The organism is Halopelagius longus (genome assembly GCF_900100875.1).
Lineage (GTDB): Archaea > Halobacteriota > Halobacteria > Halobacteriales > Haloferacaceae > Halopelagius > Halopelagius longus.
The window spans coordinates 164,610-219,635 of record NZ_FNKQ01000003.1 but is presented as its reverse complement, the minus strand read 5'-3'; the positions used below and the strand labels follow the sequence as shown (position 1 = coordinate 219,635).

Here is a 55,026-nt window from a genome sequence, read left to right as displayed (position 1 = left end):
AGTGCATCGGGATGAAGACGACGCCCTCGTCGGACGTCTCCTCTACGTCCGCGCGGACGACGATGCTCCCGCGCCGCGAGGAGACGCGGACGTACTCGCCGTCGGAGACGCCGAGCGTCTCGGCCATGTTCGGATGGATGGTGACGAAACTCTCCGGGACGCTGTGCATGAGTGCCTCGACGCGGCGCGTCATCGTCCCCGTGTGCCAGTGGTAGAGGACGCGCCCCGTCGTGAGCATCAGCGGGTACTCCTCGTCCGGCATCTCCTTCGGCCCGGCGTAGTCGGCCGGGACGAACCGCGCGCGTCCGTCCTCGAAGTTGAACTCCTCCTCGTAGAGGTACGGCGTCCCCGCGTGTTCGGTGTCCCAGACGGGCCACTGGAGGCTGCCGTCCTCCGCGGCGAGTCGGTCGTAGTCGACGCCGCCGTAGATGGGGACGAGCGACGATATCTCCTCCATCACGTCGGAGGGATCGTCGTAGTCCCACTCGTAGCCGAACCGTTCCGCGAGGTCGATGAGTATCTCGAAGTCGGACTTCGCCTGTCCCGGCGGGTCGATGGCCGGTCGAACCCGTTGGATGCGGCGTTCGGTGTTCGTGAACGTCCCCGACTTCTCGGCGGCGGAGGCGGCGGGCAACACCACGTCCGCGTACTGGGCGGTTTCGGTGAGGAAGATATCCTGCACCGCGAGGAAGTCCAACTTCTGGACCGCCTCTTGAGCCTCGGTGTTGTTCGGTTCCGACAGCGCGGGGTTCTCGCCCATGATGTACATCCCGTGGAGTTCGTCGTCCATCATCGCCTCGTACTGTTCGGGGAGGCGGAGGCCGACTCTGTCCGGCGGGCGGACGCCCCACGCCTCCTCGAACTTGTCCAGAACCTCGTCGTCTTGGAGGTCCTGATACCCCGGGAGCGTGTGGGGGGCGGGGCCCATGTCGCCGCCGCCGCCCTGCACGTTGTTCTGGCCGCGGAACGGCGACAGTCCCGCGCCCTGCTTGCCCATGTTGCCCGTCACGAGGGCGAGGTTCGTCATCGCGAGCACGTTCCGCGTCCCGTGGGCGTGTTGGGTCATCCCCATCGCCCACCCGAAGATGCAGGTGTCGGCCGTCGCTATCGTCTCGGCCGCCTCCTTCAGGTCCTCCGGCGGGACGCTCGACAGTTCCTCGACGCGTTCGGGCGTGAACGGTTCGACCTTCTCTTTCAGTTCCTCGAAGTGCTTCGTCCGGTTCTCGATGAACTCCTCGTCGTGGAGGTCCTCGGAGATGATGTGGTTGATCATCCCGTTTATCCACGCGATGTCGCTGCCGGGGCGCGTTCGGGTGTACTGCGTGGCGTGTTCGGCGAGTCCGACCTTCCGCGGGTCGAAGACGAACAGGTCCGCCCCGCTTCGGGCGTTCTGCTTGATGCGCGTCGCGAGGACGGGGTGGCTCTCGGTGGTGTTCGACCCCGTGATGAGGTAACAGTCCGTCTCGCCGACGTCCTCGTTGATTCGCGTCGCCATCGCGCCGTACCCGACGGTCTGTTGTAAGCCGGCGACCGTAGAGGAGTGACAGAGGCGCGCGCAGTTGTCCACGTGCGGCGTCTGTAGCACCTGCCGGGCGAACTTCTGGTTCAGGAAGTTCTCCTCGTTGGTCGCCTTCGAGGAGGAGGTGACGGCGATGGAGTCGGTGCCGTACTCATCCCGGACGGCGGTGAGGTTCTCGTATATCTCGTCTAGCGCCTCCTCCCACGTCGCCTCGCGGAACTCGCCGTCCTCCTTGATGAGGGGCGTGTCGAGCCTGTCCGGACTGTCGGCGAAGTCGTAGCCGAACTTCCCCTTCACGCACGTCGAGAAGTCGTTTGCGGGGGCCGAATCGTCGCTCTCGGTGGGGCGGACGCCGAGTATCTCGCCGTCCTTGCCGTACAACTCGAACCGACAGCCGACGGCGCAGTAGTTGCAGGTGGTCTCGGCCTTGTTGACCCGCGAGAGGCGGGCGTCCGCGACGGTGGTCGCGATGCCGAACAGCCACCCCGCCGGAATCGACTCGGAGGTGACGTCCTCGGCGACGTGTTCGATTCGCTGCATCATCGTCTTCCCGACGCGCGTCCCGTTCTCGCGCGCCTGTCGCTTCGCCTTCGCCATGTAGCGCGCGACGCCGGAGAGTTCGTCCGATTCGGCCGAACCGGTCGCGGCCGTCGCGCCGCCGCCGTAGATGTCGCGGTTCGGGCTGTCGGACGTCTCGGCCGTCTCGACGGGGACGTGCTCTATGACCTTCCCGATGGAGTTCTTCTGTGAGAACCCCGGGATGGGGAGGGTCGCGGCGTCCACGAGTCCCTTCTCGACCAGAGAGCCGGTCGGGCAGACGGTGGCGCAGTGACCGCAGGAGACGCAGGTGGAGTCGTCGAACTTGTCCGCGCCGTTCTGGAAGTCGATGTGCAGGTCCTGGCCGGTGTCGCCCTTCATCCGGAGGACGCCCTCCACCTGCACGTCGTTGCAGGCTTCGACGCACCGGTTACAGAAGATGCACTTGTTGCGGTCTATCTGGATGACCGACGAGGAGTCGTCGAGCGGAACGTACTCGTCTCTGTCCTCGAAGACGCCGTACCGCGGTTCGTGGACGCCGTTCTCGATGGAGGCGTCCTGCAGTTCGCAGCGTCCGTTCTGCCCGCACGTCGTACAGCGGAGGTTGTGGTTCGAGAGGGTCAGATCGAGGTTCACGTCGCGCATGTTCGCGGCGTCCTCGTCGTCGGTGCGGACGGTCATGCCGTCCTCGACGGGGTAACTGCACGAGGGCACGATGCCGTGTTCCTCCGTCTCGACCACGCACGTCCGGCACTCGCTCCGCGGGCCGACGTTGTCGCCCTGTTCGGTGTCTCTGTCGTACGCACAGAGGGCCGGGACGTTCCCCTCGGTTTCGACGGCGTCGAGGGCGTCCTTGATGGTCGACCCCGGCGGGAGGGAGATGTTCCTGCCGTCGACGGTGATCTGGGCCATCCCCTTGGTCCGGGAGCCGACTTCCGGGTCGTTCGCGGTGCCCGTCACGAAGTCCTCCGTCAGCGGTGTGGAGGGTTGAGGGTCCTCCACGTCCGGGACGCCCGGAAGCGGGTCCGAGTCCGCCGCGTCGACGGGCGACAGGTCGTCGGAGCTCATCTGTTCACCTCCCGACTCGCCACCTGACACTCGCCGGCGGGACACCGACCGTCGGCGTGCACGCGGAACTCGGTCTCGAAGGCGTTCATGGCGGTGTCGACGGTTCGGCCCGCGCTCCGGCCGAAGCCGCAGGTGCTCGTCGCGCGCATCGTGCGCGCGAGTTCGCGAATCATGTCGTCGTCGTAGTCGCCGTCGTACACCTCCCTGAGCAGATTCACCAACTGCTTCGTCCCCTCGCGGCAGGGGGCGCACCGCCCGCAGTTCTCGTCCTGCGCGAACCGGGCGCGCTTCCCGGCCGTCGCGACCGGACACTTGTCCTCGTCGAACAGTTCGACGATGCCCTCGGTGCCGAGGTTCGCGGCGTCGAGGGCGGGCGACGATATCGTGTGGTCGAGGTGCGTGGTGAAGCCGCCGAACTGCCCGCCGACGACGGCCATCTTCGGCGACCCCTCGAACTCGACGGCGTCGCGCACGGCGGACATCGACCCGCCGGTCGGGAGTTCGACCGTCGCGGGCGAGTCCACGTCGCCCGTGACGCTCACGAGTCGGGTCCCCGGGTCGGCGTCGTCCGGGTCGAACGCTTCGGGGTTCGAGAGCGCGAGGCGAACCTGCGCGAACGTTCGGGGCGTGTGGACCAGCGTCGGCCGCCCGTAGAGGCCGTGGACGGCGGGCGAGGGCGGCGTGAGTCGCGCCTCGATTCGGTCCGACCCCTCCAACGCCTCCAGCGCTATCGTCGGTTCGCCGGCGATGTAGCGGTCCGGTCCGGCGACGACCTGCGGCCGCGCGTCGAGTCGGTCCTCCTCGATGAGTGCGTCCACCGCCTCCCGCACCCGGCGGCGGAGGAACTCGTCGGCGGTGGTGTACACCACCACGTCCGTCGCGCCGACGGCGTCGGCGGTGAGCGCCGCCGCCTCGACGACGCTGGCGGGGTCGGACTCCAACAGGAGGGGGTCCGCGTGGCTCCGCGGGTCGCGGTCGTTCGCGTTGACGACGACCACCGGGTCGCCGTCCTCCTCGCGTGCGGTCTCCCACGCGTCGGCGATGGGTTCGTCTCGGTGTGCGTCGCCCCGTCCGCGCCCGAGGAGTCCCACCTCGGCGACGCGTTCGTGGACGCTCTCGGCGTCGGCCACGGGCACCGGGTCGGGCGCGTCGTCCGCGGCGGCCCACCCGCACCGCGCGAGGACGCGGCGGCGGCCGACCGAGAGCGGTCCGTCCTCTGGCGTGGGGAGCGAGTCGGGCGAGTCGCCGTGCTCGACGACTGCCGCCGCGCCGTCGGTCGGGAGGCTCCCCGATTCGAGCGTCTCGACGAGTCGTTTCGCCCGCGAACCGTCGCAACTCGGGTGGTACGCGGTTCGACCGTCGAGCGTGCAGAGAACGAGCGGTTCCCATCGGTCGGCCCCCGTCGGCCCCGTCTCCACGACGGTGACGTCGGTGGCGGCGTCTCTCGCCCCGTCGAGGACTGCCGTCGCCGCGGAGACGCGGCGTTCCTCCTCCGGTTCGTCGCGGTGGCCGTGCGATCCCACCGTGACGCGGACGGTCGGACCGTCGCCGCTGCCGGTTGTTGACATACGTCCCTGTCAGAAGAGAGCCGGGGAAAGGTTTATTGGCGATTCACTAACCTGTGCGGTCAGAACGGCGCCGTAAGGTGGTTTCCGTCGCCCCGCCGCCGCCAGAGGAACGCGAGGACGAGGGCGAAGAGGAGGATTCCGGCGACGAGCTTGCCTTTTCCGAGGCCGCCGCCGTTCTCCGATTCGTCGGCGTCCGATTCGGTCTCCTCGTCCGCATCGCTCGTCACGTCCGCGTCCGCTTGGGCGTCCGCGGTGGTCCGAACCGTCGCCTCGTCCGGCTTCGTCGCTTCATCGTCGGCCTGCGTTTCTTCCGTCTCGGCGTCCGTCTCTTCGGTTTCGCCGGTTTCTGTCTCGGTAGACATACCGGTCCGTACGCTCGGGGGTGACGTAGGCGTTCGCCACAGAATCACTGGCGGCAGTCGAGTTTCAACACTTTTGACGGGGGGTCGCGTGGCGGGCGTATGGTCGAGGCGTTCGCCGTCGCAAGCGGGAAGGGAGGAACGGGGAAGACGACGAGCACGCTCGCACTCGGGATGGCGCTCGCCGACCGGTACGACGTGACGGTCATCGACGCCGACACGGGGATGGCGAACATGCTGTTTCACACCGGCTTGGACGACGCCGACGTGACCCTGCACGACCTGCTCGTGGAGGGGCGCGGCGCGGCCGTCGGAGACGCCGTCTACGAGCGGTTCGGGCTCTCGGTCGTTCCCTGCGGAACCAGCCTCGACGCGTTCGAGGCGGCCGACCCCGCGCGCCTCCGCGACGTCGTCGCCGAACTCGCCGCCGACACGGACGTGCTCCTCTTGGACTCGCCGGCGGCCCTCGGGTCGAAGAGCGCCGTCCTCCCCGTCGTCCTCGCGGACCGGGTGGTGGTCGTCCTCCAACCGACGATACCCTCGCTCTCGGACGGCCTGAAGGTACAGGAGTACGCTCGCTCCTACGGCACGGAGACGGCGGGCGTCCTGTTCAACCGCGTCCGCCCCGACGAGGACGTCGAACGGGTCGCAGAGCAGGCGGCGCAGTACTTCGGGGGGACGACGCTCGCCGCCGTCCCCGAGAGCGACGCGGTGCGGGCGGCCCGGCGGGAGGGGAAACCCCTCCTCGAACACGCGCCGGCGGACCCGGCGGCGGACGCCTTCCGCGAGGCGGCGGCGTCGCTTGAGGTTCGCTCGGACGGCGACGCGGCGGGCGTCGCCGAACGCTTCCGAAGCGCCGTCGTCCCCGACAGGGTGTGACCGTGCCCGCAGACGTCCAGATACCCGAAGGCGACCTGATTCGCTCCCGCGTCGTCGCCGACGCGGGCGTCACGCTCTCGGCCGCCCTCGACGACGAGTTGACGGGCTACGCCGTCGTCGAACCGCAGGACGCCCTTCTGTTGGGCGACGGCGGCCGCGCCGTCCTCACTTTCGAAGACGGGGTTCCCGTGTTGGCGTACGACCCCGCGACGGACCGCGGCGGGAGCGACGCCCTCGCGGACTTCGCCGCCGCGGGACCCTACCGCGTCGAGGTGTACGAACTCCCGGCGTCCGCGCTGGATGCGGCGCACGGGACCGACGAACTCCGAGTGCCGCCGACGGAACCCGCGGACAGACTGGCCGACGACCCGTCCCTCGCGGAGCGAACCCGCGAGGCCGCGCCCGCGGACCGACTCGACGCCGGTGAGGGGCAGAGCGCCGTCGAGGAGTTCCTCGCCGACGCCGACCGAATCGAGGCCATCCGCGAGGAGGCGCGCGAGGAGGCGGCCGCGCGCGCCGAGGAGTGGGGACTGTCGGACCAGTTAGAGTGAGTGCGGCCGCGCGGCGGACGCCTCACGCCGCCCCAACCGCCCCGACTTAACCCGCCGGTCGCCGAAGGGCGACGCGTGACAGTTCTCACGCTGGTTCCGCTTCGAACGTCGGCGGACTTCGCCGACTGGTTTCGCCCCGGCGCGGAGTACGTCCTGCGGGTCGCAGAGGGAATGGGACTGGAGACGGAGGGCCTCCCGGACGTCGTCGAGGAAGCCGAGGCCGCGATGCGCGCCCGGCGGGCCGGAACGGACGTCTCGGAGTCCGTCGCCCGCGTCGTCTCCTCCGCTCTCCTCGCAGACGCCGCGTTCGGCCCGCCGTTTCTGGAGTGGACGCCCGTCTGGTACGAACTCGCGCTGACCGGGCCGACGCACTACGCCGACTGGCGACTCCGCCGGATCGCCGCGCGGTACGCGGAGACGCTGGACCACGTCTCGGTGCCGCGGTTCAGTCGCCCCCGCGACGTTCTCGTCGAGGGCCGCCCCGCGACCGCGTTCGTCTCCGGATTCGCCGACCGGTTCGCGTTCGCGTCGGCCCTCCTGCACGTCGAGTGGTTCGCCCCCGTCGCCCGCGAGTGGGGGCTCTCTCTCCCCTCGGACCTCGTCGAACGGACGCGCCGCGAGACCGTCGAACTGTACGTCGGGCGGCGGTCGGTCGCCGACCTCTCGCCCGACGCTCGCCGGTTTCAACGCCTGCTTTTCACCGACGAGACGTGGGTCCGCGAGGTGGACGACCGGTACGAACTGGATAGCCTCCTCTTCGACGCGTGGGAGCGAGTGCTACGGCGCGAACGGGAGCGGTTCGCTTCAAAATAGGCGGTCGGACGGGCGAGGCGGCGCGGCGACGGCGCTCCGGCGGTTCAGACGCCGGGGATGCCCAACGCGTCGGGCGTGACGACGCCGACGGTGCTGAGGGCAAAGAGGATGCCCACGGCGACCAACCACGCGACGAGGCCGATGCCCGCGGCCGTCCCCCATCCGCCGGGGTATATCCAGTTGATGACGCCGATCCAGATTATGAGCATCAGTATCGGGCCGATGAGGGGGATGCCGCCGATGAAGTAACTCACCAACGCCCAGACGGTCGCGCCGATGAGAGCGGTGAGTATCGCCCGGCGGAACCCGGTGTCGCGGTCCAACAGCAGTTTCGCGCCGGCCGCGATTCCGACCGCGCCGACGAGCAGTCCCACGAACCAGATGAGCGCCGAACTGACGATGCTTTCGACCATCTATTTGTCCCGCTTCCATCGGGCGTTGAGCTCTATCGACTCTTTGTTCCCGCGGAGCATCGAGGACCGCTCTATGACCTCTATCTCCGTCTTCACGTTCCGCGTCGGACTCAAGTTCACGCGCTTGTTCCCGACGGGGATGTTCGCGTCCGACTCGCCGTCGAACTGGTTCGCCAGTTCTCGGAGGTACTCTGCGAACTCCTGTCGGTCCATCGTCTGCTTGGAGTCGGTTGAGTTTGCCATAGACGTGAATTTGCTTCGATAATCGAAAAGAGTGCGGGCCGAAGCCACGAATAATTTAGAATATGTCGCGTATATCGTCGAATAGTTACACTCTCTATTTCGTACCGTTATCGGGCTCCGGAAGCGCCGCCGCGTCGCTCTCGTCGGGGTACGGACGCCCTACGCGACGGGACGGACGACCACCGTTACTTCACTCCGTTCGCCCGGAGCGACGACCGAGACGTCGAACGCCGCGGCGACGACGGTCGTCTCGTTCGCGCGTTCTTGGACGACGACGCCCTCTTCGACGCGGCACGCTCCGAAGTCTCGCCCGTCTCCGGTCGGGCAGTTCCGCCCCGCCCACCGCCCGGCCGCCGACCCGTTGGCGGCGACGGCGAGGGACCGTTCCTCGCCCGCCCTGTCTTCGGCGAGGCGGCGCGCGTCGGCGTCGATAGCTTCCCGAACCGCCGTCGCCGCCGCCTCGCGATTCCCCCACGCGTACTCGCCGTCGACGTCGGCGGCGGCGACGACGAGCGACGTTCGGAGCGTCTCGCGCGCCTCGTCGACTCCCGAGGGGTCGGTCGGCCCGGGCGAGGGCGTCCGGTCGGCGTCGTACCCCAGTTGGGCGTACGCGAGCGTCATCGGCACGAGGGCGACGGCGACGACGACGGCCGCGAGGAGGACGACCTGCCCGCGATTTCGGCTCACACGTACCACACCCTGAGCGTCACCGCGCACCCGGCGGTCTGGCGGTCGGCGCGACCGGCGGGGAGTCCGTCCGGCGGGGGGTACCCGACGCGGCCGCGGGGCGTGGCGAGGCGGTACGCCACCGAGTCCGGCAGGAGGGAGTCGAGGCGCGTCGCCAACGCCTCGCGCTCGTTTTCGAACGCCGACTCCGACCGGCAGGCGGCGGTCAGACGAGAGATACCGCTTCCGGTCGGCGGTTCGGCGGCGAGGACCGACAGCGCGTCCGACGCCAGCCGGTCGAGTCGTTGCGACGGGGCGGCGTCCGCGTCGCCGCCGACGGGAGCGACGGCGAACCCCGCCGCGACGGCGGCGACGAGGAGGATGCCGACGACCGCTTCCGCCAGCGACGTGGCGAGTTGGGCGCGTTCGCCCGACTCGGCTCTCGACTCACGCACCGACGGTCACCTCCAGCGTCTCCGCCGTCGCGTTCGTCGCCGTCCACTCGACGGTGGCCGTCCCGTCGCTCCCGTTTTCGACCGCGAACGACAGTCTCGGCGACGCGACGGGCGGGACGGAGACGACGTACTCGCCGGAGAGTCCCGACCGGTCGTGGAGGACGACCCGGTCGTTCGCTCGCACCGTCACGACCGAGGTGTTGCCTCCGGCGGACACGCCGAGGCGGACGCGCCGCACCCGGTCGGGAAGCGACACGGCCGTTCGCTCCGTGAAGTTCACCGACTCGGACCGGCGGTCGCCCCCCTCGACGCGGACGAGTCTGCGGGCGGTCGCCCCCTCGGGGTCGCCCCGTTCTAGCAACGTCTCGTTCCCCAGTCGGACCCGGACCGCCCGGCCCCGGACGGGCGGCGCGAGTCGGTCGATATCGTCCGCGTCGAGCGTCCGAACCGCCGTTCGGTTCACGACGTTCGCGCGCCGCGTGTAGTTCGATTCGGCGGCGACGAGGCGGGCGGCGGCCGCCTCGGCGGCGTGTCTCGCCCCCGGGTCGCGGTCCGCACCGCCGAGCGCTCGGTCCGCGAGGGCGACGCTTCCGACCGTCGCGGCGGTCAGGAGGACGAGTGCGGCGGCGAGAGCCAGGAGATTCGCCTGCCCGCGCGCGTCGGAGCGCGGCGAATCGGCGTCGTTCACGGGTCCACCCCCGTTTCGTTCGCCACCTCGGTCCGGTTTCCGTTCGCCAAGTAGACGCGCGGGCCGCGCGCGCCATCACGGACGACGACCCACGAGGGGGTCGAACTCGCCCACGTTCCGGTCACGTTCGTCACGCGCGAGGGCACCGCGAGTCTGACCCGCCCCCCGATACCGGGGGTCGGGTGGTCGAGGACGAGCGTTCCGTTCGCCGCCCGGACGCGGTAGGGGTCGCCGCGGATGGTGGTCGGAAGCGGGGCCGAGACGGCGCGTTCGACGCGGACCGAGCGCTCCGGAACCGCCCCCTCGATGCGTTCCGCGGCGCCGACGAGTGCGCGTTCGCCGACTTCGTCCCCCGCGGCGGTGCGGTAGTCGGGGACGACGCCGCCGTAGAGCGTCGTCGTCAGCAACGCGACGAACAGGACGACCAGCCCGACTTCGAGGCCCTTGCCGACGACCGGCGAGAGGGCGCGGTCCGAGGGGAGAGTCCGCGACGAACGCGACGGATGCGCCGAACGCGGCGGACGGCCCATCAGGCCACCTCCAGTCGCAGGTCGTGGACGACGAGGCGGACGCTCCGCCGGCCGGGGAAGGCGGCGACGACGCTCTCGGTTCCGTCGCCGTCGAAGTCCCGCCGCGTCGTCGTCGCGTTTCGCTCCGCGAAGTGCCGTTCCCACGGCGCGGGCGTCGGCGTCTCGACGGCGACCCGATAGCGGTTCTCGGGGAGGGTGTGCGCCTCGTGCGTCGCGTTCGTCCGGAACGTCACGTCCACCGACGTACCGAACGCGGAGACGGCGTCGGAACCGGTCGCGTTCAGCACCGGCACTCCGACGTATAACGTCCCGTTCGCGGGCGCGACGGACGGCGGCGCGTCCATGCGTCCGACGCCCGCGTGACTCGCAGTCACCGCCCCCGCGTGGTACGCGACGCGGCGACTCCCGTCTCCCGTCTCGTAGACGACCGCGCCCGCGTCGGCGGCCCACACGGTGTCTGAATCGTTCAGCACGCGGACCGTCCGGTTCTCGACGCGGAGCGTCCCGCCCGCGACTTCGACCGTCGATTCGTCTCGGCCCGCGCCGTCCGTGTGGTCGAGCGAGTCGTCGAGTGCGTCCGCGATTCGAGCGGACTCGCTCGCCGCCACGCCGTCTTGGAGGGCGGTGCCCGCGGCGGCGGTGAGCGCGCCGATTCCGACGACGGTCATCGCCAAGAGGAGTGCGACGCCGACGACGGCCGACTGGGCTCTGTCCGTCATATCACGCCAGCCCCCCGGAAGACGACGTGGCAGACGACGACGAGTATCGCCGAGTGAAGCAGCGACTCGTAGCGGCCGCGACTCGCCGCGCCGGCGAACCACCCCGACGCGAGCATCGTCGTCTGGGTCGTCACGTAGATTCGGAAGCGGTCCCGTTCGAGGTCGACGGCCGTCGGGTCCAAGGAGACGCCCGAGAGGTCCGACATGGAGGACAGTTGAGCGAACCCGTCGAACACCTGCGCACTCGTGGCGACGGTGATGCCGACGACGAGGAGCGCCGTCGTCCACCCGACGGCGACGTAGACGAGCAGTCCCGAGCGGAGTTCGCGCTTCTCGTGGTAGAGCCGCCCGATTTCGCTCTGGAGTGTCTCGAAGACGGTTCCGGTGTCGCTCCCGGCGTCGAGCGCACCCGTCACGAGGCCGATCGTCTGTTCGGCCATCGGCGTGCCGACGCGTTCGACGAACCGGTCCAAGGCGGCCGTCCGCAGGTCCTCGTCGGTGCCGGTGTTCGGCGTCGTCAGTTGGAGGTTCGACGCGAGGTCGGCCACGTCGGCGGAGAGCGGACCCAAATCCACGTCGCGGGCGACGTGTTCGACCGCCTCGCCGAACGGGCGGCCGAGGCTGACGTGCCCCGAGACGGCGTGGACGAAGTCCTTTATCTCGCGATCCTTCGCGTCGTCGAGGCGGGCGCGGCGGACGGCCACCGCGCCGACGGGTAGCGCGTAGACGACGTACCCCGCGAGGGCGACGTCCGCCCACTTCGCACCGAGGAAGACGGCGGTCACCGCTCCGAGGACGCCGACGGGGAGGAAGACGAGGGCGGCACTCGCCGGGTTCGAGGCGGCGGTGGCGAGCGTTTCCACCTTCGAGGCGGGGCGTTCGTACCCGATGGTCTGGTCGGGCGGGCGGAGGGCGGCGACCAACGCGGAGGCGACGACGCCGACGACGAGGATGAGGAGACCGCTGGCGTAGACGGCGAACCCGCGGACGGTGGTTTCTCCGACGGGCGTCCACACCGGCGCGGAGAGCCCGGGCGCGATGATGCTCATCACCGTGAGGACGATGACCAACAGCGCGGGCATCACCAACAGGACGATGAACACCTCAGAGAGCAGTTCGAGGAAGCCCTCGGAACGTTTGCGCCGGCGGTCCTGTCGGTGGCCGAGCATCCGGCTCTCCATCCGGAGGTAGTTCCGGAGGGCGTCGGAGCCTTGGTCGGCGTGTTCGCGGTACTTCAGGAGGAACGGCGAGAGGGTGTCCTGCGCGGGCGTGTCGCGGGCGACGCGCCGCAGTCCCTCGTTGACGTTGCCGGTCATCGCGGCGGTGTTCAGCGCCTTCCGCACGGAGACGGCCGTCTCGCCGTACGCCTCGGTGTCTGCGACGCGCCGGAGCATCGCCCGGCGGCCGTCGCTCCCCGACGCGAGGACGTGTAGGTAGCGCACCGCGCCCGGAAGCGTCCGTTCGATGTTCGACCGACGGGCGGCGGCGACCCACCGCAGGTACCGGCCGCCGAGGGCGACGACGCCCCGTTTGGCCATCGACCCGGCGAAGACGGCCGCCGCGACTGCGACGACCGGTCGCGGAACTCGCGGAACCGGGGCCGTCTCGACGAGGGGGACGGCACCTTCGACGGCGGCCACCGCCGCCGAGAGCGTCGAATCCGGAAGCGCGACGGCGACGACGCCCGCCGGGAGGCCGACGAGGAGGGCGAACAGCCACGAAACAGCGTACACGCGGGCGAGGTACACGTCGAACCCGATCCGGAGGTCGGTCCCGCGGTAGGCGCGGCGGGCGCGTTCGTGGCGCGCGGCGTCGGCGTGGCGGGCGAACAGGGCGTAACAGACCCGGTCCGCGGCGGCGAACGAGGTTCGGCGGCCGGTGACACCGCCGCCCTCGGAGTTCTCCGCGCCGAACGCCTCACTCACGCGCACCACCGTCGGTTCGGGCCTCGCTCTCGCCGTCGCCTTCCGTCGCGGACTCCGCTTCCGCCATGCGACGCCGGACGCGTTCGACCGTCGCCGCCTCGTCCGTCCGGAGGTCCGAGAGGAACGCGAACAGGCGGTCGAACTCCGCGACGCCCTCCTTCACGAGATACTGCACGTAGCCGTGCTTGCGGTGGAACTCCGCCTCCACGCTCTCTACGTCGCGGTCCGTCGCCGTCGCCAGTCGGTGGAAGACGCGGTGACCGAGTCTGCGGTGGTCGTCGCCCATCCGCGGGTGGTCGTACTGCATCGAGAACGTGCCGTCCGTCTCGCGGCGCAGGACGGTGTTCCACCGGAGCGTCCGCCCGTTCTTCTCGATGGTACCCTTCCGCGCCGTCGCGGGCAGTTCCTCGTACCCCTCCTCGTCGACGAGTTCGACCACCTCGCCGACGTACCGGTCGCCGTCGATGCGGCGCGGGAACACCACTAAGTCGAGTTCTTCGAGCAGGTAGGTGGGGAGGCCCTGTTCGACGACGCGGTTGACGAGGGTCTCCACGTCCTCGGCGTGCGTGGTGCCGATGACGCCGTGGCCCGTGTTGAGAACCTCCGCGAACGTCTCGAACGACTCGGGCGTGTTCACCTCGGCGATGACTTCCACGTCCGGGTTCAGGTAGTTCGCCTCCGTCATCAGGTCGGCCATCGAGACGCGCTTGAACTCGTTCTCGTGGTCGCGCGTCGTCAGGGAGATGCCCGTCTCGTGCGGCAGGTGGACCTCTCGGGACCCCTCGTCGATGCTCACCGGGCGGTGGTCGAACGGGATAAAGGGCATGTGCGCGTTCATCAGCGTCGTCTTCCCGACGCCCGTCGGCCCCGAGAAGAGGACGACGCGGTGGTGTTCGTACAGCATCCACAGCAGAGCGACCAGTTCCGTCGGAAGCGAGCCGAGTTCGACCAGATCGACGGGGGTCATCGGTTCGGCGGACTGCTTGCGGATGGAGACGTGCGGGCCGCCCTCGGAGATGACGGGGAGGGCGACGAATACTGTAAAAATTTGATAACTTCTAGTTACCTTGAAGCCTGTTTCCCAAGCGCATATAAGAGTAACCCAACTAAAAATACTCCTCCAAAGGCTTCTGTGCTTGCGACTATCCGTGCAATATCGCCTCTTGGTTGGAAATCTCCATATCCAAGAGTAGTAAATGTTGATATACTAAAGTATAGGCTGCTAATAGCTACTTCAATAACTGTTCCCTCTGATAGCGTTCTTCCGGTCGTTCCATTCACTACGTCTGTAAATGGATATATGGCTGCCGGAACAAATATGAATAGTAACATCCATCCACCAATCTTCCAGATTTTCTCACCGTATCCGCAACTATGGTCCAATATACTATTCGTTGTATATGACAAGAACGACCGAATCCATCTCCAATTAACGTCTCGTTGTATTGTGCCTGGAACCTGTTCAATAAGTGATTCAGAGGATAGAGTATTTCGATGCCGACTTCTATTCATCCGCATTTCCTGTATGAGGAATTCTGACGCAGATTTATAGTCCCCAACCTCTTTCGCACCAATCTTAGCCTTAAGATATGTCGTTTCTTGTGATTTTTGTTCTTTAGAAACGTCCGGGAATCTATACATCATCTCTTCTGTCAGTTCTTCATCAGTCACTTCCCTTATATTGATGTCTGACTCGCCTAACCTCCGTTCCACGTCTACCTTAGAATAGTCAAATTCCCAATTGTTTTCTTCTAATTCCTGCCGGTGGTCTGTAAAGTCAAATCCTTCAAAATCAGTTTCCACAAATTGGAAGGGTGAAAGACTTTCTACGCCTTCTGGTGCAATTATGTCGATAGGGCCTAAAGTAGTGGAAGTCATATCGTAAAATGGCTGATTTTCTGATGGATGTTCGATTCGACCTTTCTTGATCGTTGACTCCAAAAAGGAATATATTTGGATATGGCCGTTATCAACTGGATCTATATGGAAATTGTCAAAGGTCGTGCTATCGAAGCGCCCAATTGAATCTATATCGATATCGTGTAGGTGGAGATTTGAGAAGTAACTTGCTATCGCATTTATCTTCTCTATCGAAGAATCCTCAATTATGAGGTCAGATTCCTGATTTACATTAGAAATATCAAACTCCCCCATGAGGCTCATATCTGTTATTCGGCTTACTTTTCCTAGCTCTGTTCGACTAAGATTTAATGAATTGGCAGTAAGTTCGGTGAACTCAACTATACATACAAGCTGACTGTGGACCATCTCTATATCCCCATTCACCTCTGTGGAGTTGATCACAAATCGAGACCGCACAACTGAAGAAATCATTTCCATGTTTCCGCCAACCTCTACATTCAGGATGTGTAAGTTACGGTTAAAGTCCGACCTAGATAATGCCACATCATTATTTACCTTAGAATCTCTAATAATTAGATCTCCGTGGAAGTAAGCTCCGTTAAAATTTAGAGATTCGATTTCATCCTCGCTATCATCAATGTCAAAATGGTCAAATATCTGCTGTTCGCACGATGATATCCTAGTTTGTCCAGAAAACTCTGCCTGGTAAAAAGAGATCTCACTGTTAGATCGAATACATCTGAAATTCCCTGCATGGATATCTGCTTCTCTAAATGTGGGTCCACAATAGAATATCACGCCACGGAAATCAACGTCCCCTCCTAAATTAGTAGCTCTGAAATCAGCAGATTCATGAAACGTTGATTCTTGGAAGTGGACTGCTTTAGTGAATTCAGCCCTCATACATGAGATTCCACCTTTGAAATCTACACCGTGACAGTGGACTTCCTTAATTGATGTTCCGTTCAGTTTGACGTATCCCTTGAGTAAGGATCCGGTGAGTCGAATAACATCCAACTCTGATCCTAGAAAGTCACAATCTCCCTTCACGTTGCTCCTCATAATGTTAAATATATGGTGGTTCGATGATCCACATTTAACATCTCCCTCAATATCACAATCATTGAATGAAATTGCGGAGTCGCTAATCAAATGTTGTAGGTCTACTGTTCCTATCGTCGAATCCGTGCATTCTATTATGCTTGTTACTCTTGCCCCGCTCAGATCCATCTTATCGATTTCTGCACTTAAAATCGAAAGTGGAATCGTAATATCGCAATTAGAAAGATCTAATGTTCCAATTGTGGCATGATCAAAGTCAAACCAGGTGGAATATTCAGAAGGTATTTTCACCATAGAAAAATCAATATAGGGGATATTTATGCCTCTAAAATCGAGGTTTGATTCTGTTTCGACTTCTCGTTTAAACTCCTCAAAAACTTCTTTTTGATCGATTTCTTCTAGTGTTTCGTCATCCAAATGGAATATGCATCTATCTTCGCTCTTCTCACAAACTGGACGAGAACACTCATACTGAGTGTTTTCATCTTTAACTGAGAACGAACACTTTGAACTCATAGTTACTAGAAAAATACCATTGTTGAAATATGTTTCCAAATATGGTTGGATTCATTACTAGTCATTCTTCCTCCAATAACACTGGCAGAATTCCTTAATTTGAATCAGAGACTACGTTCGTGACGCCGCGAGTTGGGTGACGACGTTGACGAAACTCGTCTCGTCCTCGAATGCGAGGTTCGTCGGCACGCGGTTCCCATCGCCGATGCCCGCCCGCGGGATGACCTTCACGCGTTCGCCGACGCGGTTGGCCTCGACGTCTTCGAGGTGCCCGTCGCGGATGGGGACGGTGAGGACGCCCTCGCCCACGTAGTCGCGGAGGACGTAGTACACCAAGTCGTCCAAGCGGTCCTCGGCGAACCGCCGGTCCACGGGCGGGACGGCCAGACCGTACTCCGCGAGTGCGGTCCGGACGCGGTACTCCGTCGCCTCCATCCACGCGCGAGTGTTGCGCGCGGTGAGTTGTCGAGAGAGGAACTGCCGGGCGCGTTCGGCGACGAACGCGCGTCTGTCCTCGACCACCTCGTCGACGTTCGCCTCCCAGATTCGCTCCTTGCACTCGTCTATGAGTTCCTCGTCGCCCGGGAGGAGGTCGGGTTCGAGGACGGCGTACTTCGTCGTGAACCGGTCGTCGCCCAGTAGATGTTCGCGGTAGACGACCACGTCCACGTCGAACCCGCAGAACGGGACGGTGTAGTGTCTGAGTCGCTCTCCGGCGATTCGGTCTGCGAACTCCGCGTCGGCGCGGTACTCGGTGACCGCGGGCGCGTAGTCCCTCGTGTGGACGACGAGCGAACCGCTCCCGTCCTCGTCGCTCACGTCCACCACGTCGATTCGGTCGTCGAGTGCGAGGGGCGTCACCTCGCCGAGCAAGCGCAGTTCCCTGAGGGCGTAATACTCTACGCGCCGCCGGGCGGCGGGCGAGGCGTCCAACAGTCGGTCGAACACGCGGCGGTACTTCGGCGGCACGCCGCCCGAGGCGCGTTCCGAGGTGCCTTCGCGGGTGAGCGGTCGCCGCCGGTTGACGACGGAGAAGTGCGACCGAATCGCCTCGAGGGCTTCCTCCTCGCGGGGCCCCAATCCGGGTTCCCGAACCTCGTAGACGAACCCGACGCCGTCTCCGTCGTCGCGCACCGTCGTCACCACGCCCGGCGCGACTTCGTACTGCGCCCGAACGTCCGGCGCGTACCACGCGTCGCCGTCCGACGGCGGTACGGGGGCAGGTACCCGTCCGTTCGCCTCGTTCGCATCGTCCGTCCCCCCGACGGAGAGCGTCGGCCCGCGACTCATCGACTCCCCCGCGCGACAGTCCTCGTTCCGAACATGACGACGACTTGCCTCGTCTCCGTACTTAAGGATAGAGAAGCCGATTCGAGACTGATAATATGACGCCGCTGAAACGAACCGCCGAGGAGACCGTTCGAGGCGCAGATATTCGGGGGACAGGGCGGCGAATCGAAAAGCGTTCAGTCAGGAAATTGAATCGAGATTATAGGAAGAGTATCGTAAGTGATAACCACGTCGCCGAGACGACGGCGAGGGGAGGCGGCGACGGACGGAGGTGGAGGGTCGAGTACGGACTACGCGTCGGGCGGGGAGGAGACGAACGAGGCGGAAAACCGGGGGCGAAACGCGGAGGAGAGAGCGAGAACCGAAGTGGTCGTGGCGGCGTCAGATGCGGCGCGTCGGAACCGGGTACTCCTCGATGGGCGTCGCCCGTCGCCACGACCACTCGAACAGGTCGAGTGCCCACTCGGTCGACTGGTCCTCGTCGGCGACGATTTCGGTCCGGGCGTCGTACTCGCCGTCGAGGGTGGGAAGCGAGAGGAACGACATGTCGTCGGTCACCGCGAGGGCGAACTTCACGTCGGCGACGCGAATCGAGAGGTTCTCCGGTACCGGCACCTCGCCGCCGTCGTGGCGTCGAATCTCCTCGACGACGGCCTCCGTGATCAGCAGGCGACCGGGATACTCCGCGCACACCTCTCTGAGCGTCTGTCCGAGGTTCGGGAAGTGCACCGGCGCGGCGACGGCGACTCGTTTCGACTCGACGAGTCGTTCGCGGATGAGTCGGACGATGCCCGCCGGGTCGGCGTCCGACACCTGAACCACGTCCGACCCCAGAAGCGCCTGCAGTCGCGACCGGAACGCCTTCGGCAGGGCCGTCACGTCGTGCGTCCGCCAGTAATCGCTGTTCGAAGAGAGGAGAGCGTCGAGTTTGCGGCGGTCCGTCACGACTTCTCGGACGATGAGGCCCAGTCCCGTCAGCGACCACTCCTCGCCTTCGCGACGGAGCAGACCCTTCTTTTCGAGTTGACTGGTGGCCGCGTAGATGCCGGACTCGCTTCCGTCGAGTTCGCCACAGAGAGTCTGCGTCGTCGCGGGCGCGTCCGCCACGCGACAGAGGACGGACTCCCGGGTTGCGGAACTCGTGACGAATTCGACGAACGATTCACGCTCTATACTGCTCATAAACGGGTAATCGGAAACGAGTGAACCTAAACCCAGCGGAGAGAGTCGATTCGCTCGGAGGGCCGAAGAACGGGGATGGGGAACGGCATCCCCCGGTTGGGAGAGTTCGTCCCGGCACACCGGTTGGGGTCACGGGGGGGCTTCGGGGCCGTTGTATCTCCACGACACTCCTGCACGGGGAGGTGTCCCGGAGACAGTTTTGGATAGGCGGCACGACTACTTTAACCTTTACTTAGTCTGACAATAAAGTTCCACGCCGAATCGAAAATTCCAGTCGGGCTGGAACGGTTCCCGTCGAGAGAACGAGACCGAGATACTCGGCGTCTGTGCGACTTTTCGGCTCTCGCCCGAGCGTTTCGTTCGAGTCGGACCACCGACACGCATCCGTCTTCGTGTCACCCTGATATAACTTTAGCCTCCGGCGTCGCCGCCTGCGAACGGCCCCGGGGACGTGCGTCGCGACAGTCGGCGGCGACGGATTCGCCTCCGGCGGACTGTTCTCCCTCGAAACTACTTTATCGTGTGTCGCGGTATCCCGTGTCGTGAAGCGATCGGCCGGTCGGACGCTCGCCCTCGCCCTCCTCGCACTCGTCGCCCTCGGCGTCGCTGCGGCCACCATCGATACGGCCGTGACCGGCGGGGCCGGCGGCGGGGTCGGGCCGTCGGGCGCGACGGGTGCCGGCCCGACGACGGTGGACGACGTCGGCCCCGCGGAGGAAGGGGGGTCGGGCGGCGGACTCTTCGGCCCGGTCTGCATCCCGTTTCTCACCCGTCCGCTGGTGATGGTCGGTCTCCTCGTCCTGTTCGCGGGAGTCGTCGCCGCGACGTACAGGAAGACGCGGTCGGTGTTACCTCCCCTCGCCGTCTTCGTCTCGTTCGGCGTTCCGGGGTACGTGCTGTGGGCGTTTCTGACGGTCTGTTCCGTCGAGGGCTCTACATCCGCCGGCGTCGTGCCGGGGGCCGGACTCCCGAACGTCTCTGCGCCTATCGGAGGCGGCGGAGCGTCGGGTTCGGGTGGCGGCGCACTGACGGCCCCGAGCGCCGTCTTCGGTCTCGTCCTCGCTCTCGCACTCGTCGGAGCGGTCGCCCTCCTCGTCCTCTCGACGGGCGACGACGAGGCGTCCGACGCCGCCGTCGACGAGGACGCGGAGGAACCGGACGTCGACGTCGGCGACATCGGTCGGGCGGCGGGCGCGGCGGCCGACAGAATCGAACGCGACGCCGACGTCGAAAACGAGGTGTACCGCGCGTGGGGCGAGATGACCGACCTCCTCGACATCTCGAACCCGAAGGCGAGCACGCCCGGCGAGTTCGCCGACGCGGCGGTGGCCGCCGGGATGGCGCGCGACGACGTGACCGAACTCACTCGCCTGTTCGAGGACGTGCGCTACGGCGGCGAAGCGCCGACGGAGGAAAGAGAGGCGCGAGCGATCGAGGCGCTCCGCCGAATCGAATCGACGTACGCCGGCGCGGGGGAGGAGACGTGAACCTCTCGGACCTGACCGCCGCGGCGGGCGGCGTCTTCGTCCTCGGCGGCCTCGCCGGTCTGGCGGGGTTCGCCGTCCCCGGACTGAACGCGACGACTGTGTTCGTGACGTTCGTCGGCCTCATCGCGGGCGTTCAGGGACTCCGGTACGCCCTCCGGCGGCGGAACGTGACCGTCTTCGCGACGGAGACGGGCGACACGGAGCGTCGCTACCGGGTTCCGGTCCCGGGCGAGGACGCGGACCGGGAACTCTCCGTGGCGGGCGGGTGGCGCGGCGGTCGCGGGTCCTCCGGCGTCCGGGAGCGAATCCGCGAGTCGGCGGTCGAAACGCTCGTCCTCCGGGACAACTGCACCGAGGCGGAGGCCGAGGCGCGAATCGACGAGGGGTCGTGGACCGACGACCCCGTCGCGGCGCGGTATCTCGGGGCGGACGCGGCGGTTCCCCTCCGGACTCGCATCCGCCTCGCCGTCCGCGGAGACGTCGCGGCGGTTCGGGCCACACGAGCAGTCGCGGCGGTCGAACGACTCCGAGACGGGAGCGACCGGCGGGAGTCCGAGGCGTCACGACGCGCGCGCGACGGGAGGGAGGCGCGATGAGCGCCTTCGAGACGAACCGGTGGACCGGAATCGAGGGGGCGACGCTTCTGGCCGGCGCCGTCGGCGTCGTCGCCCAGCAACCGTCGCTGCTTCTGGTCGCCGGTCTCGGCGTCGCCTACACCGCCTACGCGTGGTTCGGCGTCGCGCCGCCGCCGACGCTCGAACTGACGCGCGAACTGAGCGACGACGCCCCCGACGCCGGGGACCGGGTGACGGTGACCGTCACCGTGAGGAACGCCGGAGACTCGACGCTCTCGGACCTCCGCCTCGTGGACGAGGTGCCGCCCGCCTTGGAAGTCGTCGAGGGGTCGGCGCGCCTCGGCACCGCCCTCCGACCCGGTGCGTCGGCGACGTTCTCCTACGAGGTGGAGGCGGTCCGCGGCGAACACGAGTGGGGGCCGCTGACGGCCGTCGTCCGCAGTCCGAGCGGCGAGGAAGAGCGCACGGCGGAGTTCGAAGCCGAGACGGCGACGGTTCTCGGCTGTGCGCCCTCGTTGGACGCGACGGCGGACCTGCCGCTTCGCGGCCTCACGACGCAGTACACCGGCCGCGTCGCGACGGACGTTTCGGGGGTCGGACTGGAGTTCTTCGCGACCCGCGAGTACCGCCACGGCGACCCGCTGAACCGCATCGACTGGAAGCGCCGGGCGAAGACGGGCGAACTCGGCACCGTCGAGTTCAGGGAGGAACGCGCCGCGACGGTGGTGCTCCTCGTGGACGCCCGCACGGAGGCGTACGTCGCGCCCGCCGAGGGCGACCGGAACGCCGTCGAACGGAGCGTCGACGCCGCGACGCAGGCGTTCACGTCGCTCCTCGATAGCGGTGACCGGGTCGGCGTCGCCGCCCTCTCGCCGCACGAGTGTTGGCTCCCGCCCGGCACCGGCGCGGACCACCGCGCCCGCGCCCGCGAACTGTTCGGGTCGCACCCGGCACTCGCGCCGACGCCCTCCGAGGAGGCGTACTTCGTGGCCGTCTCCATCCGTCGCCTCCGCCGCCGCCTCCCGACGGACGCGCAGGTGCTCTTTTTCTCCCCGTTGGCCGACGACGTGGCGACGCTCACCGCCCGGCGCATCGACGCCTACGGCCACCTCGTGACAGTCGTCAGCCCGGACCCGACGGCGGACGACTCGCCCGGCCGCCGCCTCGCCCGCATCGAACGCGAGAACCGAATCGACGCGCTCAGGCGGTCCGGAATCCGCGTCCTCGACTGGGGGGAGGAACCCCTCGCGACCGAACTCGCCCGCGCCGCCCGGCGGTGGTCGGCGTGAGCGAGATAACCCGGTCGCCGCCCGTCCTCGGGTCGTCGCTCGCTCTCGTCGCGGCGACGGTTGCGCTCCTCTCGGCGACGCTCGCGTCCCAGAGCGCGATTGCGCCGGCGGCGGCGGGGGTTCTCCTCCTCGGCGTCGGCCTCTACCGCGCCTCGCGCCGCCTCGTCACGCTCGGTTCGGCGGCCCTGTTCGTGAGCGTCCTTCTCGCGGGCGTGCGAGGCGCCCCCCCGGAGCCCCTGCTTTTGGCGGCGCTCGGAACCGTCCTCGCGTGGGACACCGCCGACAACGCCCTCGGCGTCGGCGAGCAACTCGGGCGCGAAACCGACACCTCGCGCCTCGTCGTCGTCCACGCGGCGACGACGCTCCTCGTCGGCGTCTTCGGGGCCGCCGTCTGTTACGCAGTCTACCTCGCTGCGGGCGGCGGTCAACCCGTCTCCGCGGTGGTCCTGTTGCTCCTCGGGACGGTTGCGCTCGTCTCCGCACTCCGCGGAAGCGGCGAGTCCGGCCGGACGGTCAGGCGCGGGCGCTAGTCACTCGATAGTCGGCACTTCGACGCGTTCGAGAACGTCCGCGACGATGTCGGCCTTCCGCACGTCGTTCACCTGCGCGTCCGGGGTGAGAACGAGTCGGTGCGCCAGCACGGAGGGGGAGACGCCTTTCACGTCGTCGGGGGTGACGTACTCCCGCCCCGCGAGGACGGCGTGGGCGCGGGCGGTTTCGAGCAGTCGCTGCGTCCCGCGCGGGGAGACGCCCACTTCGACTCGCCGGTCCGAGCGAGTCGCCCGCGCGACGTCCGCGACGTACCGGAGCACGTCGTCGTCCACGCGAACCGCCTCGGGCGCGCGGCGGAGTTCCGCCACGTCGTCGCCGCGGAGGACGGACCCCACCTCGGGGCTCCGCGCCTCGCGTCCGAGTCGCCGGCGGAGGAGTTCGACTTCGCCCTCCGCGCCGGGGTAGCCGACGTCCGTCTTGACGACGAAGCGGTCCACCTGCGCCTCCGGGAGGGGGAAGGTCCCCTCGCTCTCGACGGGGTTCTGCGTGGCGATGACGAAGAACGGACTCGGAAGAGCGTGCGTCTCGCCGTCCACCGTCACCTGTCCCTCCTCCATCGCTTCCAGCAAGGCGGCCTGCGTCTTCGGCGGCGCGCGGTTTATCTCGTCGGCGAGGACGACGTTCGCGAAGATGGGGCCCTTCGAGAACTCGAACGTCCCGTTCGATTCGTCGTAGATGTTGGTTCCGGTCACGTCCGAGGGGAGGAGGTCCGGCGTGAACTGCACGCGCGAGAAGGAGAGGCCGAGGGCGGTGGCGACGCTCCGGGCGGTGAGCGTCTTGCCCGTCCCCGGCACGTCCTCTATCAGGACGTGGCCGCGCGCGAGGACGCCGAGGAGGATTCGTTCGAGGAACGCGCTGTCGGCGACGACGGCCCGCGACACCTCGCGGAGCACCTCGTCGCACGCTTCGCTCGCGTCGGGGATGTCCATGACTGTCACGCGTCCCCTCGTGACTTAGTAGTCTGGGTCACGCCCGCGGTGTCTGCGAAAATCGAAACCGATTAATGAACCCCGCGACTACCAACGTGTGCAAGCCGAGGTAGCCTAGCCCGGCCAAGGCGGTAGATTCGAAATCTACTGTCCATTCGGACACGTGAGTTCAAATCTCACCCTCGGCGCTTTCTCAGAGACCCACCTCACAAGCGGCGCGTCTCGTCGCGCCGCGGTACGCGCGGGTCGCCGTGCAGCGCGGACGTGAGATTTGAACTAGGGAGCGATCATCGGGAGCGACCGTAGTTCACAATCTCACCCTCGGCGCTTTCTCGGAGACTCACCTTCGAGCGGTGCGTTCCGACACCGCGCGTCGAGTAGGTCCCTCGACCGGAAGTGCTACCGCACGAGAATGTGCATACTTTTGGTATGTGGGGGACGTATGTAGCGTACCGTGTCAGACCAACACGAAAACCCTCCATCCGAAGACGTTCTCGACGGCTATCTCGCGGTTCTCGTCGACGAGAGTCGCCGCACCGTCGTGAAAATCCTCGCCGAAGAGGACCGTCCGATTCCGCTCTCGTTGCTCGCCGGGTGGCTGACGTCCGGACGGCGGAACGCTTCGCTCGATGCGCTACCCGAACACGACCGCCGACAGATAGAGATGAGGCTCCACCACACTCACCTCCCGAAACTGGAGTCGGTGGGCGCCGTCCGCTACTGCCCCGAGTCCGGGCGGATAACGCCGGGAGAGAATATCGAGTCGGTTCGCGCCCTCGTAGAGGCGTAGTCGCACTCCCCGCCGGGGTTCGGTCCCGTCGCCGGTCGGGAGGCCCCAAAGTGGCGGCACTCGCCGGCCGAAACCACGGCGGGGGGTGGTTTCTCCGACCGCACTCGTCCCTTCGCGCGGAGAAGTTACCATCGAGATACCAGATCCGGAACGCCCACGCGCCTTCCGTCGATTTTACTTTCACTCTCCTAGGCTGAGGTACATATCCGTTCAGGTCGTAGTGAAAGTATGCACGCGACGACAGTCGAGAAACGAGCGAGCCGTCCGAGCGAGACGCAACGAATCGACGTGACGGACGTCTCCACGTGGGACGTCGCGGAGTTCGCGCGGTCCAACCTCGACGGGATGGACGTTCGGTTCGAGCGACGGCCCGGTCGGACCCACCTCGTCGCCGAAGCGGACCGCTGACGGCCTCGGTTTTTTCGCCGGTTTCGACGGACGGGAGAGCGGTCGCTGGCGGGTGCGGCGTCGGAGGAGAACGAGTCGCCGGGCGAGGAACCCGGACGAGCCTCGACTACCGGGCGAACCCGGTCAGTCGTCCGCTTGCGGCGCGGGCTTCGACTCCTCGGCTTCCGCCTGCAGGAGTCGGTCGAGGGCGTTCACCATCGCGTCCACGCTGGCGCGGGTGATGTCCGCGTCCGAGGCGGCGACGGTGACGGAGTGGTCGCCGCGACTCATCTCCACCTCGACGGTGACGACGGCGTCCGTGCCGCCGGTGATGGCGTCGACGTGGTAGGAGTCCAGTTGCGCGTCGGCGTCGGGTCCGAGCGCGGAGCGAACCGCCTCGACGGCGGCGTCCACCGGTCCGCTTCCCGTGCCCGAGGCGACGCGTTCCTCGTCGTCCACGCGGAGGCGGACGCTCGCGGTTGGCGTCCCGCCGCCCGAGGCGGCGGTGAGGTCCACCAGTTCGACGCGCCTGTCGCGTTCGCGGCCCTGCACGTCCTCGGCGATGGCGAGGAGGTCCGCGTCGGTGACGCGCTTGCCCCGGTCGCCGAGCGCTTTCACGCGTTCGACGACGGCGGCCAGTTCCTCCTCGCTCACGTCCACGCCGTGTTCTTCGAGTGCGGCGCGGACGCCCGCGCGGCCGGCGTGCTTCCCGAGAACGAGGCGACGCTCCCGACCCACCGTCTCCGGCGGGTACGGTTCGTACATCGTGTCGTCCTTCAGCGTGCCGTCCGTGTGGATGCCGCTCTCGTGGGTGAAGGCGTTCTCGCCCACGACGGCCTTGTTCGGCGGGAGGGGCACGCCCGTCGCCATCGCCACCTTCTGTGCGAGTTCGTACAGTTCGTCGAGCTTCGCCGTCTCGACGCCGTAGCAGTGCGACAGCGCGATGGCGACCTCTTCGAGTGCGACGTTGCCCGCGCGTTCGCCGATGCCGTTGACGGTGGCGTGAACGAGGTCCGCGCCCGCCGCGAGGCTGGCGTAGACGTTCGTCATGCCCAGCCCCAAGTCGTCGTGGGTGTGGGTGGACGTGGGGCCGATGTCCGCGAGGCGAGCGACGTACGAGTACGTCGTCTCCGGACCGGCGTGCCCGACGGTGTCGGCGTAACAGAGGCGGTCCGCGCCCGCGTCGTACGCCGCGCGCATGAGGCGTTCGAGGAAATCGAGGTCCGCGCGGGACCCGTCCTCGCCGATGACCTCGACCCAGAGGCCGTGGTCCTTCGCGTAGGCGACGAGTTCCTCGGTGTCTTCGACCACCTCGTCGTGCGTCGTGCCGACCTTTCGCTCGATGTGCTTGTCGCTTCCGGGGACCACGATGGTCACCCCGTCCACGTCGCAGTCGAGTGCGAGGTCGACGTCCCGCTTGACGCCGCGGGCGAAACTCGTCACCGTCGCGTCGAGTCCGAGCGACGTGACCTTGCGGATGGTCTCGCGTTCGCCCTCGCCGGTGCAGGCGCTCCCGGCCTCGATGTACGGGACGTCCGCCCTGTCGAGAGCGCGGGCTATGTCCGCCTTCTCGTCGGGCGTCAACGAGATACCCGGCGCTTGCTCTCCGTCGCGCAGAGTAGTGTCTAGAAGCTGTACCCGGTCGTCTGAATCCAAAACGGATGTAGGGGTGTTGTTGGGGTTACCCCCGAATAAATCGACCACGAGTCATGTGCTCACACACTCCGTTGCCGCGGACGTACTTAAAACGAACCCTCTCGACAGATTTTGTCCGTCGGGTTCGCGTCGGAGTGCCGTCCGGTTCGAGCGTCACTCGATGCGAACCGTATCGCCCACGTCCACGTCGTCGGCCGCCCCCGCGGGGAGTTCGACGATGGTGTCGGCGACGCCGAACCCGATGCCCGTCCACGCCGAGAGTCGCTTCTTCTTCTTGACCTCGCCCCCGCAGAGCCAGAGGGCGTCGATGGGGAACGGGACGAACACCATGTGGAGGCTTCGCCTGTCGGTGTCGTCGAAGGGGAAGACCAAGGCGTAGTCGTCGGGCACGTCCCGGCGGAACATCAGCCCGCGGGCTTTCGTGAGGAAGGAGTCGGCCACTTCGACGTCCGTGGCCAGCGTTCGTCTGTTCCCGTCGCGGAGGTGTTCGACCTGCACGCGTTGCCTTCTGCGGTCGTCCTACAAAACAGTTCAGGTCGGGTACGTGTCGGCGAACTGCTCGTACGGCCGCGTCGAGTCCTACCGGACGCCCGCACCGTCCGCCTCGCGACGGAAGAACGAAGGCCTCCGGGGTCCGAAGCGACGGACATGGAGGAGACGCCGACCGGGACGCCCGTGGGGGTGGACGACCCGTACGACCACGCGGGCGCGTGCGACCACCTCACCGGCGACGGCCGGTGCCGGTTCGCACTCGACAGGGCGGGCGACGACCCGGAGTTCGCCGCCGCGCGACGCGCAGACGACTACGAGTGCCTCGTCGCCGACGAGGACTGCGAGTGGCGCGACTGCCCGCACTACCGTTCGACCACCGACGGGCGCGAGTGCGTCCGGTGCGGACTCGAAGAGGTGCGCATGGCCCACGAGTCCGACAGCAGACCGCTCTTGGAGGAACACCACCTGTCGTACGGCGGCAGTAGCGACGCCGACGCCGACGAACCGAGCCACGAGATAACCGTCGCGCTCTGTCGGTGGTGTCACACGAAGGTCCACAAGTCGTTCGCCCGCATCGACGACGACGCCTCGCCGGACCCGGAGGCGTTCGCCGCGCGGGAGGAACGCCGGTCGAAGGAACAGGCGGAGTTCGGCTTCCAGTCGGCCGCGGACAGATTCGGCGGGGAGTAGCCTCGGGTACGGGCGTCGAACGCCCGTTCGGAGGGGTGAACGTCTTTGCGGTCGAACGCGTACCCGCCGTATGAACGACGACGCGTCCGCCGACGAGACGCCCGGCGACGAGACGCCCGCCGACGCCGTCCCATCGGAACTCGGGCACGTCCACCTCAAAGTCCGCGACGTGGACCGCGCCGTCGAGTTCTACCGCGACGTCGTCGGCCTCTCCGTCGCCGAACGCTACGCGAACTACGCCTTCCTCTCCTTCGGCGACCACCACCACGACGTCGCCCTCCAAGCGGTCGGTCCGGATGCGTCCGGGCCGGGGATGGGCGTCGGCCTCTACCACGCCGCGTTCGAGGTGCCGTCCGCCGAGGCCCTCCGCCTGACCGCCGAACGCCTCTCCGACCGCGGCGTCGAGTTCGCCCCCGTGGACCACCGCATCAGCAAAGCGCTGTACTTCGAGGACCCGGACGGAAACGGCGTGGAGGTGTACCTCGACACCCGCGAGGACAACGACAGGACGGAGTGGGACGGCGAGAACCGGCGGTTCGACCCGCAGTCGCTCTGAGTCGGCTCAGTTCGCCTCGATGGCCGTCAGCAGCCCCGTCGCGAGGGCGTCGACGGCGACGACGACCCAGTAACTGCAGACGCGATAGAGGAGTGCGACGGCCGCGCCGGATTCGACGGAGACGCCCGCGACGGCGACCAACCCGGCGGTGACGGCCACTTCGACGCCGCCGGCCCCGCCGGGAAGCGGCGACCACCCGACGAGGCCGGCGGCGGGCGCGACGAACAACGCCGCCGCGAACGGGACGCCGACGCCCAACGCCGCCGCCGCCGCCGTCAGCGACGCGGCGAACGCCATCCACCCGACGGCGACGAACGACGCCGTCGCCACGACGCGCCGCCTGTCTCCGGCGACGGCGTCCAACGCGCCGAAGTAGCTCTCGACGCGGTAGCGCATCGACTCCGGTTCGAAGGCGGCGGCGACGGACTCGACGCCGAGGCGCGCCGCCCCGCGGTGGATGCCGCCGGAAACCGCTGTGACGGCGCGTTCGACGACGCGTCGCCGCCGGGTCACCAACGCGACGACGCCGACGGCGACGACGAGTGCGCCGGTCAGACCGCCGAGGAACGTCCGCACGTCGCCCACGTCCGCGCGGAGGAACACGGTGGCGAGGCCGAGCGTCGAGAGAGAGATGGCGGAGACGAGGTTCAACAGGTCGGTGACGGTCACCGCGGCGAGTCCCTCCTCGTACTCGTAGTCGAACGGCCTGCTCACCGCGTACGCGATTATCGCCGACCCGCTCAGGCGTCCCATCGGAAGCACCTGCCGGGCGAAGTCGCCCGAGAGGTAGGTGAGGCGGTACTTCAGGCCGCCGATGGGTCTCGTCCCGCCGAGGGCGCGCCGGAGGGCCTCCCCCCACGAGAGAATCGCCGCCACGCCCGCGCCGCTTCCGACGGCGACGAGGCCGGGGTCCGCCCGCGAGATGGCCCGAAGCACGGCGACGCCCCCGGTGAACCAGACGAACACCGCGAGGACGACGACGGCGAGTGCGAGGCCGATGGCCGCCCGCGCCGCCGGTCGGAGGCGCGTGTACGTTGCGACGCCGGGTGTGTCCACGTCCCCACGCAGGAGGGCGGAGCCCTTTACCTGTCGGGTTTCCCGCAGAACACCGCCGAATCGGCCGACATCGGCGTCGTCTCCCCGCCGAGACGTTTCGGACGCTTTTTGTCCGCGTCCCGACTAGCGGTGCGCAACTGATGACCCGCATCGTCGTCATCGACAACCACGGCCAGTTCACCCACCTCGAACACAGGGCGCTCCGCGATCTCGGGGTGGACGTCGAACTCCTCGACAACGACACCCCCGCCGCGGAGATAGACGCCGACGGCATCGTCCTCTCGGGGGGCCCCGACATGGACCGCATCGGCAACTGCGCGGAGTACCTCCAACTCGACGTTCCCGTCCTCGGCATCTGCCTCGGCATGCAGATTCTCGCCGCCGAACTCGACGGTGCGGTCGGATCCGGCGACTACGGCGGGTACGCGGACGTCAACGTCGAAATCCTCGACGACGAGGACCCCCTCGTGGGGTCGCTCTCGCCGGAGACGCGCGTCTGGGCGAGTCACGCCGACGAGGTGAAGGAACTCCCCGAGGGGTTCGTCCACACCGGAACGAGCGACGTCTGCGGCATCGAATCGATGAGCGACACCGACCGCGACCTGTACGGCGTCCAGTGGCACCCCGAAGTCGCCCACACCGAGGAGGGCCGAGAAGTGTTCGAGAACTTCCTCGCCATCTGCGAACAGTAGTCGCACGAGTTTTAGTACGGAAGACGTGAACGTCTCAGCATGACGGCGACTCAAAGTGACCTCGCGGGACTGTCGCGGTTCATCTTCCGCGCCCCGAGTTGGTACGCCAGCCTCGGGTTCGCCCTCCTTCTTGCGGCGATGGCCGGCGTCGCCGCGTTCGACACGGGCGAGGCGGTTCGGACGTGGCGCGGCCTGTTCTTCCTCGGGAAGGACGCGTGGGAGGGAATCTTCTTCATCGGCGTTCCGACCATCGTCGCGGTGTTCGGCACGACCGGCGTCGACCGGTTCGTCGGCGGGAAACTGACGCCGAACCGGTCGTCGCTTCTCGCCCTCGTCTCGGAGGTGATAATGGTCGCCATCGTCACTATCGCCGCCATCGTCTCCGTGTTCACCCCCCTCGACCAGCGGTTCGTCTTCGACGCCCTCGTCGTCGCCCTCGCGTCGGTGTTCGCCTTCCGGTTACTCGTCATCATGGCCGTCTCGCAACTGTCGATTCTCGTCGCGGCGGTGCCGGCGAGCATCCAGACGCTGACGGCGGCGGTGCTCCTGTTCGTCTACAGCGGAACCCTCCGGTATCTCTCGTTCGGCGGGTCGCTCCTCAGCGCGTACCTGACGCCGTACCTCTCCCGGGCGGACCACGCCCCCGCCGCGCTCTCTGCGCTCTCGCCGGACCACTTCCTCATCCTCGGCGTGATGTGTTCGGTGTACGCCGCCTTCGTCTACGGCTTCATCGTCGTCGTGGACCGACCGTGGCGGCGGAGCCTCGGCGTCTCCATGCTCGATTTCCTCGGCGGGTTCATCGGCCACGTCGCCGAGGGCTCCCGGGAACTGGAGACGTTCTTCGAGAAACTGGGCGAGGAGGCCGTCGTGCCCGTCACGGTCCTGTCGTTCCGCGAACCCGGCGGCTCCGAGAAGGCGCGGTTCGTCCTGCCGATGATCCACCCCGGGCCGATGGGCGAAATCGGCGGCGGCAACTTCCCCGAACGCGTCGCCCGGCGTTCGGAGGGACTGGCGTTCCCGCCGCACGCCACCGCGGGTCACGACTTCAACCTCGTCACCGAACGCGAGGTGGACACCATCCTCGACACCGCCGAGGACGCCTACCGGAGCATCGAGTACGGCACCGAAGCGACCGAGAGCGTCCGCACGGAGTCCGGCGAGGCGAAGATGCTCGGGCAGGGGTTCGGCGACGACGCCTTGCTGGTGTCGACGTACGCGCCGGGCTTCGCCGACGACGTGGAGTACGCCGTCGGCCTCTCGGCGGCGGCGGAGGCGCGGACCAAGGGGTTAGACGACGTGCTCCTCGTGGACGCGCACAACTCCAACAACGGCCTCGACGGCCCGGACTTGGGGCACGTCACGCCCGGGTCGAAGCGCTCCTTCGACATGATAACCGCCGCGGGACTGGCGGGCGAGGAACTGCGCGAGGCCGACCGCGGCGACGTCTCTCTAGGCGTCGCGTGGCACCGGACGAACTGGACGCCGATGGAGGGAATCGGCCCCCTCGGCATCCGCGTCTCCGTCACCGAGGTGAACGGGCAGACGACGGCGTACGTCCTCGTGGACGGCAACAACATGGAACCGGGACTCCGCGACGAACTGCTCTCGGACCTCACCGAGGGCGAGGACGCCCCCGCCGACGTGGCGGAGGTGATGACGACTGACACCCACATCGTCAACACCGTCAAAGCCGACAATCAGGTCGGTGCGGCGATAGACTGGGACGAACTCCGGACGCTCGTCGCGGACCTCGTAGAGGAGGCCGAGGCGGACTGCGAACCCGTCGAGGCCGGGGTTGCGGTCGAACTCGCCGAGGTGACCGTCTTCGGGAACGACCGCACGGAGACGCTCGCCAGTCACGCGAACGCCGTCGTCTCGATGGGCGGCGCGTTCGCCGCCTCGGTCATCCTCGCGGCGATGGCCGTCAGCGTCCTCATCTTCCTGTTCGCGTAGCGGCTTCCCTCGAACTCCTTCGAACGCCGCTTTCAACTCCGCCTTACAGGCGTATCTCCGCGGTATCGACGGTTCCGCAACTCGGGCAGACGTGCTCGTAGGTCACCCGGCGGCCCGTCGTCGTCGCCGTCCACTCGCAGTCTTCGTCCACGTATCCGCAGGCCGTACACCGCGACCGCGTCCGTTCGTAGTGCGTTCGAAGCCGCTCCAGCGGCGTCCCACCGCCTCGGTTTCTGGTTGCCATATGGCACCATATAGCACACAGGAATATAACGATTTCTCACGAACGAGCGGGTGTCGTCAAAAAGTGCGTTTCGCGCTGACCGCTACGACTCGGCCGCGTCGGTTTCGCCGAACAGTTCGTCCACGGCGTCCTGCGCCGCGAGTGCGGCTTCGTCGGCCACCTCGTCGGCGTCGGCGTCGGCGTCCTCGGGGGCGTTGACGTACACGTCCACGTCGAGAACGCCGTCCTCGAACGTCACCGTCACGTCGAAGTCGGTGACCTCGGACTGCTTGTAGCGCGCGAAGATGACGCCCTCCGCGGCCTCGGCGGCCGTCTCCACGACCTCTTCGTCGGACGGCATCGTCGCTTACGCGCCGCCTGCGCCGCCGGGGCCCATCGGGCCGCCGCCCGCGCCGCCCTGCAGCATCTGCTGGAGTTCGCTCTGGAGGTCCTCGAACTGCTCTTGGACGCGCTCTTCCTGCTTCTGAAGCTGCTCGACGCGAATCTCGAGGGTGTCGACCTTCTCTTCGAGGTCGTCGTACGCCTCGTCGTACTCCGTCTCGACGAGCAGTTCGCCGATCTCTCGGTACATGACGGTGTCCTCGTCGACGTCTTCGAGCGTTTCGAGCGCCGTCTTGGACTCGGTGAGCGTGGACTCGGCCTGCTGTTTCTGCGCGGCGACCTGCTGTGCGGTCTCCTGGAGGTCCTGCAGTTCCTCGAGCTTCTCCTGTGCTTCCGGCGGCAGATTACCCTGCATACTCGGGCCGACGGGATGCTGACTGAAAAAGGCCCGTATTCCGCCCGCCGAGTGGGACGCCGGGACGCCTCCTGCGCCTCCGAGTCAGCGTTCTCGTGCGTCCGCCGCCACCGTCTCCGCGACGGAGACGAGGCGGAGCCACGAGTTCGTCCCCGCCCGGAGGGCGACGAGGTCCGCGGCGTCCACGCGGACGCGGACGACGTTCCCCTCGCGTTCGACGCCCGCGGCCGACCGCGCGTCGTCTATCTCGCCGACTTCGACGCGAACGCTCTCGGCGACGGTGCGGGCGCGTCGCTCGTCGGCGTAGGAAAATTCGAGCGTCGCGTCGTGCGCGCCGTCCATCGAGTCGAGAGAGAAAGACAGGAGTTACTCGACCGGGACTTCCTTCACGTCGGGCGCGCGCTCCTTCAGGAGGACGCGGTGCCCGCAGTACGGACAGCGCACGCCGCCGTACTCGTCCAGTTCGACGTCGCGCTTACAGCGAGAGCACTTGTAGCTCATTGTGTATCGTGAGTTGTGAAGCGTGTTGTATCTTCCGCGTTACTCGTCGTCGTCCGACGAGAGCGCCGCGCGGATGGAGCGACGGACCTGCTTTCCGCCGGGCGTCTGCGGGCGGTACGTGCCGCCGGTGAACAGTTCGCCCGTCTCCTCGTTCTTCCAGATGCCCGTGCCGACGCGCGTCACGTCGTCGCCGTCGACTTTCGCGGAGCGCATCTCGGCTTCTATCTCCTTGACCCGGCGTCGGGCGACGCGCCCGTAGCGAGCGCCGAAGCGACCGGCGCTGCCGGTCTTTCGTGCCTTCTTTTCGGCCATAGTATCGCCTGATACCCGGGGCGGGCGGATAAAGCCTACGAGTCGTCCTCGCCGCGTGCGTCGGGGTGGCACGCCGTCTCCGGCGCGTCGGCGCCGGCGACGCCCCTCACTCGCCGTCTTGGAGTTCCGCCTCGCGCAGGGCGTCGTTCAGGTCGTCGCGGACGAACTCACCGGTTTCGGTGTCCATCGCCGTCGTGACGACGCGGTTCTCCTGCACGCTCGACCCGTCGCGGAGGAGGAGTCGGACGTTGCCGTTGCCGTCGGCGCGGGTCACCTTCGCGCGGAGACTCGTGCGGGAACCCTTCCCGCTTGCGTCTATCGGGCCGGGAATTATCTTCTTGACGTGCGGGTGGCCCGCGACGACGCCGATGGCCCGGCGGCCCTTCCGCCCGCCGATGAGCGTCGAGTGCGTGCCGCCGACTTTCTCTCGGGGCGGCGTCTCCACGACTTCGAGGGCGCGTTCGCCCCGCCGTTCGAGGACGCGTTCGACGGGGTTCTCGCCGGCGACGCGGAAGAACTCGTGGTGCAGTTGCGCGCGCGTCTCGCGCAGGACGTCCCTGTCGCCCGCGGCGTACACCTCCTCGGGGCGCTTCCGACGCACCTCGTCGGCGACGAGTCCGGCGAAGTTCCGCAGTTCGACGACGCGACTCTCGTCGCCGTCTTCGGGGATGGTCGTCACCGTCGTCTTCCCTATCACCTCTTCCTCGTCGAGCATCGTCAGTTCGGCGCGCGCCCGTTCGAAGACGACGACGACGGTGTCGCAGTTGGCGGTGTTACAGGTGAGACAGTAGTCTCCCGGTTTCTCTAACGGCGTCCCACACCGCCCACAGTCCATGTTCGACGGAAAGCGACGGCCGCATAAAAGCGCCGCGTCATCCGAACCGCGCCCTCGACGGCGGCGTCGGACGCCCTCGCGCCGCGTCGATGCGGGAAGACATTTATCGGGCGGAACGAATCTCACCGACGATGACGGACCGCCCGCTCGCTTCCGCCGCCCTCGCCCTCGTCTGTCTCCTCCTCGTCGTCGCCGTCGCCCCCGCACCCGTTGCCGCCGCCGGGAGTCCGCAGGGGGAACCGGCGGACCCCTTCTGCGGGCAGACCGTCGCGTCTGCGCTGAACCGGGCCGGTCTGAACGCGACGGTCGAATCGAGTTCGGCACGCGCAGTCGTCCGCGAGGACGGAAGCGCCCGGTGGGAAACGACGGTCACGTTCGCGGACCCCGCGACGGCGACCAGACTCCTCGCCGACGATTCGCTCCGCCGAAGCGTCCTCGACGAGATATCGGGGGCGGCCGAGGCGTCGGCCGTCACCGTCGCCGCCGAGGGCGCGGACTCGCACTCGCTGGTCGTGCGCCACGCGACGGAGGCGTTCGCCGCGCGGACGCCGGGCGGCCTCTACCGCGTGGACCACTTCCGCATCCGCGGGCCCGAGTACCGGACGTTCGACTGCGACACCCTGACCGTCGTCGCGCCCTCGGGGTACTCCCTCGCGAACGACCCGGCGGGCGCGGACGTCCGCGCAGACGGGAACCGGACGGTACTCACCGCCCCGGGCGGGGACGGCGACGACTTCTTCCTCGTGTTCGCGCCGACGGCGCTCCCGTCGCCGGTTCGGTCCGCGCTCTCGCGAGTCGCACTCGGTCTGGGCGTCTCCGGCGCCGTCGCGTCGAACCTCCTGTGGTTCGTCTGCCTCCCGGGCGCGACGCTCGCGGGTTCGCTCGTCGGCTACCACCGACTCCTCGGCGCTCTCCTCGGCCGCGACGCCTCCCGGGGAGTCACCGCCCGCGAAGTCGGACTCGGCGTCCTCGCACTCCTCCTCGTCGGCGGCGTCCCCGCGGGCCTCCTGTTCGGACTCGCCGCGGACTCGCCGTTTCTCCCCGTCGCGGCGGGCGTCGCCGCCGGCGCACTCCTCGTCGGACTCCACTCGCGGGGCGCGCCGCCGTCGTTCCGAGGCTCCTTGCTCCCCGTCGCCGTCGGGGGTGCCGTCGCCGCCCTGACCGCGGCGGGCGTCGTCGCCGCGGGCGTCGTTTCGGGGTCGCTCGCCGCCGCGAGCCTCTTCGCCGCGACGCTTCCGATTCTGGGCTACCCCCTCGGCGTCGCGGCGACGAGTGGGTGGCCCGTCCGCCGCGTCGCCGCCGCCGCGACTCTCGCCTTCGCCGCGGCGGTGGTCGCGTGGGTTCCGATGACCGAGGCGAGCGGGTCGCCCGGACTGGCTATCCTGTCGGCTCTCGTCGCCGCCGCCGTCGCTTCCCTCGCCGCCGTCCCGTTCGCCCTCGTCGGGGCGGCCGCCGGCGGGCGGTGAGGGGTCTCACTGCTCTCGCGGACTCGTCTTCAGGTACTCCCGCAGGAGCACCGTCGCGTACGACCCCGAGGGGAGCGAAAAGGAGAGGGTGTACGCGTCGGACTCCGTTTCGACGTCTACCTCGGTCCGGAGGAGGACGGCCCGCCGCGTTCCCGAGGAGTCGAACTCGCCGGGCAGGTCGAAGTCCGCGGGTTCGAGGCCCAACTCGTCCATCACGCCGCGTTCGACCTCCCCCGGTTCGCCCTCGGCGAACTCCGTTTCGGTGCCGACGAGGGGTGCGGTGACGAACGCCCGCCCGCGTTCGCAGTGCCGCGCCATCACGTCCACCCGGCGACCGGTGGCGACCTGCGTGCGGTCGGTGTCCGGTCGGTAGAGGCCCTCCGGCGCGTCGCGGTCGGAGAAACACACCACGTCGCCCTCGACGGGGCGGGTGAGGGGCATCCCGCGTTCGAGGCGTTCGCTCAGTATCCTGTTGAACGCGTACGACTGGGCGGCGTTGACGAACAGTCGCTGGAGGTTCCGCGGGACGGCTTCGAGGGCGTGCCGCCAGTCGTCGTCCGTCTCCGCGCCGTCTTGGGCGAGGCGGTGGAGCATCGACCGTTCGTACCGCAGGCGGTTCGGCATCCGCTCTACGGCGGCGGCCCAGTCGGGGTCGGCCGAGTCGGCCTGCTCGTCCACGAACCGCCGCGCCGCCTGCGTTCCCTCCGGTTCCGCGTCGAACGGGTTGCCGGCGTACGTCAGCACGGCCTCGCGCCACTCGCCGCGGACGACGCGCAGGCCGACTTCGTGCGTCACGGGGCGACGACTGCCGAATCGCTGGTGGCCGAAGTAGTTGGGGACGGCCACCTCGGCGGGGTACGACGAGGGATCGTCGTTCTCGCCCGCGTCGGCCTCCGCGTCGCCGCCCTCGTCGGCCTCCGCGTCGCCGCCCGCGTCGGCGAGGAACGACGCGAGTTCGGCGGTGACGGCCGCCGCGTTCTCCGGGCGGTCGACGTCCGTCACGCGAATCTCGAAGGCGTTGCCCGCCAAGTCGCCGAATCCGAGGTCGCGCCCGACCCGTCCGAGCACCTCCGCGTCGGCGTCTCGCACCTCGGGAATCTCGTCCGGGGCCACGTCGCGGACGGTGAACAACTGCGTCGTGACCGCGTGTTTGTCCTTCGTTCCGGCCCACGCGACGCGTTCCCTGCTGACGCCGAGGGCGTCCGAGAGGCGGCGCGCGTAGTCGTTCGTGTCCCACCCGCGCAGGGTGACCCGAAGGAGGAGGTGGGGGTAGTCGCCGGGGTCAGAATCCGCGGGTTCGGGGTCCATCCCTTCCAGTTCGCGGACCCTGAAATCCTCGGGCGACGCCCGGAGACGGCCGCCCGTCCCCGCGGCGTCGCTCACGTACCGTTCGATACCGACGCGCCGTTCGAGTGGGTGTGCCTCTCGCATCTGTGTCTCCCCGGCAGGTCCGGTCGTGGCACCTTCCGCCCGGACCGACAAGGCCCCTCCGGTTCGTGCGAGGGTGAGCGAAACGAGCCCTCGAAGAAGTGAGCCCTCGAAAAAGTGAACGGCCTACCCCTCGGCGTCCTCGCGCGCCAGTTCGAGGAGTTCCTCGACGGTGTCTACTATCTCCTCTCTTGTCACGGGTTTCGTCAGGTAGGTGTCGAACGACTCCTCCGTCGCCTCCACGTCGGGGTCCACCGCCGTGACCATCGCGACGCGGCAGTCGTGGCCGCGTTCGCGCATCTCAGCCAGCGTCTCGTCGCCCGAGAGGTCCGGCATCCGCCGGTCTAAGAGCACCGCGTCCACGTCGTCGTCGACGAGTTCGAGGGCCTCCTTGCCGCCGGTCGCGGTTCGGACGTTCGCGGTCTCGGAGAGCCACAGCGCGTACGCTTCGACGACCGTCTCCTCGTCCTCGACGACGAGGACGGTCGGTCGGTCCTCGGTCATCGTACTGTCGTAGACGTTCGCCGCGGCCGATACATAACCGTGGCGTCCCTGCCGCGCCGTCACCCGGAAACGCCGGTCACCTCGAACCGCGCGCCCTCGGCGTCGCCGTCGCCGAGTGAGACCGTCCACCCGTGGGCCTTCGCTATCTCGGCGACGATGTTCAGCCCGAATCCGGTCCCGCGTTCGGCGGTCGAGTAGCCGTACTCGAAGACGTTGTCCCGTTCCTCCGGCGGGATGCCCGGTCCGTCGTCGGCGACGGCGAACCCGTCCGGGAGGGGTTCCACGCGGACGGTCACGTCGGGCCCGGCGTGGGTGACGGCGTTGTCGAGGAGGTTCTCGAAGAGGCGGCGGACGCGCCGGGGGTCGCCTCGGACGGTGCCGAGGTCGTCGTCGACGAGAACGGTTCCCTCGTCGGACGGCGTCGACTCCCACGCCTTCTCGACGGCCCGCCGCAGTTCGACCGGTTCGGGGTCATCGACCGTCGTCCCCTCGCGGGCCAGCGTCAACACGTCGTCTACGATGTCGGCCATCCGGTCGTGGAGCCTATCGAGCGTGTCGAGGTAGTCGCTCTCGACTCCCTCGGCCTCCCGGAGGAGCGTCGCCTGCGCCTGCGCGGCGTTCAGCGGGTTTCTGAGGTCGTGCGAGAGGACGCTCGCGAACCGTTCGAGGTGTTCCTCCCGTTCCTTCCGCGCCGTGATGTCGCGCGCGACGCCGACGGCGCCGCTGTACTCCCCGTCGTCGCTCGGGAGGGGCGCGATGTTCGACTCGATGATCCGGGTGCTCCCGTCCGGGCGTTCGACGGTCCCTTCGAGTCTGACGGAGTCCTCGGGGCCGTCCACCAGTCGGTGAATCTTCTCGAACCCGTCTTCGTCCTCCGACTCGACGAGGCGACTCGGATCCGCCCCCTGCAGTTCCTCGCGGGAGTACCCGCTGAACGAGACGGCGGCGTCGTTGACGAAGTCGATGCGGTCGTCGGCGTCGATGGTGAACACCGGGTCGGAGACGAGGGAGACGAGTCGCTTGTACCGCTCTAACTCGTTTTCCTTCTCCTTTCGATCGTCGATGTCGCGGATGACGCTCAGGAGGCAGTCGCGGTCGCCTATCTCCGTCCGCGAGAGGTTCACCTCCGTCCAGAACTCGGTCCCGTCTCTCGCCTTCGCCTTCCACTCGAACGTGGCCTCCCCCTCCCGTCGCGCCTCGTCGAATCGACGTTCGACTTCGTCGCGGCCGTACGTGTCGCTGTCGGCGCTGTACTCCTCGATGCGACGGGATTTGAACTCCTCGGGGGTGTAGCCGTACATCTCCTCGACGCCCCCGCCGACGGCGAGAGTCTCGCCGGTCTCGGCGTCCCGAACGGTGATGACGTCGTTGACGTTCTCCAGCACGTCGAGAAGCGTCTCGTCCGGGTTAGACGCGGCGAACTCTTTCATCGTTCGGTATGGAATCTTCTGTCGGGTAAGCAATGTGGCCGACTCGATGTGAAAGCGACGATATCAGTACAGGGAGAGGTCGCCCGTCACGCGGTTCACCGCGTCCTCCGGGCCCGGTCCGACGGCGAGTGCGGTGACCGTTCCGGAGTCCAGTTGCGTGTGTCCGGCGTCGCGAATTATCGCGTGGGGGAGACCCTCCCGTTCGGCGGCGTCCGCGAGTTCGAAGAGTTTCGACTCGCCGTTGGCCTTCAGGACTATCTTCTTCTGACCGCTTCCCTTCCACTGAGAGCGCGTCCGGTCGTCGGTGTCCTCGTACGCCGAAAGCGACGCGTGCGCGACTTGGGCGGCGAGTTTCCCGCGGCCCATGCCGAGGTCCGCGCGGGCGACGATGGCCTGTTTCATACTCCCGAATCGGCGGCCGCCGACTAAAGGTGCTTCCCCTCCCACCTTTTTTCGCCCTCGGGTTCGCTTCGCTCACCGCTCGGGCAAAAAAGCTGGACCAAAAAAGCCGCTCGCTCACTCCGTTCGCTCGCGTGATTGTCCCACGACAGATATTGGGGGAGATATGGACGCGAAGGAGTGTGCAGGTGCCCGCACGGGAACAGCACTCGCGGCGTACCGACTCGTAACGTCCGGCGACCGAGTGGTCAGAAGGACTCGGTAGGTCGCCCGTTCAAGCGCGCTGGCTGACGACCGAACGGAAGGCGGCTTCGTCGCACGAAGCGAGGGAGGAGTGTTTTTGATCCGGCCTTCACCAGGGAGCCGAAGGCGAGCGCAGTAACGGGCGGAATCGAGAGATTTTACCCCCCACCGACGCGCGTACTCCGTATGATACTCTCCGACGCGGACATCCTCGAACGGTTGGGGGCGGGCGACCTCGTGGTGGACCCCATAGACGACATCGACATGCAGGTCCAACCCGCGAGCATCGACCTGCGCCTCGGCTCGGAGTTCCTGGAGTTCCAGCGGACGAACATCTCCTGTATCCACCCCAACCGGGAGGACGAGGTGAGCAAGTACGTCACCGAGACGTACGTCGAGGAGGGCGAGGAGTTCATCCTCCACCCCGGCGACTTCGTCCTCGGGACGACCAAAGAGCGAGTCGAGATTCCGGACGACCTGCTCGCGACCGTCGAGGGCCGGTCGTCGCTCGGCCGTCTGGCCATCGTCATCCACGCAACCGCGGGCATCGTCGACCCCGGTTACGAGGGACAGATAACGCTCGAACTGTCGAATCTCGGCACTGCGCCCGTCGCCCTGACGCCGGGGATGCGCGTCTCCCAACTCGTCTTTACGGAACTGAAACGGCCGGCAGACCGGCCGTACGGGTCCGAACGCGGCTCGAAGTACCAGAACCAGGCGGGACCGCAGGCCTCCCGAATCGGCGACGACCCCGAGTTCGTCGACGCGCGCGAACGCGACGCGGAGGAGGACCGATGAGGTTCGTCGAGGAGATAGTCGTCGAGGAGTTCCTCCCGACGTTCCGGTCGATGCTCGCGGAGGACCTCCGCGAACGCGGACTCACCCAACGGGAGGTGGCCGACGCCCTCGGAATCAGCCAAAGCGCCGTCTCGAAGTACGCCCACGGCGAGGTGAGTCGCCGCGAGGCGTTCCTCGAGGACGAACGGGTCGTCGAACTCGTGGACCGAATCGGCGAGGGACTCGCGACGGGCGATATGACGCCGGTGCAGGCCCTCGTCGAGGCGGAGGTGCTCATCCGCCGCCTCGAACAGGGCGACCTGCTGGCGTCGATGCACGAAGCGGAGATGCCGGGCCTCGCCGAGTACGACGGCGACCTGAGCGTCCACGACCCCGACAGCGGCCTCCGAAACGCCGAACGCGTCCGGTCGTCGGTCCGCCGCGGCCTGCGCACCCTGACGAACGCGAGCGGATTCGCCGGACTCATCCCCAACGTCGGGTCGAACCTCGCGGAGTGTCTCCCCGACGCGGCGGGCATCGAAGACGTCGCCGCCGTTCCGGGCCGGATCTTCGACGTGAAGGGCCGCGCCACGGTTCCGGGCGACCCCGAATTCGGCGTCAGCGAGTACGTCGCGTCGGTCCTCCTCGACGCCCGCCGCGGCGGCGCGGACGCCAACGCCGCCTTGAACGTCCGCTACGACGACGACATCGTCTCGGCGTTGGCCGACGCCGGCCACACCGCAATCGAGTTCGACCCCGACGCGGACTCGAACCCCATCGCCGACGAGGTGGCGGGCCGCGACGACCTGACGGAGACGTTCGTCCTCTATCAGACCGGCGGCTACGGCATCGAGGCCATAACGTACATCCTCGGCCCGGACGCACACACGGTCGCACGGACCGTCCGCGACACGCTCTTGAACTGACCGGCCGGTCCCTCCGAACCCTTCTCCCATGACCGACGGAACCGCCGCGACGCAGGCGTTCTACTCGCGGTACGCGACGGTGTACGACCTCGTCGCCCGACGGACGCCGGGCGTCACCGACCTCCGCGAGAGCGTCGTCGCCGCCCTCGACCCGCAACCGGGCGATACGGTCGTCGAGATGGGGTGCGGCACCGGCGCGAACTTCCCGCACCTCCGCGAACGCGTCGCCCCGTCGGGTACCGTCGTCGGCGTGGACTTCACGCCGGGCGTCCTCGACGTCGCCCGCGACAGAATCGAACGCGAGGGGTGGGAGAACGTCCACGCCGTCCGCGGCGACGCGACGCGCCCGCCCCTCCGCGAGGCGGACGCGGTTCTCGCGACGTTCGTCTCCGGGATGCTCGCGGACCCCGCCGCCGCCGTGCGGACGTGGGCGGACGTCGTCGGTCCCGGCGGGCGACTCGCACTGGGCGATTTGGGCCGGAGCACGTCCCCCCTCGGACGACCGCTGAACGCCGTCTTCGCGGGTCTCGTCCGCGCCACCACGCCGCCCGGCGGGGGTCGGTGGACGGAGTCGCCCGCGGCGCTCTTAGACGAACGACTCGTCGCCGCCCACTCGGAACTCGAACGCCTCTGTACCGGCGTCCGGCGCGACGTTCGCGCACTCGGATTCGCGCGGGTTCGCGGCGGGACGGTTCGGGCGGACGCCGTCGGCGACGGGAGCGGGTAACCGAAAAGCGAGAAGAGGGCCGGCACGTTCGTCAGCGGGACGGTTCTCGCTCGGCGGCGGGCGCGACGTTCAGTCGTCGGCGGGCGAGGGCGTCGCGCCGTACTCCACGGCCGGGGCGTCGCGGCCGAGTTCGTCGAGGCAGGACTGCGCCGCGCGCTTGCCCGAGAGGAGCATCGCGCCGAACGTCGGTCCCATCCGCGGGAGGCCGTGGGCGGTGGCGACGGCCATCCCGGAGGCGACGACGCCCGGGTGGACGACGCCGGTGTGTTCGACCACTTGGTCCTCGCTCTTTCCGACCCACATGGAGTCGTGGCCGGGCGAGTCGTGGCCGGGCGCGCCGTACTCGCCCTCGTCGGTCTGGTCCATGCCGGTGTTGTGCTCTTGGGCGTGTTCGATGCCCGGCGCGTCGAGTGCGCCGCGTTCGGCGAGTTTCGAGATGACGACGGCGTCGTGGCCCGTCGCGTCGAGAACGAGGTCCGACTCGACGGCGACGGGGTCCACGCACGTCAGTTCGCGCGGCAGGGCGTGGACGGGCGTCCAGTTGAGGACGACGCCGCCGACGCGGTGGCCGTCGCGGACGACGATGTCCGTGAACTCCGTCATGTTCTGGACCGTCGCGCCCGCGTCGCAGGCGGCCTTGATGAGGCCGGAACAGGCGTGGGGCCCGTCGGCGACGTACAGTCCCTCGGCCTCCTCGCTCTCGGTGTAGGGGACGCCCAGTTCGTCGAGTACCTCTTGGGCCGGGTCGCGGACGGTCACCTTGTTCATCAGGAACCCGCCGAGCCAGAACCCGCCGCCGAGGTAGTTGTTCTTCTCGACGATGGTGACGTCCACGTCGCGTTCGGCCAGTTCCTTCGCCGCGACGAGGCCCGACGGCCCGCCGCCGACGACGATTACCTCCGTGTCTATCCTGTCGAGGAACTCCTCGGTCCAGTCGGTCGCTATCGCTCGTGTGACCTGTGCCTCGCTGACGTCCGCGAATCCGTCGAAGTCTGCCATCTTGCCGGACATATCACTAGGTAGTATTACCCACTACTATAACTGTAGGGGTTCGTCGCTCGCTGCGACTCTCAGGATTTACGTCGCGTGCTACTGTTTAACATTGGACGTGATGTAGTTCGCGCCATGTCGTACGTCGTCAAGATGCCCAAGTTAGGGCTGGAGATGGATTCCGGAACGGTCGTGGAGTGGTTCGCGGAGGAGGGCGAGGAGGTGACGGCGGACGAACCCGTCGCGGAGATAGAGTCCGAGAAGACGACGGCGGAGATAGACGCGCGGGAGTCGGGCGTCCTCAGGCACGTCGGCGTCGAGGCGGGCGAGTCCGTCCCGCCGGGGGCCGCACTCGGCATCGTCGGCGGCGCCGACGAGGACATCTCCTCGCTGATGGCCGACTTCGAGGCGGGGGCCGTCGAGGGCGCACCCGACGCGGGGGAGGAGGCGGAGACGGCGGATTCGGGCGCAGAGACGGGCGGAGATAGGGGAGCGACGGCCGCGGACTCCGGCGGCGGCACCGGTTCGGGTTCCGCGGCGGACGTGAAAGCCAGTCCGCGGGCGAAGCGACGCGCCGACGAACTCGGCGTCGATGTCGGGAGCGTCGAGGGGTCGGGTCCCGACGGCGCGATTACGGAAGCGGACGTCAAGGCGGCGGCGGAATCCGGCGGCACCGGCGACGAGGAGGACGTGAAGGCCAGCCCCCGGGCGAGAAAGCGCGCCGACGAACTCGGCGTCGATATCGGACGCGTCGAGGGGTCCGGTCCGGGCGGCGCAATCACGGAGAACGACGTCGAGGCGGCCGCGGAGTCCGGTGGTGAGGCGGCGGCCGGCGAATCCGCCGAACCGGCTGTCAGCGAGGAGCGAACACTGTCGGGGATGCGCCGCACCATCGCCGACAGACTCGGGAAGAGCTACCGCGAGTCCGTCCACGTCACCGTCCACCGAACGACGAACGCGGAGGCGGCCCTCGCGGCGGCGGACGCCGCAGGAGAGCAACTCGGGACGGACGTGTCGCTGACGGATATCCTCCTGAAGGCGCTGTCGGCGACGCTCGCTGAGCATCCGGAGTTCAACGCCACCTTCCGGGACGACACCCACCGCCTCCACGAGGAGCAGAACGTCTGCGTCGCCGTCGACGTCGAGGAGGGGTTGCTCGCACCCGTCGTCCGCGGCGTCGATTCGCTCTCGCTTTCGGAACTCGCCGAGACGCGCCGGGAGGTGACCCGACGCGTCCTCGACGGCGACTACTCGATGGACGACCTCTCGGGGGGGACGTTCACCGTCTCGAATCTCGGCGTCCTCGGGGTGGAGTCGTTCGACCCGGTCATCAACCCGCCGCAGGTGGCCATCCTCGGCGTCAACGCCGTCGAAGAACGGGTCGTTCCGGACGAGTCGGGGAGCGACTTCACCGTCCGTCGGATGCTCCCCCTCGACCTGTCGTTCGACCACCGCGTCGTGGACGGGGCGGACGCGGCGCGGTTCATGGCCACTCTCTCCGACCACCTCGACGACCCGTGGCCCCTCTTAGAGGGGGTGGAGGCGACCGAACCCGAATCCGTAGAACTCCCCGAAGCGACGGCGACGGCGTCCGTCGGCCCCGACCTGAAGGGCACCGTCGAAGCGGGGTCGTTCGAGTACGACTTCGACGTGACCGAGGAGTTCGGCGGCGGCACCGCGCCGACGCCCGTGGACCTGTTCGTCAGTTCGCTGGCGGCCTGCCTCTCCGCGAGCATCGGCGTCCAAGCGGACATCCGCGACGCGGACGTGCGGAACGTCACCGTCGAGGCGGAAGCGACGCCGCCGGAGGGGTCCGTCGAGTCCATCTCGCTAACCGCGGTGCTCGACACCGACGCCGACGAGGAGAGGGTGGAACGCATCGTCCGTAACGGTGAGCGAACCTGCCACGTCAACGAACTCCTCCGCGAGGACCTGCCGGTCTCCCTAGACTGGCGGCGGGCGTGATCGGCACGGAGGCGAAATCGGAGTCACCCGGAGACGGGCGTCCAGAGACCGGACCGTAGCGCGCGACGGCCGTAGTGGAGGACGCCGACGGCTCCGAGAATGGCGAAGAAGACGGAAAGGACAGTCTTCCCCTCCGTGACGATGACGCTCAGTCCGAAGGCCGCGAACGCGGCGGTCAGAAGCAGTTGGTACGCGACCGTATCGGCGAACGGCCGCAGGCCGCCGACGGCAGCGACGGCCAAGAGGAAGGCGAGTGCGACGGCGACGGGCGCGGACGGACGGAAGTAACCGAGGCCGATTGCCACCGCCGCGAGGAGGCCGATTGCGGCACTCGATACGACCTTGACCCGCGACACCGACTCGACGAGGGACGTGGAGGGCATACGCCGAGATACGGACGGCGGCGACAAAAACGCACGTCCCGGAGACGGCGCGCCGGCCGGAAGGGAAAAACGCCGCTTTGAGTCTCCTGAAAGTACTTGACCCGGTCGGTGAAACGAACGAGCATGAACCGCCGACGGATGCTCGCACTCTGCGGACTCTGCGCCTCCGGGAGCGCGGGGTGTCTCTCGCGCGCGTCGTTGCAGTCTAGAGGCGGAACCGACCAATCGACGGACGGAGGGACCGACGAATCGACGGACGGAACGCCCGACGGGACGGATTCGACGCCCGTCTCGGGCGTCGTCGTCGATGACGCCGTCGTCAGGAAAGCCGTCAGGTACGAGTCGATGATGGGGTCCGGCGGCGTCCTCGCCGTCGAGGGGCGACAGTACGTCGTCGCGTCGGTCCGACCGCCCGACGGCCTCTCGCAGTCCGATTTCACCTTCCGCACCGACTCGGACTCGTGGAACCCGGGCCTCTCGGACACCGTCGGGGCGATAAATCGCGCCGTGGCGGGTCACGAAGGTAGCCCGGTGGGGAAGAACTTCGGCGGTAGCGACCGGTCGTACCTCGCTTTCGAGGTGCCCTCTCCCCTCTCAGCGTCGAATCCGCGGATTCGGTACGACCCGGACGACTCGGAGTGGCCGCTTCCGACTCGGATGGCCGACCGCCTCGAAGCGCCGTCCCCGCGATTCGAACTCGTCTCTCTGGAGGTTCCCGAGTCGGTGTCGCAGGGGGAGACCCTCTCCGTCTCGCTGACGGCGCGGAACGTCTCCGAGACGGACGGCCGGTTCCTCGCGGCCCTCTACTGGCCGACGAACGCGATAGCCGACGACGACGAGTCGCGCGTCGTCGAACGCGAGGTGGCCGCGGGCGAGGAGACGACGGCGTCGGTGGACATCGACACCTCGTACACTGCCTACGAGGACGGACCGGTGAGGCTGACGATTCGCGGTCACGTCGCCGCCCGACGCGACGTCGAGGTGCGGAACGCTTCGACGCCGTCCTGACGCGGAACCGACCGCCTACTCTCCGACGAAGAACCCCTCCTCCGCGGCGGCGGCGAGTGCGGCGTCCACGTCCACGATGCGCGGGCCGTCGTCCGCCGGACGAACCGCGATTTCGGCGTCGCGGACCTCCAGTTCGCGTTCGCCGTCGGCGCTGACGACGGCCGTCTCAACCTCGAAGGCGAACGACTCCTCGGCGTCGAGTCGGCGGCACTCCGCGACGCCGAGTTCGGAGACGACGCCGGGGACGGTGACGGCGCGGACGCGGCGCGACGCCTCCCCCGCGGGCGCGAATCGGATTCCGACGCCGCCGGACTCGTCGGGTTCGACGCGGTGGACGGCCCCCGCCGCGCCGGAGACGCCTATCTCGCCGGGGGCGGCGCGGGAGGCGACGCCCCCGAGGAGGCTCTCGGAGTCCAATAGGGCGCGCGTCCCGACGAACGCCTCGTCCACGACGCCGACGGTGGCGAGGCCCGTGACCGTCTCGCGGCCGGTGCGTCCGTCCACCTCGGCGACTGCGGTTCCGTGTCGGTAACTGACCGCTTTCGCGTCCGCCGCGCCGTCGGCGACGACTGCGGCGGCCATCCCCGCGACGGTGCCGTCCACCGCCGTCGGGACGACGTTGTTCGTCCCCGTCGAGACGGAGACGAGGGGCACGTCGCCGACGCTCGTCCCCGCGTCGCGGTTCGTCCCGTCGCCGCCGAGGACGACCACCGCGTCGGCCGCCTCTCGGAAGCGTTCGGCCGCGCGGCGCGTGTCCCGGGGACCGCCCGCCGGTGCGAAGTCGAGGAGTCCCGTCTCGACGCCGTCGGGGGCCGAATCGAGGATTCGCTCCGCGATGCCGGAGGCGTCGGGCATCGCGAGTACCTCCGCGCCCTCGACGACGCCGACGCCGGCGAGGACGCACTCGGCGGTGCGGCGCTTGGCGTAGTTGTTGCTGACGCTCGCCCCGCCGGTGAGGCGGCGGATGTCGCGCCCCGCCGCGGGGTTGACGACCAGTCCGACGCGGGCGGTCACGCTACACCAGTTTCTCCACCGCGCTTCGCACGTCCTCTGCGGACGGGACGACCTCTTGCTCTAAGGTCGGACTGAACGGGATGTGGGTGTCGGCCACGCCGACGCGCATCGGCGGCGCGTCGAGACTGTAGAAGCCGTCCTCCATCACGCGGGCCATCAATTCGGCGTGCGTGCCGTACGAGAGGGGGCTCTCGTCGGCGACGACGAGGCGACCGGTCTTCTCGACGCTCTCGACCAAGGTGTCCGTATCGAGGGGGTACAGCGACTGGAGGTCGATGACCTCGACGCTCGCCTGTCCCGCCATCTCCTCGGCGAGGTCCAGCGATTCGCCGACCATGCGCTGGGTGGCGACGACGGTGACGTCCTCGCCCTCTCGTTCGACGCTCGCCTGCCCGAGTGGAACGGTGTAGTTGGGATCCACCGGCACCTCGCCCTCCCGTTCGTATATCATCTTGTTCTCGAAGAAGAACACCGGGTCGTCCGAGCGAATGGCCGACTTGAGCAGGCCCTTGGCGGCCCGCGGCGTGCCCGGCGCGACGGCGAGGAGTCCGGGGAAGTGCGCGAACCACGTGTGGAGGGTGCCGGAGTGTTGACTGGCCGCGCCCATCCCGCCGCCCTCGGTGGTGCGGACGGTGATGGGCATCTCCGTCTTCCCGCCGAACATGTAGCGCATCTTCGCCATCTGGTTGATTATCTGCTCGGAGGCGACGCCGAGGAAGTCCGAGAACATTATCTCGACGACGGGGCGCGTCCCCGTGGCGGCGGCGCCGACGCCCGCGCCCGTGAATCCGGCCTCGCTGATGGGCGTGTCGCGGACGCGGTCCTCGCCGAACTCGTCGACGAGGCCGTCCGTCACGCTGAAGACGCCGCCGAACTCGCCGACGTCCTCGCCCATGATGAACACGTTTTCGTCGTCCTGCATCTCCTCGCGGAGGGCCGCCCTGATGGCCTCCCGCATCGTCATCGTCTCGGTCTGGTCTACGCCGTCGCCGGGTCGTGATTCGGTGCTCATCGGCTCTCACCTCCGTCAGACTGCGTCTGACGTGCTGCCGACTCGTCGTCGGCACCTCCGTGGTTCCGCCCGCCGTCCGTCGCGGCGGACCGCGCGAATCGGTCGATGTCCGGGACGTGCATCGAGAACATGTCCTCGTACGCCTCGTGGGGGGCCGGGTCGTCGGCCGCCTGTGCGGCCTCGACGGCTTCGTCTATCCGCTCTCTGGCCTCCTCGCGCATCGACTCGAACTCGTCTTGGTCGATGGTGCCCGCCTCCAACAGGCGGTTCTTGAAGTTCTGTATCGGGTCGCGGCCCTCGCGCCACTCGCCGATGTCCTCCTCGTCGCGGTACGGTTGGTGGTCGCCCTCGAAGTGGCCGCGGAAGCGGTAGGTGTCGGCCTCGATGAACGTCGGCCCCTCGCCGTTCGCGGCGCGTTCGCGGGCCTCCCTGACCGCTTCGTTCACCGCGACGACGTCCATCCCGTCCACGGTGAACCCCGGAATGTCGTACGCCTCCGCCGTCTCGCTGAGGTGTTCGATGTTGTGCTGTTTCTCGACGGGCGTCCCCTCGCCGAACTTGTTGTTCTCGACGAGGAAGACGGCCGGGAGGTCCCACGTCGCCGCGAGGTTGATGGCCTCGTGGACCTGCCCCTGCGCGACGGCCCCGTCGCCGAAGAACGCAAGCGCCACTTGCTCGGAGTCGCGCATCTGCGCCGAGAGGGCCGCGCCCGTCGCCAACGGCGGGCCAGCGCCGACGATGCCGTTCGCGCCGAGCATCCCGGCGTCCACGTCGGCGATGTGCATCGACCCGCCCTTGCCGTTGCAGTAGCCCTTCTGTTTGCCGTGCACCTCGGCCATCATCCCCTCGGGGTCGAGTCCCTTGGCGATGCAGTGGCCGTGACCCCGGTGCGTCGAGGCGATGAGGTCCTCGTCCTCCAACGCCGCCGCCGCGCCCACGCCGACCGCCTCCTCGCCGATGTAGAGGTGGACGAACCCGGGCAGTTCGCCGTCCTCGAACAGTTCGCCCACCTTGTCGTCGAACGCCCGGATGGTGAGCATGCGCCGGAGTACCTCCCGTTGCCCGTCTTCCGTATCCATGTCTATTGATACCATGATACATGGGCGTATTCTTCATTATCGGTCATAAACGTCACTGAACCGATGGATTTCCGCGACTGTGCTCTCCGCTGACTTTTCGCTCCGTCCTGTGCGGCCGTCGCCAGACCGCCGAACGGTTTACCCCGTCGAGTTCGTACGTCGCGCCATGACGACACGTACGACCCGCGGAGGTGGCCGTCGGTGAACATGCTCGTCGACGGCGAGTGGCGAATCGACGCCTACGAGTCCACGAACGAGGAGGGCGAGTTCGACCGGCAGGAGACGTCGTTCCGCGACCGAGTTCGGGCGGACTCGGACGCCGAGTTCCCGGCGGAGTCGGGGCGCTACCACCTGTACATCTCGCGGGCGTGCCCGTGGGCGCACCGCGCGGCGATGACGCGCCGCCTGAAAGGGCTGGAAGAGGCGATATCTTTGTCCGTCGTCGAACCCGTCCGCATCGACGACGGGTGGGAGTTCTCCGAGGAGTACCCCGACCCCCTCTACGGCGAACCGTACCTCCGCGACATCTACACCCGCGCGGACCCCGAGTTCACCGGACGCGTCACCGTGCCCGTCCTCTGGGACAAAGAGACGGAGACCATCGTCAACAACGAGTCCCGGGAGATCATGCGCATGCTCGACACGCAGTTCGAGGCGCACGCGACGCGGGACGTGGACCTCTGGCCCGAGGGCTACCGCGACGAGGTGGACACCGCCTTGGACGCAATCTACGAACCCATCAACAACGGCGTCTACCGCGCCGGGTTCGCCGAGACCCAAGAGGCGTACGACCGGGCCGTCTCCGACCTGTTCGACGCCCTCGACCGGTGGGAGACGGTCTTAGACGAACAGCGATACCTCGTCGGCGACGTGTTGACGGAGGCCGACGTCGCGATGTTCGCCACCCTCGTCCGCTTCGACCACGTCTACCACACGCACTTCAAGTGCAATCGCCGGCCCATCCACGAGTACCCGAACCTCTGGAACTACGCGAAGGAACTGTACCAACTCCCCGGTATCGAGGAGACGGTCAACTTCGACCACATCGTCCGGCACTACTACCGCAGTCACGGCGACCTGAACCCGAAGCGACTCGTCCCCGTCGGCCCGGATATCGACTTCGGCGCGCCGCACGACAGGGACCGACTGGAGACGAACCTTCCCGCGGACCTGACGGGCGACGCCGCGCGCGCGGACGACTGACCGAAGCGCCGGTGTCGGCCGCCGCGAACCTTCCTCGCCGACGAGTTGATTCCGCTCCGGCCCCCATCTTCGAGACGTGCTCTCACGACTCCGGTCGGCGCTCGCCGACGCGGAACCGCCGCCGCGACTGGTGGACTGGTCGCTACTGGCGTGCGTCCTCGTCGAGTTCGGAAGCGGCGTCCTCAGCCTCGGGGCCGGACGCCCCGACCACTGGCCGGTGTTCTACGTCCACTCCGTCGTGGGCGTCGCGTTCGTCTTCCTGTTGTTCTTCAAACTCCGCCGGGTGAGAAATCGCGTCACCGACGCCCGCCTGTGGGACCGGGCGACGGTACTCTCGGTTCTCACCGCGACGGTAGCCGTCGCCGCACTCGCCACCGGTGTCTGGTGGGTCCTCGGCGGTAACGCCCGCGTCCTCGCGTACTGGAACCTGCTGAACCTCCACGTGGGACTCGGACTCCTCCTCCTGCCCCTCGTCGTCGCGCACCTCGTCACCCGATACCGGCCGCCCCGACGGGCGGACTTCGAGGGGCGCAGGACCGCCCTCCGGTACGGCGCGCTTCTCGTCGGGGGTGCGCTCCTGTTTCGCGTTCAGGAACTCCTCGCCGTCGCGTTGGAGACGCCGGGACGACGGCGGCGCTTCACCGGGTCGAAACCCGTCGAGGGCGACGGCCTCGAACCCGAGGGGGAAACGGGCGACGGCAACGCCTCGTTCCCGGTGACCAGTTGGGTCGCCGACGACCCCGACCCGGTGGACGAGGCGTCGTGGCGTCTGCGCGTCGGCGGTCTGACCGATTCGACGCTGGAACTGTCGGCCGACGAACTCGCGCCCGACGCCGAACGGCGCGTCCTCCTCGACTGCACCAGCGGATGGTACGCCGAACGCGACTGGCGTGGCGTCCGCCTCGGGTCGGTTCTCGACGCGGCGGCCCCCGACGACGACGCCCGGTGGGTGACGGTCCACTCGGTGACGGGCTATCGGTGGTCCTTCCCGATAGCGGAGGCCCGCGAGATGCTACTGGCGACGCACGTCGGCGGCGAACGACTCACCCACGGCCACGGCTTTCCGCTCCGTCTGGTCGCGCCGGACCGCCGGGGCTTCCAGTGGATAAAGTGGGTCGAAGCGATAGAGGTGCGGCGTCGCCGCGACGCCGCGCAGTGGACGGCGGTACTCTTGAGCGGATTCCGGTAGCGAACGTCCGCGTCGGCCTCAGTTGTCCGTCCGCGCCGCCTCTGCGTCCGCGTCCGCCTTCGTCTCGGCGTCCGACTCCGCGTCCATCTCCGTCTCCGTCTTCGCGTCGTCCAGCGAACCGCTCCGAATCGCCTCCTCCGCCGCCGCGAGGGCGCCGTCGGCGTCGAACTCGGCGACGATTCGCTCCAACTCCTCGCGGGGGGCGTCGCGCAAGTCTCGCGCGTGCGCGGTGATGTTCGGAATCGCCCGCATGATGTTGTCCACGACGGGCACCGCCGCGGTCTGTGCGGACCGCGAGAGGGGGTTGAGGTCTATCACTATCTCCGTCTTCCCCATCGCGCCGAGTGCCTCCGCCCTGTCGCCGTCCTCCAGGGGCACCAACACCACGTCCGCCGCGCCGATGCCGTCGGCGTCCACCTTCGCGCGTTCGTGGTCGAGTCCCGGAATCCGACCGTCCGCGGCGAGTCCCTTCACCTCCGTCGCGCCGTGGTCGCGGAGGTGGTCCGCGATGGCTTCGAGTCGCTCCTCCGTCCGATTGAACAGGTTCACCTCCACGTCGGCGTCAACCGCCGCCGCGAGTTCGACCATCTCGCCGGGGACGAGTGCGGCGACGTTGCCGTTCACAGAGAGGACCGGGTGCTCTGCGAGGAGGAGATGCGCCGCCGCCGCGCGTTCCGCCTCGTCGGCCGCCGGATGCGTTCGCTCCCCGAGGAGGTAGTCGAACGCCTCGCCGCGCCCCTCCGCGATGAGGCCCTGCTTGCTCGTGATGCCCTTCTCCACCCCTTCCTCGATGCGGTGTCGCGTCAGGAGCGACTGATACCGCGGGTGGCTCTCGGGAATCTCGATGTCGCTCATTGCCGGTGATTGGTTCGAAGCGGTGAAAAACGAGGCGATGCGTCCTCGGCGGTCGGGTCGTCGCCACTCGGCGGCGAGACGGCTCACTCCCCCGGCAGGAGTCCCGCGCCCGCGGTGTGAACGTCGCACACCTCGGGGTCGTACCCGGCGTCCGAGAGGCCGGTGCCGAACGCGAACACCGTCTCGCCGAGCATCGCCATCGACGCGTCGCCGCCCGCCGCCCGCACGTCGTCGATGGCGTCGGCCACCCGGTCGGTGAGCAGTCCGGCCTCGCGGGCGAACCGCCGCGAGAGGGCGACCATCCGCGAGGCGGTGGGTTCCTCGCGCAGGTCTTCGAGCGCCGACTCCCCCGCGGCGGTGAGCGCAGTCGTGTCGCCGGAGAGCACCGCCGCCGTCGAGAGTTCGCCGAAGGTGACGTACTCGACGCGCGGGCGTTCGGGGATGCCGTCCAACGCGCCGTGCCCCGGCGCGCCGGGGTCGAGGCGGATGGGGAGGCCGCCGCGGGCCTGCGCCACCACGTCGCCGAGGCCCGTCCCGGCCTCCACCTCCGCGCGGTGGGCGACGGTCACGAGTTCGTTCTCCGAGCGCCCGCGCCCGAACAGGACGTTCGCCCCGAACGCGACGCCCAACGCGACGGCACCGCTGACGCCGAACCCCGCGCCGACGGGAAGCGGCGTCTCCGCCGCGACGCTCACCCGGCCCTCGTCCACGCCGAGTGCGTCGAGGACGCCTCCGACGGGGGCCACCCCGACGCGTTCGCCGTTCAACGTCACGGCGGCGGAGCGCACCTGCCGCGTCGCCGCGCCCGCCTCCGGGTCGGTTTCCGTCCTGCCGTCGTCGCCTCCGCGTTCGTCCCGCCGAACCGTCACGCGAACCCCGTCGGTGAGCGTCACGCCCGCGCCGCGGGACCCCGCGACAGCCGGGTCCTCGTCCGGGTGCGCGCTGAAGAACCCCGTCACGTGTCCGGGGACGAACGCCGTCGCCTCGTCGGTCATCGTCTGCTATTGACCCCCCGAACGTTATGTCTGGTACGCTTCGAAGTCGGCGCGAGCAACGGCGGTTCGGCGGCGTCTCGCCTCCGCGCATCGCCCCTCGCGCCGTTTCGTTCTCTTACCGCCCGCTCACGTCTTCTCGGTCGCCCTGCCCGACCAACCGAACCCGCGCCTCCGGATGCTGCTCTGTGTCCTCCTCGAAGACGCCCTCGTCGTGGAGGCGATTTATCTCGCTCGACACCTGCTCTCGCGTCATGTCGCTCATGGCGTTGACGGCGTTCACCAAGTCCGGTACGGGGATGCCGCTTCCCGCGCCGCCGTGGTCGAACGCGGACTCGGAGTCGTCTATGTCGGCGAGCATCACCTCGACGTACCGGACGACGTCGGTCTCTCCGTCGAGTTCGTCGTGCCACCGCGGCGGGAACGCGCTGACGCGGTCCTCGCCGACCCAGTACACCGCGTCGGTCCCGGCGAAGGTGTCGGAATCGACCGCCTTCCCGTCCAGTCCCTCGCGCACGCCGTCGGGGTCGAAGTCGTAGCCGTTGCGAGCGAGGTTCTCGACGTACGCGACGAGGCGGTCCACGGGGACGCCTCTCTCGTCGGCGTACGCCTCGTCGTACTGTTCCACGAGGACGACGATATCGCCCACGAGAACCGTCTCTCTGTGTCCCGCCACTTCGTCGAGAACCGTCTCCGAGAGGTCCGGATTCGACGGCGGAGGTGCGTCGCTCATTGTACCGGAACGAGGGCCGCTGCGTGCAAGAGTGACACGGCCGCGGAGTGCCGCGGGACGCGACGATGTGCGCGAAAAACCGATTACGCGGGCGGGTCACCTCCCGATATGTCCCCGCCGCTGCG

General features: G+C 67.9%; 58 protein-coding genes, 1 tRNA gene and 2 pseudogenes (2 of these 61 running past the window's edge). 23 read left to right on the top strand and 38 right to left on the bottom strand.

Going from position 1 to position 55,026, the window contains the following annotated elements; all coding sequences use genetic code 11:
- The 3 genes in view from fdhF to BLS11_RS11810 are tightly spaced (at most 59 nt apart) and all read right to left on the bottom strand, a layout consistent with a single transcriptional unit that may run on beyond the window.
- Window positions 1-3,124, bottom strand: the 5' portion of a protein-coding gene (fdhF, locus tag BLS11_RS11820; RefSeq protein ID WP_092537704.1) for a formate dehydrogenase subunit alpha. Its footprint begins 209 nt before the window's first position; 3,124 of the gene's 3,333 nt are visible here — the first part of the coding sequence; it begins with the start codon at window positions 3,122-3,124; its stop codon lies beyond the left edge, outside the window.
- Complete coding sequence (locus BLS11_RS11815; protein ID WP_092537702.1) at window positions 3,121-4,692, bottom strand: NADH-ubiquinone oxidoreductase-F iron-sulfur binding region domain-containing protein; 1,572 nt, start codon at window positions 4,690-4,692, stop codon at window positions 3,121-3,123. The genes fdhF and BLS11_RS11815 overlap by 4 nt, the downstream gene beginning before the upstream one ends.
- Before the next feature lie 59 nt (window positions 4,693-4,751).
- Window positions 4,752-5,054 (bottom strand): hypothetical protein, encoded by a 303-nt coding sequence (locus BLS11_RS11810; RefSeq protein ID WP_092537699.1) that lies wholly within the window; start codon window positions 5,052-5,054, stop codon window positions 4,752-4,754.
- Between the two features lie 99 nt (window positions 5,055-5,153).
- Between BLS11_RS11810 and BLS11_RS11805 the strand changes: the two genes are divergently transcribed.
- From BLS11_RS11805 to BLS11_RS11795, 3 genes are all read left to right on the top strand, one after another.
- The gene (locus BLS11_RS11805) at window positions 5,154-5,930 is read left to right on the top strand and encodes a nucleotide-binding protein (protein ID WP_092537697.1); all 777 of its coding nucleotides are present in this window, start codon (window positions 5,154-5,156) and stop codon (window positions 5,928-5,930) included.
- Complete coding sequence (locus BLS11_RS11800; RefSeq protein ID WP_092537695.1) at window positions 5,927-6,481, top strand: DUF8054 family protein; 555 nt, start codon at window positions 5,927-5,929, stop codon at window positions 6,479-6,481. The genes BLS11_RS11805 and BLS11_RS11800 overlap by 4 nt, the downstream gene beginning before the upstream one ends.
- Before the next feature lie 75 nt (window positions 6,482-6,556).
- The gene (locus BLS11_RS11795) at window positions 6,557-7,294 is read left to right on the top strand and encodes a DUF8116 family protein (protein WP_092537693.1); all 738 of its coding nucleotides are present in this window, start codon (window positions 6,557-6,559) and stop codon (window positions 7,292-7,294) included.
- Window positions 7,295-7,338: 44 nt separating this feature from the next.
- Here the strand turns inward: BLS11_RS11795 and BLS11_RS11790 are convergent, their stop codons facing one another.
- From BLS11_RS11790 to BLS11_RS11735, 12 genes and pseudogenes are all read right to left on the bottom strand, one after another.
- A complete protein-coding gene (locus BLS11_RS11790; RefSeq protein WP_092537691.1) occupies window positions 7,339-7,707 on the bottom strand; it encodes a hypothetical protein in 369 nt (122 codons plus the stop codon).
- Window positions 7,708-7,950, bottom strand: coding sequence for an amphi-Trp domain-containing protein (locus BLS11_RS11785; RefSeq protein WP_092537689.1), 243 nt, complete (start codon window positions 7,948-7,950; stop codon window positions 7,708-7,710).
- Window positions 7,951-8,109: 159 nt separating this feature from the next.
- Window positions 8,110-8,637 carry a DUF7261 family protein gene (locus BLS11_RS11780; RefSeq protein ID WP_245698887.1) on the bottom strand — a complete coding sequence of 176 codons (528 nt, stop codon included), beginning with the start codon at window positions 8,635-8,637 and terminating at the stop codon, window positions 8,110-8,112.
- Window positions 8,634-9,071, bottom strand: a complete 438-nt coding sequence (locus tag BLS11_RS11775; protein WP_092537687.1) for a DUF7262 family protein — start codon at window positions 9,069-9,071, stop codon at window positions 8,634-8,636. The genes BLS11_RS11780 and BLS11_RS11775 overlap by 4 nt, the downstream gene beginning before the upstream one ends.
- Window positions 9,064-9,759, bottom strand: coding sequence for a DUF7263 family protein (locus BLS11_RS11770; RefSeq protein WP_092537686.1), 696 nt, complete (start codon window positions 9,757-9,759; stop codon window positions 9,064-9,066). The genes BLS11_RS11775 and BLS11_RS11770 overlap by 8 nt, the downstream gene beginning before the upstream one ends.
- A complete protein-coding gene (locus tag BLS11_RS11765; protein WP_175454443.1) occupies window positions 9,756-10,289 on the bottom strand; it encodes a DUF7266 family protein in 534 nt (177 codons plus the stop codon). The genes BLS11_RS11770 and BLS11_RS11765 overlap by 4 nt, the downstream gene beginning before the upstream one ends.
- On the bottom strand, window positions 10,289-11,008 hold the full coding sequence (locus BLS11_RS11760; protein WP_092537684.1) for a DUF7289 family protein: 720 nt from the start codon (window positions 11,006-11,008) through the stop codon (window positions 10,289-10,291). Before BLS11_RS11760 ends, BLS11_RS11765 begins: the two co-directional genes overlap by 1 nt.
- Window positions 11,005-12,933, bottom strand: coding sequence for a type II secretion system F family protein (locus BLS11_RS11755; protein WP_092537682.1), 1,929 nt, complete (start codon window positions 12,931-12,933; stop codon window positions 11,005-11,007). The genes BLS11_RS11760 and BLS11_RS11755 overlap by 4 nt, the downstream gene beginning before the upstream one ends.
- A pseudogene (locus tag BLS11_RS11750) lies at window positions 12,926-13,966 on the bottom strand (type II/IV secretion system ATPase subunit); the annotation flags it as partial. The gene BLS11_RS11755 and the pseudogene BLS11_RS11750, both read right to left, overlap by 8 nt.
- 29 nt (window positions 13,967-13,995) lie before the next feature.
- Entirely contained in the window at window positions 13,996-16,374 is a 2,379-nt protein-coding gene (locus BLS11_RS11745) for a potassium channel family protein (RefSeq protein WP_092537681.1), read from the bottom strand.
- Between the two features lie 120 nt (window positions 16,375-16,494).
- Window positions 16,495-17,664: pseudogene (locus BLS11_RS11740) on the bottom strand (secretion system protein); the annotation flags it as partial.
- Between the two features lie 381 nt (window positions 17,665-18,045).
- Complete coding sequence (locus BLS11_RS11735) at window positions 18,046-18,846, bottom strand: helix-turn-helix transcriptional regulator (RefSeq protein ID WP_092537679.1); 801 nt, start codon at window positions 18,844-18,846, stop codon at window positions 18,046-18,048.
- 542 nt (window positions 18,847-19,388) lie between these two features.
- Here BLS11_RS11735 and BLS11_RS11730 point away from each other — a divergent pair.
- The 4 genes from BLS11_RS11730 to BLS11_RS11715 are packed head-to-tail and all read left to right on the top strand — an operon-like array spanning window position 19,389 to window position 22,727.
- Window positions 19,389-20,333 (top strand): DUF4129 domain-containing protein, encoded by a 945-nt coding sequence (locus tag BLS11_RS11730; RefSeq protein ID WP_092537677.1) that lies wholly within the window; start codon window positions 19,389-19,391, stop codon window positions 20,331-20,333.
- Window positions 20,330-20,929 carry a DUF7269 family protein gene (locus tag BLS11_RS11725; protein ID WP_092537675.1) on the top strand — a complete coding sequence of 200 codons (600 nt, stop codon included), beginning with the start codon at window positions 20,330-20,332 and terminating at the stop codon, window positions 20,927-20,929. The genes BLS11_RS11730 and BLS11_RS11725 overlap by 4 nt, the downstream gene beginning before the upstream one ends.
- Window positions 20,926-22,197 (top strand): DUF58 domain-containing protein, encoded by a 1,272-nt coding sequence (locus BLS11_RS11720; protein ID WP_092537672.1) that lies wholly within the window; start codon window positions 20,926-20,928, stop codon window positions 22,195-22,197. Before BLS11_RS11725 ends, BLS11_RS11720 begins: the two co-directional genes overlap by 4 nt.
- On the top strand, window positions 22,185-22,727 hold the full coding sequence (locus tag BLS11_RS11715) for a DUF7519 family protein (protein WP_175454442.1): 543 nt from the start codon (window positions 22,185-22,187) through the stop codon (window positions 22,725-22,727). Before BLS11_RS11720 ends, BLS11_RS11715 begins: the two co-directional genes overlap by 13 nt.
- Here BLS11_RS11715 and BLS11_RS11710 read toward each other — a convergent pair whose 3' ends face one another.
- Window positions 22,728-23,678, bottom strand: a complete 951-nt coding sequence (locus BLS11_RS11710) for an AAA family ATPase (RefSeq protein ID WP_092537670.1) — start codon at window positions 23,676-23,678, stop codon at window positions 22,728-22,730.
- Between the two features lie 103 nt (window positions 23,679-23,781).
- Between BLS11_RS11710 and BLS11_RS11705 the strand changes: the two genes are divergently transcribed.
- The 3 genes from BLS11_RS11705 to BLS11_RS11695 all read left to right on the top strand — a co-directional run bounded on the left by BLS11_RS11705 (window position 23,782) and on the right by BLS11_RS11695 (window position 24,876).
- Window positions 23,782-23,866, top strand: a tRNA-Ser gene (locus BLS11_RS11705).
- A 266-nt stretch (window positions 23,867-24,132) separates the two neighbouring features.
- Window positions 24,133-24,468, top strand: coding sequence for a DUF7344 domain-containing protein (locus tag BLS11_RS11700; RefSeq protein ID WP_092537668.1), 336 nt, complete (start codon window positions 24,133-24,135; stop codon window positions 24,466-24,468).
- 228 nt (window positions 24,469-24,696) lie between these two features.
- Entirely contained in the window at window positions 24,697-24,876 is a 180-nt protein-coding gene (locus tag BLS11_RS11695; RefSeq protein WP_092537666.1) for a hypothetical protein, read from the top strand.
- Between the two features lie 123 nt (window positions 24,877-24,999).
- On the opposite strand, the gene BLS11_RS11690 is transcribed toward BLS11_RS11695, so the two are convergent.
- Together BLS11_RS11690 and BLS11_RS11685 are read right to left on the bottom strand one after the other, a co-directional pair.
- Window positions 25,000-26,559, bottom strand: a complete 1,560-nt coding sequence (locus BLS11_RS11690; RefSeq protein WP_092537664.1) for a (R)-citramalate synthase — start codon at window positions 26,557-26,559, stop codon at window positions 25,000-25,002.
- A gap of 105 nt (window positions 26,560-26,664) precedes the next feature.
- Window positions 26,665-27,009, bottom strand: coding sequence for a DUF192 domain-containing protein (locus BLS11_RS11685; protein WP_092537662.1), 345 nt, complete (start codon window positions 27,007-27,009; stop codon window positions 26,665-26,667).
- A gap of 150 nt (window positions 27,010-27,159) precedes the next feature.
- Here BLS11_RS11685 and BLS11_RS11680 point away from each other — a divergent pair, with 150 nt between their 5' ends.
- Both BLS11_RS11680 and BLS11_RS11675 read left to right on the top strand, forming a co-directional pair.
- A complete protein-coding gene (locus tag BLS11_RS11680) occupies window positions 27,160-27,693 on the top strand; it encodes a DUF7097 family protein (RefSeq protein WP_092537660.1) in 534 nt (177 codons plus the stop codon).
- A gap of 70 nt (window positions 27,694-27,763) precedes the next feature.
- Window positions 27,764-28,249: a VOC family protein gene (locus BLS11_RS11675; protein ID WP_092537658.1), complete on the top strand. Its 486-nt coding sequence runs from the start codon at window positions 27,764-27,766 to the stop codon at window positions 28,247-28,249.
- A 6-nt stretch (window positions 28,250-28,255) separates the two neighbouring features.
- Here the strand turns inward: BLS11_RS11675 and BLS11_RS11670 are convergent, their stop codons facing one another.
- Window positions 28,256-29,305, bottom strand: coding sequence for a lysylphosphatidylglycerol synthase transmembrane domain-containing protein (locus tag BLS11_RS11670; protein WP_245698884.1), 1,050 nt, complete (start codon window positions 29,303-29,305; stop codon window positions 28,256-28,258).
- Window positions 29,306-29,445: 140 nt separating this feature from the next.
- Between BLS11_RS11670 and BLS11_RS11665 the strand changes: the two genes are divergently transcribed.
- Both BLS11_RS11665 and BLS11_RS11660 read left to right on the top strand, forming a co-directional pair.
- Window positions 29,446-29,997, top strand: a complete 552-nt coding sequence (locus tag BLS11_RS11665) for a GMP synthase subunit A (protein WP_092537654.1) — start codon at window positions 29,446-29,448, stop codon at window positions 29,995-29,997.
- Window positions 29,998-30,036: 39 nt separating this feature from the next.
- Window positions 30,037-31,950: a DUF2070 family protein gene (locus tag BLS11_RS11660; protein WP_092537652.1), complete on the top strand. Its 1,914-nt coding sequence runs from the start codon at window positions 30,037-30,039 to the stop codon at window positions 31,948-31,950.
- 43 nt (window positions 31,951-31,993) lie between these two features.
- Here BLS11_RS11660 and BLS11_RS11655 read toward each other — a convergent pair whose 3' ends face one another.
- The 7 genes from BLS11_RS11655 to BLS11_RS11625 all read right to left on the bottom strand — a co-directional run bounded on the left by BLS11_RS11655 (window position 31,994) and on the right by BLS11_RS11625 (window position 34,578).
- Window positions 31,994-32,194 carry an HVO_0649 family zinc finger protein gene (locus tag BLS11_RS11655; protein ID WP_092537650.1) on the bottom strand — a complete coding sequence of 67 codons (201 nt, stop codon included), beginning with the start codon at window positions 32,192-32,194 and terminating at the stop codon, window positions 31,994-31,996.
- Between the two features lie 82 nt (window positions 32,195-32,276).
- Entirely contained in the window at window positions 32,277-32,534 is a 258-nt protein-coding gene (locus BLS11_RS11650; RefSeq protein ID WP_092537648.1) for a DUF3194 domain-containing protein, read from the bottom strand.
- 6 nt (window positions 32,535-32,540) lie between these two features.
- The gene (locus BLS11_RS11645) at window positions 32,541-32,930 is read right to left on the bottom strand and encodes a prefoldin subunit beta (RefSeq protein WP_092537646.1); all 390 of its coding nucleotides are present in this window, start codon (window positions 32,928-32,930) and stop codon (window positions 32,541-32,543) included.
- 84 nt (window positions 32,931-33,014) lie between these two features.
- Window positions 33,015-33,272 carry a KEOPS complex subunit Pcc1 gene (locus tag BLS11_RS11640; protein ID WP_092537644.1) on the bottom strand — a complete coding sequence of 86 codons (258 nt, stop codon included), beginning with the start codon at window positions 33,270-33,272 and terminating at the stop codon, window positions 33,015-33,017.
- A 24-nt stretch (window positions 33,273-33,296) separates the two neighbouring features.
- Window positions 33,297-33,431 (bottom strand): DNA-directed RNA polymerase subunit P, encoded by a 135-nt coding sequence (locus tag BLS11_RS11635; RefSeq protein WP_089764242.1) that lies wholly within the window; start codon window positions 33,429-33,431, stop codon window positions 33,297-33,299.
- A 39-nt stretch (window positions 33,432-33,470) separates the two neighbouring features.
- On the bottom strand, window positions 33,471-33,743 hold the full coding sequence (locus BLS11_RS11630) for an eL43 family ribosomal protein (RefSeq protein ID WP_092537642.1): 273 nt from the start codon (window positions 33,741-33,743) through the stop codon (window positions 33,471-33,473).
- A 106-nt stretch (window positions 33,744-33,849) separates the two neighbouring features.
- Window positions 33,850-34,578, bottom strand: a complete 729-nt coding sequence (locus tag BLS11_RS11625; RefSeq protein ID WP_092537640.1) for a DUF2103 domain-containing protein — start codon at window positions 34,576-34,578, stop codon at window positions 33,850-33,852.
- Between the two features lie 131 nt (window positions 34,579-34,709).
- Between BLS11_RS11625 and BLS11_RS11620 the strand changes: the two genes are divergently transcribed.
- Window positions 34,710-36,044, top strand: coding sequence for a hypothetical protein (locus tag BLS11_RS11620; RefSeq protein WP_092537638.1), 1,335 nt, complete (start codon window positions 34,710-34,712; stop codon window positions 36,042-36,044).
- Between the two features lie 6 nt (window positions 36,045-36,050).
- Here the strand turns inward: BLS11_RS11620 and truD are convergent, their stop codons facing one another.
- From truD to pth2, 4 genes are all read right to left on the bottom strand, one after another.
- Window positions 36,051-37,475, bottom strand: a complete 1,425-nt coding sequence (truD, locus tag BLS11_RS11615; RefSeq protein ID WP_092537636.1) for a tRNA pseudouridine(13) synthase TruD — start codon at window positions 37,473-37,475, stop codon at window positions 36,051-36,053.
- Between the two features lie 123 nt (window positions 37,476-37,598).
- Window positions 37,599-37,976 carry a response regulator gene (locus tag BLS11_RS11610; RefSeq protein WP_092537634.1) on the bottom strand — a complete coding sequence of 126 codons (378 nt, stop codon included), beginning with the start codon at window positions 37,974-37,976 and terminating at the stop codon, window positions 37,599-37,601.
- Between the two features lie 59 nt (window positions 37,977-38,035).
- A complete protein-coding gene (locus tag BLS11_RS11605; protein WP_092537632.1) occupies window positions 38,036-39,406 on the bottom strand; it encodes a sensor histidine kinase in 1,371 nt (456 codons plus the stop codon).
- A 63-nt stretch (window positions 39,407-39,469) separates the two neighbouring features.
- Window positions 39,470-39,808 (bottom strand): peptidyl-tRNA hydrolase Pth2, encoded by a 339-nt coding sequence (gene pth2, locus BLS11_RS11600; RefSeq protein ID WP_092537630.1) that lies wholly within the window; start codon window positions 39,806-39,808, stop codon window positions 39,470-39,472.
- 426 nt (window positions 39,809-40,234) lie between these two features.
- Between pth2 and dcd the strand changes: the two genes are divergently transcribed.
- The 3 genes from dcd to BLS11_RS11585 are packed head-to-tail and all read left to right on the top strand — an operon-like array spanning window position 40,235 to window position 42,478.
- On the top strand, window positions 40,235-40,846 hold the full coding sequence (dcd, locus tag BLS11_RS11595; protein WP_092537628.1) for a dCTP deaminase: 612 nt from the start codon (window positions 40,235-40,237) through the stop codon (window positions 40,844-40,846).
- Complete coding sequence (locus tag BLS11_RS11590; RefSeq protein WP_092537626.1) at window positions 40,843-41,751, top strand: thiamine-phosphate synthase family protein; 909 nt, start codon at window positions 40,843-40,845, stop codon at window positions 41,749-41,751. Before dcd ends, BLS11_RS11590 begins: the two co-directional genes overlap by 4 nt.
- 28 nt (window positions 41,752-41,779) lie before the next feature.
- Window positions 41,780-42,478 (top strand): class I SAM-dependent methyltransferase, encoded by a 699-nt coding sequence (locus BLS11_RS11585; RefSeq protein ID WP_092537624.1) that lies wholly within the window; start codon window positions 41,780-41,782, stop codon window positions 42,476-42,478.
- Between the two features lie 69 nt (window positions 42,479-42,547).
- Here BLS11_RS11585 and BLS11_RS11580 read toward each other — a convergent pair whose 3' ends face one another.
- A complete protein-coding gene (locus BLS11_RS11580) occupies window positions 42,548-43,477 on the bottom strand; it encodes a sulfide-dependent adenosine diphosphate thiazole synthase (protein WP_092538586.1) in 930 nt (309 codons plus the stop codon).
- Window positions 43,478-43,603: 126 nt separating this feature from the next.
- Between BLS11_RS11580 and BLS11_RS11575 the strand changes: the two genes are divergently transcribed.
- A complete protein-coding gene (locus tag BLS11_RS11575) occupies window positions 43,604-45,433 on the top strand; it encodes a 2-oxo acid dehydrogenase subunit E2 (protein ID WP_092537622.1) in 1,830 nt (609 codons plus the stop codon).
- Between the two features lie 23 nt (window positions 45,434-45,456).
- Here BLS11_RS11575 and BLS11_RS11570 read toward each other — a convergent pair whose 3' ends face one another.
- Window positions 45,457-45,816 carry a hypothetical protein gene (locus tag BLS11_RS11570; protein ID WP_092537620.1) on the bottom strand — a complete coding sequence of 120 codons (360 nt, stop codon included), beginning with the start codon at window positions 45,814-45,816 and terminating at the stop codon, window positions 45,457-45,459.
- 123 nt (window positions 45,817-45,939) lie between these two features.
- Between BLS11_RS11570 and BLS11_RS11565 the strand changes: the two genes are divergently transcribed.
- Window positions 45,940-46,824, top strand: a complete 885-nt coding sequence (locus BLS11_RS11565) for a hypothetical protein (RefSeq protein ID WP_092537618.1) — start codon at window positions 45,940-45,942, stop codon at window positions 46,822-46,824.
- A gap of 15 nt (window positions 46,825-46,839) precedes the next feature.
- Here the strand turns inward: BLS11_RS11565 and BLS11_RS11560 are convergent, their stop codons facing one another.
- The 3 genes from BLS11_RS11560 to BLS11_RS11550 are packed head-to-tail and all read right to left on the bottom strand — an operon-like array spanning window position 46,840 to window position 49,944.
- Window positions 46,840-47,838, bottom strand: coding sequence for an NAD(+)/NADH kinase (locus tag BLS11_RS11560; protein WP_092537616.1), 999 nt, complete (start codon window positions 47,836-47,838; stop codon window positions 46,840-46,842).
- A gap of 1 nt (window position 47,839) precedes the next feature.
- A complete protein-coding gene (locus tag BLS11_RS11555; RefSeq protein WP_092537614.1) occupies window positions 47,840-48,850 on the bottom strand; it encodes an alpha-ketoacid dehydrogenase subunit beta in 1,011 nt (336 codons plus the stop codon).
- Window positions 48,847-49,944 (bottom strand): thiamine pyrophosphate-dependent dehydrogenase E1 component subunit alpha, encoded by a 1,098-nt coding sequence (locus BLS11_RS11550; protein WP_092537612.1) that lies wholly within the window; start codon window positions 49,942-49,944, stop codon window positions 48,847-48,849. Before BLS11_RS11550 ends, BLS11_RS11555 begins: the two co-directional genes overlap by 4 nt.
- A 186-nt stretch (window positions 49,945-50,130) precedes the next feature.
- On the opposite strand from BLS11_RS11550, the gene BLS11_RS11545 reads away from it, so the two are divergent.
- Both BLS11_RS11545 and BLS11_RS11540 read left to right on the top strand, forming a co-directional pair.
- Window positions 50,131-51,132 carry a glutathione S-transferase family protein gene (locus tag BLS11_RS11545; protein ID WP_092537610.1) on the top strand — a complete coding sequence of 334 codons (1,002 nt, stop codon included), beginning with the start codon at window positions 50,131-50,133 and terminating at the stop codon, window positions 51,130-51,132.
- 76 nt (window positions 51,133-51,208) lie between these two features.
- A complete protein-coding gene (locus tag BLS11_RS11540) occupies window positions 51,209-52,321 on the top strand; it encodes a molybdopterin-dependent oxidoreductase (protein ID WP_245698883.1) in 1,113 nt (370 codons plus the stop codon).
- An 18-nt stretch (window positions 52,322-52,339) separates the two neighbouring features.
- On the opposite strand, the gene BLS11_RS11535 is transcribed toward BLS11_RS11540, so the two are convergent.
- The 3 genes from BLS11_RS11535 to BLS11_RS11525 all read right to left on the bottom strand — a co-directional run bounded on the left by BLS11_RS11535 (window position 52,340) and on the right by BLS11_RS11525 (window position 54,901).
- Window positions 52,340-53,176, bottom strand: a complete 837-nt coding sequence (locus BLS11_RS11535) for a 4-phosphopantoate--beta-alanine ligase (RefSeq protein WP_092537608.1) — start codon at window positions 53,174-53,176, stop codon at window positions 52,340-52,342.
- Window positions 53,177-53,259: 83 nt separating this feature from the next.
- Window positions 53,260-54,171, bottom strand: a complete 912-nt coding sequence (locus tag BLS11_RS11530) for a pantoate kinase (protein ID WP_092537606.1) — start codon at window positions 54,169-54,171, stop codon at window positions 53,260-53,262.
- A 115-nt stretch (window positions 54,172-54,286) separates the two neighbouring features.
- Window positions 54,287-54,901, bottom strand: a complete 615-nt coding sequence (locus BLS11_RS11525) for a hypothetical protein (protein WP_092537604.1) — start codon at window positions 54,899-54,901, stop codon at window positions 54,287-54,289.
- A 108-nt stretch (window positions 54,902-55,009) separates the two neighbouring features.
- Here BLS11_RS11525 and BLS11_RS11520 point away from each other — a divergent pair, with 108 nt between their 5' ends.
- Window positions 55,010-55,026, top strand: the 5' portion of a protein-coding gene (locus BLS11_RS11520) for a GNAT family N-acetyltransferase (RefSeq protein WP_092537602.1). It continues 496 nt past the right edge of the window; the window shows 17 of its 513 coding nt (coding positions 1-17); it begins with the start codon at window positions 55,010-55,012; its stop codon lies beyond the right edge, outside the window.

Bases quoted from the DNA above. Each gene is read 5' to 3' on its own strand.
- BLS11_RS11815 (WP_092537702.1), bottom strand. From the start codon at position 4,692: ATGTCAACAACCGGCAGCGGCGACGGTCCGACCGTCCGCGTCACGGTG.
- BLS11_RS11810 (WP_092537699.1), bottom strand. From the start codon at position 5,054: ATGTCTACCGAGACAGAAACCGGCGAAACCGAAGAGACGGACGCCGAG.
- BLS11_RS11805 (WP_092537697.1), top strand. From the start codon at position 5,154: ATGGTCGAGGCGTTCGCCGTCGCAAGCGGGAAGGGAGGAACGGGGAAG.
- BLS11_RS11790 (WP_092537691.1), bottom strand. From the start codon at position 7,707: ATGGTCGAAAGCATCGTCAGTTCGGCGCTCATCTGGTTCGTGGGACTG.
- BLS11_RS11785 (WP_092537689.1), bottom strand. From the start codon at position 7,950: ATGGCAAACTCAACCGACTCCAAGCAGACGATGGACCGACAGGAGTTC.
- BLS11_RS11765 (WP_175454443.1), bottom strand. From the start codon at position 10,289: ATGGGCCGTCCGCCGCGTTCGGCGCATCCGTCGCGTTCGTCGCGGACT.
- BLS11_RS11760 (WP_092537684.1), bottom strand. From the start codon at position 11,008: ATGACGGACAGAGCCCAGTCGGCCGTCGTCGGCGTCGCACTCCTCTTG.
- BLS11_RS11745 (WP_092537681.1), bottom strand. From the start codon at position 16,374: ATGAGTTCAAAGTGTTCGTTCTCAGTTAAAGATGAAAACACTCAGTAT.
- BLS11_RS11735 (WP_092537679.1), bottom strand. From the start codon at position 18,846: ATGAGCAGTATAGAGCGTGAATCGTTCGTCGAATTCGTCACGAGTTCC.
- BLS11_RS11720 (WP_092537672.1), top strand. From the start codon at position 20,926: ATGAGCGCCTTCGAGACGAACCGGTGGACCGGAATCGAGGGGGCGACG.
- BLS11_RS11710 (WP_092537670.1), bottom strand. From the start codon at position 23,678: ATGGACATCCCCGACGCGAGCGAAGCGTGCGACGAGGTGCTCCGCGAG.
- BLS11_RS11695 (WP_092537666.1), top strand. From the start codon at position 24,697: ATGCACGCGACGACAGTCGAGAAACGAGCGAGCCGTCCGAGCGAGACG.
- BLS11_RS11680 (WP_092537660.1), top strand. From the start codon at position 27,160: ATGGAGGAGACGCCGACCGGGACGCCCGTGGGGGTGGACGACCCGTAC.
- BLS11_RS11675 (WP_092537658.1), top strand. From the start codon at position 27,764: ATGAACGACGACGCGTCCGCCGACGAGACGCCCGGCGACGAGACGCCC.
- BLS11_RS11665 (WP_092537654.1), top strand. From the start codon at position 29,446: ATGACCCGCATCGTCGTCATCGACAACCACGGCCAGTTCACCCACCTC.
- BLS11_RS11660 (WP_092537652.1), top strand. From the start codon at position 30,037: ATGACGGCGACTCAAAGTGACCTCGCGGGACTGTCGCGGTTCATCTTC.
- BLS11_RS11655 (WP_092537650.1), bottom strand. From the start codon at position 32,194: ATGGCAACCAGAAACCGAGGCGGTGGGACGCCGCTGGAGCGGCTTCGA.
- BLS11_RS11650 (WP_092537648.1), bottom strand. From the start codon at position 32,534: ATGCCGTCCGACGAAGAGGTCGTGGAGACGGCCGCCGAGGCCGCGGAG.
- BLS11_RS11645 (WP_092537646.1), bottom strand. From the start codon at position 32,930: ATGCAGGGTAATCTGCCGCCGGAAGCACAGGAGAAGCTCGAGGAACTG.
- BLS11_RS11640 (WP_092537644.1), bottom strand. From the start codon at position 33,272: ATGGACGGCGCGCACGACGCGACGCTCGAATTTTCCTACGCCGACGAG.
- BLS11_RS11635 (WP_089764242.1), bottom strand. From the start codon at position 33,431: ATGAGCTACAAGTGCTCTCGCTGTAAGCGCGACGTCGAACTGGACGAG.
- BLS11_RS11630 (WP_092537642.1), bottom strand. From the start codon at position 33,743: ATGGCCGAAAAGAAGGCACGAAAGACCGGCAGCGCCGGTCGCTTCGGC.
- BLS11_RS11625 (WP_092537640.1), bottom strand. From the start codon at position 34,578: ATGGACTGTGGGCGGTGTGGGACGCCGTTAGAGAAACCGGGAGACTAC.
- BLS11_RS11620 (WP_092537638.1), top strand. From the start codon at position 34,710: ATGACGGACCGCCCGCTCGCTTCCGCCGCCCTCGCCCTCGTCTGTCTC.
- truD (WP_092537636.1), bottom strand. From the start codon at position 37,475: ATGCGAGAGGCACACCCACTCGAACGGCGCGTCGGTATCGAACGGTAC.
- BLS11_RS11610 (WP_092537634.1), bottom strand. From the start codon at position 37,976: ATGACCGAGGACCGACCGACCGTCCTCGTCGTCGAGGACGAGGAGACG.
- BLS11_RS11605 (WP_092537632.1), bottom strand. From the start codon at position 39,406: ATGAAAGAGTTCGCCGCGTCTAACCCGGACGAGACGCTTCTCGACGTG.
- pth2 (WP_092537630.1), bottom strand. From the start codon at position 39,808: ATGAAACAGGCCATCGTCGCCCGCGCGGACCTCGGCATGGGCCGCGGG.
- dcd (WP_092537628.1), top strand. From the start codon at position 40,235: ATGATACTCTCCGACGCGGACATCCTCGAACGGTTGGGGGCGGGCGAC.
- BLS11_RS11590 (WP_092537626.1), top strand. From the start codon at position 40,843: ATGAGGTTCGTCGAGGAGATAGTCGTCGAGGAGTTCCTCCCGACGTTC.
- BLS11_RS11585 (WP_092537624.1), top strand. From the start codon at position 41,780: ATGACCGACGGAACCGCCGCGACGCAGGCGTTCTACTCGCGGTACGCG.
- BLS11_RS11580 (WP_092538586.1), bottom strand. From the start codon at position 43,477: ATGGCAGACTTCGACGGATTCGCGGACGTCAGCGAGGCACAGGTCACA.
- BLS11_RS11575 (WP_092537622.1), top strand. From the start codon at position 43,604: ATGTCGTACGTCGTCAAGATGCCCAAGTTAGGGCTGGAGATGGATTCC.
- BLS11_RS11570 (WP_092537620.1), bottom strand. From the start codon at position 45,816: ATGCCCTCCACGTCCCTCGTCGAGTCGGTGTCGCGGGTCAAGGTCGTA.
- BLS11_RS11565 (WP_092537618.1), top strand. From the start codon at position 45,940: ATGAACCGCCGACGGATGCTCGCACTCTGCGGACTCTGCGCCTCCGGG.
- BLS11_RS11555 (WP_092537614.1), bottom strand. From the start codon at position 48,850: ATGAGCACCGAATCACGACCCGGCGACGGCGTAGACCAGACCGAGACG.
- BLS11_RS11550 (WP_092537612.1), bottom strand. From the start codon at position 49,944: ATGGTATCAATAGACATGGATACGGAAGACGGGCAACGGGAGGTACTC.
- BLS11_RS11535 (WP_092537608.1), bottom strand. From the start codon at position 53,176: ATGAGCGACATCGAGATTCCCGAGAGCCACCCGCGGTATCAGTCGCTC.
- BLS11_RS11530 (WP_092537606.1), bottom strand. From the start codon at position 54,171: ATGACCGACGAGGCGACGGCGTTCGTCCCCGGACACGTGACGGGGTTC.
- BLS11_RS11525 (WP_092537604.1), bottom strand. From the start codon at position 54,901: ATGAGCGACGCACCTCCGCCGTCGAATCCGGACCTCTCGGAGACGGTT.